The organism is Methylobacterium sp. 391_Methyba4, assembly GCF_029691625.1.
Lineage (GTDB): Bacteria > Pseudomonadota > Alphaproteobacteria > Rhizobiales > Beijerinckiaceae > Methylobacterium > Methylobacterium fujisawaense.
The window spans coordinates 4654695-4712365 of the sequence record NZ_CP121475.1 but is presented as its reverse complement, the minus strand read 5'-3'; the positions used below and the strand labels follow the sequence as shown (position 1 = coordinate 4712365).

The following is a 57671-nucleotide window of genomic DNA, read 5'->3' as shown; positions in this document are numbered from 1 at the left end:
TGGCCGCCAGCCGCGGCTCAAGAGCCCCGAGCAGATGTGCGCCGAGCTCGACGCCATCATCAGCCAGCCCGGCCATCCGGCCGTCGTGTACTTCGTCGACGACAATTTCATCGCCAACCGCAAGGCGACCCGCGAGATGCTGCCGCACCTCGTGGCGTGGCAGAAGAAGAACAACTACCCGCTCCAGTTCGCCTGCGAGGCGACGCTGAACATGGCCAAGCAGCCCGAGATCCTCGAGCTGATGCGGCAGGCGAACTTCATGACGGTGTTCGTCGGCATCGAGACCCCGGAGGCCGAGGCCCTCAAGGGCATCGACAAGACCCACAACGCCGCCGTCCCGATGTACGAGGCGATCGAGACCCTCAATTCCTACGGGCTGGAGGTGACCTCGGGCATTATCCTGGGCCTCGATTCCGACACCGACAAATCCGAGCAGAACCTGATCGACTTCATCGACCGCTCGGCCATTCCCGTGCTGACCATCAACCTGCTCCAGGCCCTGCCCAAGACCCCGCTCTGGGACCGGCTGGAACGCGAGGGCCGGCTCGTCCACGATGCGGCATTGGAATCGAACGTGCTGTTCAAGCGCCCGCACGACACCGTGGTGGGCAGCTGGCGCCGGGCCATCGCGCACGCCTATACGCCGGAGAAGATCTTCGAGCGCTTCAAGCACCAATGCGCGGTGACCTACCCGAACCGCATCACCACGCCGACCGCCGGCAAGCTGACCTTCACCAATCTCCGCCGGGGCCTGATCCTGGGGTTCAACATCATCACCCGGGTCGGGATCTTTTCCGATTACCGCAAGCCGTTCTGGAGTGCGGCCGGCTACGCGCTGAAGCGCGGGCAGATCGAGGCGGTGTTCAACATGGGCTTCGTGGCCCACCACCTGATCCGCTTCACCCGCGAGGCCCTGCGCGGCGAGCACAACGCCTCCTTCTACGCCGCCAAGGCCGCGGAGGCGAAGGCGGCCCGCGACCGGAGCTGGTGGGAATCGGCCCGGCGCAGGCTGGCGCCGGAACGCGAGGCCGCGTGAGGCGGGTTGCCGGTCAGGCCCGGAGATTCCGCAGCAAGTCCTTGCCTGCGGCGGAAAAGTCGCGCTTCAGCCCTTGGCAGGCGGCTTGCTAGGCTCTATACACCGCGCCTCACGCATTTCATCCTCACGGAAGGAGACGGCCGATCGGCCGGTTTCCGCTCGAAATGTCGCCCGGGCAACCGGGTGGCAAAGGCCGGACGGATCCCAGGGGCGACGAGCCCCGCGGAGCCTTGTCCGGCCATGTCCTGTCCGAGACTGCAGGTGCCGGCTCGCCGGCTTAATCCCCAAGCCTGCACAGACGGGGAAGACCGAATTTGAAAAGCCTCGCCCAGGCCTCGGCCGCGGAGGGGTGTCGGTTTGAACCAACTCGCCCGAGGCGGCCTCCAGGGGCACGCGCGGGGACAGGGCCGCGAAGCGTCGTTCGGACGTTCCCGGTCTCTTGGCCGAGATGACGTCCGGGCGGCATGTGCAACCGGCGGACCCGAGATCGGGTTCCGCCAACCGGAGAGAGCCCAGTGGACCGGACAGCTAAAGCTGATCTCGTCTCGACGCTCAACGGCGTGTTCAGTGAGAGCGCCGTTGTCGTCGTGGCCCACTACAAGGGCCTCACGGTCGCCGACATGCAGAAGCTGCGTTCGCAGATGAAGCAGGCTGGCGCCACCGTGAAGGTCGCCAAGAACAGCCTCGCCGGCATCGCACTCGATGGCACGGACGTCGCCTCCATCAAGCCGCTCCTGAAGGGCCCGACCCTGCTCGCCTATTCCGGCGACCCGGTCGCAGCCGCGAAGGTCGCGGTCGATTTCGCCAAGGCCAACGACAAGCTCGTGATCCTCGGCGGCGCGATGGGGAAGACCGCCCTGAACCCGGACGGCGTGAAGGCCCTCGCCTCGCTCCCGTCCCTCGACGAACTGCGCGCCAAGATCGTGGGCCTCGTGCAGGCTCCCGCGACGAAGATCGCTCAGGTCGTCAACGCGCCGGCGGCCAAGCTCGCCCGCGTGTTCGGGGCCTATGCCAAGAAGGACGAGGCCGCCTGAGGCCCTTCAAAAACCATCCGTTCGAACCGATATTGAGAGGAATTCAAAATGGCTGATCTCGCCAAGCTCGTCGACGACCTGTCCTCGCTGACCGTGCTCGAGGCCGCTGACCTGGCCAAGATGCTCGAAGAGAAGTGGGGCGTCTCGGCCGCCGCTGCCGTCGCCGTTGCCGCCGGCCCGGCTGCCGGTGGCGCCGCCGCCGCCGTCGAGGAGCAGACCGAGTTCACGGTCGTCCTGGCCTCCGCCGGCGACAAGAAGATCGAGGTCATCAAGGAGGTCCGCGCGATCACCGGCCTCGGCCTCAAGGAAGCCAAGGACCTCGTCGAGGGCGCGCCGAAGCCGGTCAAGGAAGGCGTTGCCAAGGACGAGGCCGAGAAGCTCAAGGCCCAGCTCGAGAAGGCCGGCGCCAAGATCGAGCTCAAGTAAGTCGACGATGGGCCGGTGCCGGCCCATCACCCCACGGAGGTCCGCTTCGGGTCTGTCGTGACCGGAGCCCGCGGGTGCAACACCCGCGGGCTTTAGGCCGCTTCGGCGGATGGTCCCGGAAGGGACCGGCGAGAAGTTTCGGTTCGGTGGCGCTGCCCGGCGGGGCGCGCGTCGCGGCCCGGTGCGGGAGGTCCCTTTCGGGAACGCTTCCCCGGGCGAGAGGTACGCGGGTAGGAGCGAGGTCACATGGCCAACACGCTGGTCGGTCGCAAGCGCATTCGGAAGTTCTTCGGCAAGATCAAGGAAGTTGCCGAGATGCCGAACCTCATCGAGGTTCAGAAGGCGTCCTACGACCAGTTCCTGATGGTCGACGAGCCCGAGGGTGGGCGCGCCGACGAGGGGCTGCAGAGCGTGTTCAAGTCGGTCTTCCCGATTTCCGACTTCGCTTCCACGGCCCTGCTCGAGTTCGTGCGCTACACCTTCGAGGCGCCCAAGTACGATGTCGACGAGTGCCGCCAGCGCGGCATCACCTTCGCGGCCCCGCTGAAGGTCACGCTGCGCCTCATCGTGTTCGATGTCGATCCCGACACGCAGGCGAAGTCGGTCAAGGACATCAAGGAGCAGGACGTCTACATGGGCGACATGCCCCTGATGACGGAGAACGGCACCTTCATCGTCAACGGCACCGAGCGCGTGATCGTCTCGCAGATGCACCGCTCGCCGGGCGTGTTCTTCGACCACGACAAGGGCAAGACCCATTCCTCGGGCAAGCTCCTGTTCGCCGCACGCATCATCCCGTACCGGGGCTCCTGGCTCGACGTCGAGTTCGACGCCAAGGATATCGTCCACGTCCGCATCGACCGGAAGCGCAAGCTGCCGGCGACGTCGCTGCTCTATGCCCTCGGCCTCGACGGCGAGGAGATCCTGTCGACCTTCTACAACAAGGTCGTCTATGACCGCGACGGCGCCGACTGGCGCGTGCCCTTCGACGCCGAGCGCATGAAGGGCATGAAGGCCACCGTCGACCTGATCGACGCCGATTCCGGCGAGGTCGTGCTCGAGGCCGGCAAGAAGCTCAACGCCCGCAACGCCCGTCAGATCACCGACAAGGGCACCAAGTTCCTCAAGGCCACCGACGAGGATCTCGTCGGCCAGTACGTGGCCGAGGATCTCGTCAACGCGCAGACCGGCGAGATCTGGGCCGAGGCCGGCGAGGAGATCACCGACAAGCTCCTGAAGAGCCTGGATGATGTCGGCATCACCGAGCTCCCGGTGCTCGACATCGACCACGTCAATGTCGGCCCCTACATCCGCAACACGCTGGCGGTGGACAAGAACTCCAACCGCGAGGGCGCGCTGTTCGACATCTACCGGGTCATGCGCCCGGGCGAGCCGCCGACCCTCGAGACCGCCGAGGCGATGTTCCACTCGCTGTTCTTCGACTCCGAGCGGTACGACCTCTCGGCCGTCGGCCGCGTGAAGATGAACATGCGCCTCGACCTCGACGCCGCCGACACCGTGCGCACCCTCCGCAAGGAGGACATGCTGGCGGTGGTGAAGGCGCTCGTGGAGCTGCGCGACGGCAAGGGCGAGGTCGACGACATCGACCACCTCGGCAACCGCCGCGTCCGCTCGGTGGGCGAGCTCATGGAGAACCAGTACCGCCTGGGCCTCCTGCGCATGGAGCGCGCGATCCGCGAGCGCATGAGCCAGGTCGATATCGACACGGTCATGCCGCAGGATCTCATCAACGCGAAGCCCGCCGCCGCGGCCGTGCGCGAGTTCTTCGGCTCGTCGCAGCTCTCGCAGTTCATGGACCAGACCAACCCGCTCTCCGAGGTGACGCACAAGCGCCGCCTGTCGGCGCTCGGCCCGGGCGGTCTGACCCGCGAGCGCGCCGGCTTCGAGGTGCGCGACGTGCACCCGACCCATTACGGCCGCATCTGCCCGATCGAGACGCCGGAAGGCCCGAACATCGGCCTGATCAACTCGCTCGCCACCTTCGCGCGGGTGAACAAGTACGGCTTCATCGAGACCCCGTTCCGCCGCGTCCGCGACGGCGTGGTCACCGATGAGGTCGCCTACCTCTCGGCCATGGAGGAGGCGAAGTACTACGTCGCTCAGGCCAACGCCCAGATGGACGAGGCCCGCAAGCTCACGGAGGATCTCGTGGTCTGCCGTCGGGCCGGCGAGGTGATCGTCGTGGGGCCCGAGCGCGTCGATCTCATGGACGTGTCGCCGAAGCAGCTCGTCTCGGTCGCCGCGGCGCTGATCCCGTTCCTTGAGAACGACGACGCCAACCGCGCCCTCATGGGCTCGAACATGCAGCGCCAGGCGGTGCCGCTCGTCCGCGCCGACGCCCCGTTCGTGGGCACCGGCATGGAGGCGGTGGTCGCCCGGGATTCCGGCGCCGCCATCGCGGCCCGCCGGGCCGGCATCATCGATCAGGTGGACGCCACCCGTATCGTCATCCGCGCCACCGAGGAGGCCGACGCCAACAAGCCCGGCGTCGACATCTACCGCTTGCAGAAGTTCCAGCGCTCCAACCAGTCGACCTGCATCACGCAGAAGCCGCTGGTCCGCGTCGGCGAGTTCGTGAAGAAGGGCGAGATCATCGCCGACGGTCCTTCGACCGAGTTCGGCGAGCTGGCGCTCGGCCGGAACGTGCTCGTCGCGTTCATGCCGTGGAACGGCTACAACTTCGAGGACTCGATCCTGCTTTCCGAGCGGATCGTGAAGGATGACGTGTTCACCTCGATCCACATCGAGGAGTTCGAGGTGATGGCCCGCGACACCAAGCTCGGGCCGGAAGAGATCACCCGCGACATCCCGAACGTCTCCGAGGAGGCGCTCAAGAACCTCGACGAGGCCGGCATCGTCTATATCGGCGCCGAGGTGAACGCGGGCGACATCCTCGTCGGCAAGATTACCCCGAAGGGCGAGAGCCCGATGACGCCGGAGGAGAAGCTCCTCCGCGCCATCTTCGGCGAGAAGGCCTCGGACGTGCGCGACACCTCCCTGCGGGTGCCGCCGGGCGTCACCGGCACGATCGTCGAGGTGCGGGTGTTCAACCGCCACGGCGTCGACAAGGACGAGCGCGCCCAGGCGATCGAGCGCGAGGAGATCGAGCGGCTCGCCAAGGACCGCGACGACGAGCAGGCGATCCTCGACCGCAACACCTACGCGCGCCTCGCGGACGTGCTGATCGGCCAGGCGCCGGTGGCCGGCCCGAAGGGCTTCCGGAAGGACACCACGCTCACCCGCGAGCTGATCAACGACTACCCGCGCTCGCAATGGTGGCAGTTCGCCGTCATCGAAGACCGTCTCATGACCGAGATGGAGGCGATGCAGAAGCAGTACGACGAGTCGAAGAAGCGCCTCGAGCAGCGCTTCCTCGACAAGGTCGAGAAGCTGCAGCGCGGCGACGAGCTGCCCCCCGGCGTCATGAAGATGGTCAAGGTCTTCGTGGCGGTGAAGCGCAAGATCCAGCCGGGCGACAAGATGGCCGGCCGTCACGGCAACAAGGGTGTCGTGTCGCGGATCGTGCCGATCGAGGACATGCCGTTCCTGGAGGACGGGACGCATGCCGACATCGTGCTCAACCCGCTGGGCGTGCCGTCGCGCATGAACGTCGGCCAGATCCTGGAGACGCACCTGGGCTGGGCGGCTGCGGGCCTGGGTCGCAAGGTGTCGAAGGCGGTGGATGCCTATCTGAAGTCGCAGGACATCGCGCCGCTGCGGGAGGAGATGAAGGCGATCTACTCCCCGGGCGAGCTCGACGGGCTGACGGACGAGGAGCTGGCCGAGGCCGGCAACAACGTCCGCCGTGGCGTGCCGATGGCCACGCCGGTGTTCAACGGCGCCAAGGAAGCCGACATCGAGCAGATGCTGGAGATGGCCGGGCTGGACCGCTCGGCGCAGTCGACGCTCTACGACGGGCGGACCGGCGAGCCCTTCGACCGCAAGGTCACGATGGGCTACATCTACATGCTGAAGCTCCACCACCTCGTGGACGACAAGATCCACGCGCGCTCGATCGGCCCGTACTCGCTCGTCACCCAGCAGCCGCTGGGCGGCAAGGCGCAGTTCGGCGGCCAGCGCTTCGGTGAGATGGAGGTCTGGGCGCTGGAGGCCTACGGCGCGGCCTACACGCTGCAGGAGATGCTCACGGTGAAGTCGGACGACGTGGCCGGCCGCACCAAGGTCTACGAGGCGATCGTCCGCGGCGACGACACCTTCGAGGCCGGCATCCCCGAGAGCTTCAACGTGCTCGTCAAGGAGATGCGCTCGCTCGGCCTCAACGTCGAGCTGACGTCTTCGAAGAAGGCCGCGAACGATCAGCTGGAGCCGCCGGCCGACGCGGCCGAGTAGAGCCAGTCACAAACACCTCCCGTGGCGGCGGATCCCGCCGCCACGGTCGAGCGGGGAGGGGAGGGGCCTTCCGGGTTCGACGACGGTGAGCAGCGCCCGTGCGGGGTGCGGCGCCGGATCTTTTTCAAGACGCGGTGGCCCGGCGCGGGGCTGCCGGCGTCAACAAGGAGCGGATCATGAACCAAGAGGTCATGAACCTTTTCAACCAGCAGGCCACGCCGGTCAGCTTCGATCAGATCAAGATCTCGATCTCGTCCCCGGAGAAGATCCTCTCCTGGTCGTACGGCGAGATCAAGAAGCCCGAGACCATCAACTACCGGACCTTCAAGCCCGAGCGCGACGGCCTGTTCTGCGCGCGCATCTTCGGGCCGATCAAGGACTACGAGTGCTTGTGCGGCAAGTACAAGCGCATGAAGTACAAGGGCGTCATCTGTGAGAAGTGCGGCGTCGAGGTCACCCTCGCGCGCGTCCGGCGCGACCGCATGGGCCATATCGAGCTGGCCGCCCCCGTCGCGCATATCTGGTTCCTGAAGTCGCTGCCCTCGCGCATCGGCCTGCTGCTCGACATGGCCCTCAAGGACCTCGAGCGGATCCTGTACTTCGAGTCCTACTGCGTCATCGAGCCGGGCCTTACCCCCCTGAAGGAGCGTCAGCTCCTGTCGGAGGAGGAGTACCTGCGCGCCCAGGAGGAGTACGGCGAGGACTCGTTCACCGCCATGATCGGCGCCGAGGCCATCCGGCGCATCCTGCAGGAGCTCGACCTCGACAAGATCGCCAACGATCTGCGCGAGGAGATCGCGGTCACGACGTCGGAGCTGAAGCCCAAGAAGCTCCTGAAGCGGCTCAAGATCATCGAGGCCTTCCAGATGTCCGGCAACAAGCCGGAATGGATGATCCTCACGGTCGTTCCGGTGATCCCGCCGGACCTGCGCCCGCTGGTCCCGCTGGACGGCGGCCGCTTCGCGACCTCCGACCTCAACGACCTGTACCGCCGCGTCATCAACCGCAACAACCGCCTGAAGCGGCTGATCGAGCTGCGCGCGCCCGACATCATCATCCGCAACGAGAAGCGGATGCTGCAGGAGGCGGTCGACGCCCTGTTCGACAACGGCCGCCGCGGCCGCGTCATCACGGGCGCCAACAAGCGTCCGCTGAAGTCGCTCGCCGACATGCTGAAGGGCAAGCAGGGCCGGTTCCGCCAGAACCTGCTCGGCAAGCGCGTCGATTATTCGGGCCGCTCGGTCATCGTGGTCGGCCCGGAGCTGAAGCTGCACCAGTGCGGCCTGCCCAAGAAGATGGCGCTGGAGCTGTTCAAGCCGTTCATCTACGCGCGCCTCGACGCCAAGGGCTTCTCGGCCACCGTCAAGCAGGCGAAGAAGCTGGTCGAAAAGGAGAAGCCGGAGGTCTGGGACATCCTCGATGAGGTGATCCGCGAGCACCCGGTGATGCTGAACCGCGCGCCGACGCTGCACCGCCTCGGCATCCAGGCCTTCGAGCCGAAGCTGATCGAGGGCAAGGCGATCCAGCTGCACCCGCTGGTCTGCGCCGCGTTCAACGCCGACTTCGACGGCGACCAGATGGCCGTGCACGTCCCGCTGTCGCTCGAGGCGCAGCTGGAAGCGCGCGTCCTCATGATGTCGACCAACAACATCCTGCACCCGGCCAACGGTCAGCCGATCATCGTGCCGTCGCAGGACATCGTGCTCGGCCTCTACTACCTGTCGATCGTGGCCGAGGGCATGCCGGGCGAGTTCAAGGCGGACAACGCCAAGAACCCGATGCAGGGCGTCTACGGCGACATGGGCGAGCTGGAGCACGCCCTGGCCGCCAAGGCCGTGTCGCTGCACACCAAGATCAAGTGGCGCTGGACCGGCATCGGCCCGGACAATCAGCCCCTGACCAAGACCTACGAGACCACGCCTGGCCGGGTGATCCTGTCCGGTGCCCTGCCGAAGCACGCCAAGGTGCCCTTCGAGGTCGTCAACAAGTTGATGACCAAGAAGGAGATCTCGGCGATGATCGACACCGTCTACCGCCACTGCGGTCAGAAGGAGTCGGTGATCTTCTGTGACCGGATCATGGCGCTCGGCTTCAACCACGCGTTCAAGGCCGGCATCTCGTTCGGCAAGGACGACATGGTCGTGCCGGAGAACAAGTGGTCGATCGTCGACACGACCCGCGCGCTCGTGAAGGATTACGAGCAGCAGTACAACGACGGCCTGATCACGCAGGGCGAGAAGTACAACAAGGTGGTGGATGCCTGGGCCAAGTGCTCGGACAAGCTGGCCGCCGAGATGATGGGCCGCATCTCCGCGGTCCAGAAGGACGAGCACGGCGCCGACAAGCAGATCAACTCGATCTACATGATGAGCCACTCCGGCGCCCGTGGTTCGCCCGCCCAGATGAAGCAGCTCGCGGCGATGCGCGGCCTCATGGCCAAGCCGTCGGGCGAGATCATCGAGACCCCGATCATCTCGAACTTCAAGGAAGGCCTGGACGTTCTGGAGTACTTCAACTCCACGCACGGTGCCCGTAAGGGCCTGGCCGACACCGCCCTGAAGACCGCCAACTCCGGCTACCTGACCCGCCGTCTCGTCGACGTGGCGCAGGACGCCGTCATCCGCGAGGTGGATTGCGGCACGACCAACGGCATCAAGATGCGCGCCATCGTGGATGCCGGTCAGGTCGTGGCGACGCTCGCCACCCGCATCCTGGGCCGCGCCACGGCCGAGGATCTCGTGGCCGCGGACGGCACGGTGATCGTCAAGACCGGCGAGACCATCGAGGAGCGGCACCTGCCGGCGATCAACGCCGCCGGCATCCAGGAGGTGAAGATCCGCTCGGTGCTGGTCTGCGCCACCAAGAGCGGCGTCTGCGCCACCTGCTACGGGCGCGACCTCGCCCGCGGCACGCCCGTCAACATGGGCGAGGCCGTCGGCGTCATCGCGGCGCAGTCGATCGGCGAGCCGGGCACGCAGCTCACGATGCGCACCTTCCACATCGGCGGTGCGGCCCAGATCGCCGACTCGTCCTTCATCGAGTCGAGCTTCGAAGGCACGATCAAGATCCGCAACCGCGCCGTCGCCAAGAACACGGACGGGGACCTGATCGCCACCGGCCGCAACGTGGCGGTCGTGATCGTGGGGTCGGACGGCGTCGAGCGGGCGGTCCACCGCCTGCAATACGGCGCCAAGCTCCGGGTCGACGAGGGTGACAAGATCAAGCGCGGGCAGCGGATCGCCGAGTGGGATCCCTACACCCGTCCGATCCTCACCGAGGTCGACGGCCTCGTGGCCTACGAGGATCTGGTCGACGGCCAGTCCATGACCGAGACCACCGACGAGTCGACCGGCATCGCCAAGCGCGTCGTCGTCGACTGGCGCGGCTCGGCCCGGACCTCGGACCTGAAGCCCGCGATGGTCGTGGTCGATCGGGAGGGCAAGGCGCTCAAGCTGCCGCGCGGCTCGGACGCCCGCTACTTCCTGCCGGTCGACGCCATCATCGGCTTCGATCCGGGCGCGACGGTCAAGGCCGGCGACATTCTGGCCCGCGTCTCGACCGACTCGGCCAAGACCCGCGACATCACCGGCGGTCTGCCGCGGGTGGCGGAGCTGTTCGAGGCACGGCGCCCGAAGGACGCGGCGATCATCGCCGAGAAGTCGGGCACCATCGCGTTCGGCCGCGACTACAAGAACAAGCGTCGGCTCACGCTGACGCCGCATGACGGCTCGGAGGCGGTCGAGTACCTGATCCCGAAGGGCAAGCACATCCACCTGCAGGACGGGGACGTGGTGGAGCTCGGCGACTACATCGTCGACGGAAACCCGGCTCCGCACGACATCCTGGCGATCAAGGGCGTCGAGGAACTCGCCGCCTACCTCGTCAACGAGATCCAGGAGGTCTACCGGCTGCAGGGCGTGTCGATCAACGACAAGCACATCGAGGTGATCGTCCGTCAGATGCTGCAGAAGGTCGAGGTGACCGATGGCGGCGACTCGGACATCCTCTCGGGCGACCAGATTGACCGGACGGAGCTGACCGAGTTCAACGAGAAGCTGCTCGCCGAGGGCAAGAAGCCGATCCAGGGCGTTCCGGTCCTGCTCGGCATCACCAAGGCGTCGCTGCAGACGAAGTCGTTCATCTCGGCGGCCTCGTTCCAGGAGACCACCCGCGTCCTCACCGAGGCGGCGGTCAACGGCAAGGTCGACACCCTGGAAGGCCTGAAGGAGAACGTGATCGTCGGATCGCTGATCCCGGCCGGCACCGGGTCGATGGTGGCGGACATCCGCTCCATCGCCCGCCGCCGCGACGCGATGATCCTGCAGCAGAAGCAGACCGAGAGCGGCGCGATGCCGGTCGAGGAGCTTCCGCCCGCCGCCGAATAAGGCGACAGGCAGGATTGAGAGAGACAAGGGCGGCCTTCGGGCCGCCCTTTTTCGTGGTTGCTCTCCAAACCGGGACGCCTGCACGGCGGCCGACTTAACCGAGGCTCAACCATGCCGCGCGATAAATCCTGAGCGGCCCCAGAAACACCCTGGAAACGGGGAGGATCGGGCCGGTTCGGGTGCGTGAGTGCGGGTCTGGCGTCGTGGGCACGAGACGAGGACGGGAATCGAGCCTGCGCTGGCTCTCGGCGGCGATGACGCCCTGGATGGTCGGGCTCGGCCTGCTGGTGTCGTTCACGGCCGATGCCGGCACGGAGAACGCCATCGGGGCGAGCCGGCTCGGGGTGATCGATGCCGAGACCGTTCCGCCCCTGCCGCCCGGCACCCTGCTGATCGGATCCGCCCTGCGCCGCCTCGGTGACGAGCCGCCCCAGACGGTATTCAAGACCGGTGCGCACGTCTTCCCGGTGGTGCAGCGGGGAGGCAAGGGCAACCCCGCCCGGCCGCCGGCCGAGAGCTTCGCCCGCCGGGCCGCCAACCTCCGGGAGCCCGGCGGCGCCCTGGTGTTCGGCGACGTCACCGGCAGCGTCACCGGCGTGCTGACGCAGGGGGCTGCGGTTTGGGATCCGGATTCCGAGCCGGAGGCCGGTTTCGTCCCCGTGCCCGATCTCGGCCTGACCACCGGCGCCGGCACGGCCGCCTCCACGGGCGAAGGCACGGCCGACCTCACCGCGGATGGTGGGCCCGAGCGCTTCGACGGCTCGACCCCGCCGGTGCCCCGCGCCATCGCCCTGTCGTCCACGACTCCGGCGCCCGCGGACGCGATCCCCGTGGAGATCGCCGCGGCGAGTCTCGCGCTCCCCGATTTCGCAATCCGCACGGAGCGCCCGGACAGCGCCCAGCCGGTGCCCGAGGATGCGCGCCGGCGCTACGCCGACCTGATCGACCCGAACGCCCTCGACAAGGAGCAGCGCTGCCTCTCCGAGGCGGTCTATTTCGAGGCCCGGAGCGAGCCGGAGGCCGGCCAGGCCGCCGTCGCCCAGGTGGTGCTCAACCGCGTGAAGAGCGGCCTCTACCCGGCGAGCGTCTGCGGCGTCGTCTACCAGAACCGGCACCACTACATGGGCTGCCAGTTCTCCTTCGCCTGCGAGGGCAAGTCCCTGCGCATCACCGATGCGGGCGCCTGGGAATCGGCGACCCGCATCGCCCGCTCGGTGATCGAGGGCCGGACCTACCTCGCCGAGGTCGGCGCCGCGACCCACTACCACGCCGACTACGTCCGTCCGGGCTGGGCGCGCCGCCTGCGCAAGATGGACGTGATCGGCCGGCACATCTTCTACCAGCTCCGGGCGGGTCAGACCTGAGGCGGCTCTGGCCTGACTTCGTAAGAGAGACTGTGGAAAATTCGAACAATGCTACCTAGGTAGGCGACGACTAAGCAGTCGAAACCAAGGGTTAATTTTACCTTCGTTCCCGATAATGCTTGCGCGCCGGGCAACGAGTCTGGCCTCTGGTACGTCGAGACGAGCGCCGCTTGCGCGCCGCTTCTCGTTGTAATGCGTATCAGAGGACTTCCATGACCGCGCCGGTCGCTCGCACTGCTCTCCTGGCCGCCGCCCTCGGCGGCGTTCTCCTTGCCGCACCCGCCCAGGCCGGCGGCTGTTACGGCTCCGAATGCTACCGCCACGTCGTCACGCCGCCGGTCTACGACACCGTGCAGGAGAACGTGCTGGTCCGTCCGCCCCGCACCGTCTATCGGACCACCCCGCCAGTCTACGATACGGTGTCCGAGCGCGTGATGGTCTCGCCGGGTGGCCGCTACTGGCAGACGAGCCGCGGTCCCGGCGGTGAGCTGATCGGCTGCTGGGTCACCACGCCGCCGCGCTTCGCCGTGCGCACGCGGACCGTGCTGGTCCGTCCGGCGCAATCGATCCCCGAGACGATCCCGCCGGAATACGCCAGCGTCAGCCGCCGGGTTCTCGTGGCGCCCGCTCGGGCCGGCTGGGTGCCGGTCGGCGGCGGCTACGGTTACCGGCCGGCCTCTTACGGTGGCCCGCTGGTCGGCTCGATCCCGGACGCCGTCGGCATCACGGGGGCCAGTTCTTCGGATATCGGCGTCGGGCTCGGCTTCTACACGGGCAGCCGGTACGAGGGGTACTGATCCGGCCGCGAAGGCTTGATTCCGGACGTCCCGGCGACACCTCACCGCGCAACACGGGAGGTGACGATGGGGACGTTCAAGGCCTGGGTGGTCGAGAAGAACGAGGCCGGCCAGAGCCTCGCCTTCAAGGACTTCGACGACGCCGACCTGATGGACGGCGACGTCACCGTGCGGGTGACGCACTCGACCCTGAACTACAAGGATGGCCTCGCCCTCACCGGCACGTCGCCGGTGGTGCGCCGCTTCCCGATGATCCCCGGCATCGATTTCTCGGGGATCGTCGAGACGTCGGACCATCCCGAATACAAGCCGGGTGACGCGGTGGTGCTCACCGGCTGGGGCGTCGGCGAGACGCATCTCGGCGCCTACGCCCAGCGCGCCCGGGTGAAGGGCGACTGGCTGGTGCCGCTACCCCAGGGGCTCACGCCCGAGCAGGCCATGGCGGTGGGCACCGCCGGCTACACGGCGATGCTGTGCTGCATGGCCCTCGAGGCCCACGGCGTGACGCCGGAGCACGGCCCGGTCATCGTCACCGGCGCCTCCGGGGGCGTCGGCTCGGTCGCCGTGGCCCTCCTCGCGCGGGCGGGCTGGCACGTCATCGCCTCCACGGGCCGGGACGGCGAATCCGACTACCTGAAGGGCCTCGGCGCTGCGGAGATCCTCGACCGGGCCGAGTTGTCGAAGCCCGGCAAGCCGCTCGGCAAGGAGCGCTGGGCCGCGGGGGTCGATGCGGTCGGCTCCACGACGCTCGCCAACGTGCTGGCCATGACCAAGGCGGACGGCGCCGTCGCCGCCTGCGGGCTGGCGCAGGGCATGGATCTGCCGACCTCGGTGGCGCCGTTCATCCTCCGCGGCGTCTCGCTGCTCGGCATCAACAGCGTCACCACCCCACAGCCGAAGCGTCGCGAGGCCTGGGCGCGGCTTGCCCGGGATCTCGATCTGGGCAAGCTCGCCGCCATGACGAGCCGTGTCCCCCTGGAGGAAGTCGGCCGGCTCGGCGCGGAGATCCTGGCCGGGAAGGTGCGTGGGCGGATCGTGGTGGAGGTGGATCGGGCGGGCGGTCCGCGCTGATCCTCAGGGGTTTCGGCCAACCCGTCCCGGCACCGGGCTGGACCGGAATTTTGCCGCGGCCCCGGAACCTTTGCCGTGCATCGCGTGTTGATGTTTTCATGAGCGTTGCATTCGTCAAAGAGCCCGAGGGTGGAGAAGCGTTCGAGAATCTGCCGGATCGGCCGATCTCGCCGCACACGAATTTCGTGACGCCGGAAGGCCTCGCGCAGATCGAGGCCGAAGTCGCCCGCCTGGAGAAGGAAGTCGCCTCGCTGGATCCTGCCGACAAGGCGGAGGATTCCCGCATCGGGCGCGACCTGCGCTACTGGGCGGCCCGGAAGAACACCGCGCAGCTCGTCGAGCCCAAGGCCGGCGACACGGTTCAGTTCGGCTCTACCGTCACGGTGATCCGGGAGGACGAGTCCGGCAAGGAGAACCGCCAGACCTTCCGGATTGTCGGCGAGGATGAAGCCGATCCGCACAAGGGTTCGATCTCCTACGTGGCGCCGCTCGCCCGGGCGATCACCGGCAAGACGATCGGTGACGTGGTCGAGGTGAACGGCAACGAGGTCGAGGTGGCGGAGATCCGCTGAGCCGGTTCATCGGCCTTCGAAGCGCGGTCGCAGGGGCAACAGCGCCTCGGCGATGTGTTCCATGAAGACCCGGACCCGTGCCGCGTGGCGCAGGTCCGGATGCGTCAGGATCCAGAGATCCGCCCCCAGCTCCGGATGCGGCCCGGACAGGCGTTGCAGTGCCGGATTGACGTCGGCGGTGAAGCAGGGGAGCGGACCGATCCCCAGGCCGGCCTGCACGGCCGCCTCCAGACCGATCACCGCGTTGAGCCGGAGGCGGATGTGGTCGGGCGGCACCCGCGCCTCCACGAAGCGCATGAACGAGCCCCCTGCCACCAGCGGTCCCGGACTGATCCACGCCTCCCGGGCGAGATCGCCATAGGCGCGGTCGGCCCGGCCGTAGACCCCCCACGCCGTGACGGCGAGACGCCGCCCGACCAGAGTCTCGCTCGGCTCGCGGCTGATCCGGATCGCGACGTCGGCATCCCGGCGCGACAGGTTGAGCGTCGCCTCGGCGAGGATCAGCTCGATCCGGATGTCGGGGTACCGCTCCGTGAAGCTCGCGAGCATCGGCATCAGCAGCTCTGCGGCGAAGCCGGCCGGCGCGGTCACCCGCAATTCGCCGGACGGGGTTTCGCCCTGGCCGGCGACCACGCGGGTGAACCGCGCCACGTCCGCCTCGATCCGCGCGGCCGCCGCGATCATCGCCTGTCCGGCGGGGGTCGGCACGTAGCCCGTGCGCAGCCGCTCGAATAGGCGCGTATCGAGCTTCGCCTCCAGGGCCGCGAGGCGTCGGAACGCCGTCGAGTGGTTGATGCCGAGGTCCGCCGCCGCCGCGGTCAGGCCGCCGCGGTCGGCCACGGCCTTTGCGAACCGAAACTCGTCCCAGTCGAGCGCCACACCCGGGTCCTTGCGTCTGCGCAAGATCACTCTTGCATGGTGGGGCATTCTTGCAAGGCGCCAAATGCGCGATGGAGGGGCACGACGCTGGCCGACGATTCGGCCGCCCGACACACAGGAGAGACCCGTCCATGGCCAAGGTTCTGGTGCTGTACTACTCGACCTACGGTCACGTCGAACAGATGGCCTACGCGGTCGCCGAGGGGGCCCGCGAGACCGGGGCCGAGGTCGTCGTGAAGCGGGTGCCGGAGCTGGTCCCGGAGGAGGTCGCCCGGCAGGGCCATTTCAAGCTCGATCAGGCGGCCCCGATCGCCACCGTGGACGAACTGGCGCAGTACGACGCCATCATCTTCGGCACGCCGACCCGCTACGGCAACATGGCGTCGCAGATGAAGCAGTTCATCGACCAGACCGGCGGGCTCTGGATGAAGGGCGCGCTGGTCGGCAAGGTCGGCTCCGTCTTCACCTCGACGGCCTCGCAGCATGGCGGCCAGGAGACGACGCTGACGAGCTTCCACACGGTGCTGTTCCACCACGGCATGGTGGTGGTCGGCCTGCCCTACAGCTTCCAGGGCCAGGGCGGTGTCGAGGCGGTCAAGGGCGGAACGCCCTACGGAGCCAGCACGATCGCGGATGGTGACGGATCCCGCCAGCCGAGCGCCGTGGAACTGGAGGGGGCCCGCTTCCAGGGTCGCCATGTGGCCGGCATTGCCGCCAAGCTGGCCCGAGACTGAGAAGGCAAGAAAAAAGGCTCGGATTGCTCCGAGCCTGAAAGGAAAAAGGCCATTGGGGGCTGAGAAGGCCTTCGTGATCAATAAACGGATCAGGCCGACATCTGTTCCGCTGCCGGCAAAAATTTCTGCGCCGTCAGCGGGGCGCGGCGGCCCGGGCGAGGCGGTCGCGGATCGCCTCGCCGAGGCCGTCTTCCGGAATCGGCACCACCGCGATGGTGCCGGCCCCTGAGGCATCGAGGTCGCGCAGGGCGCCGAACAGGCGGGCCGCGGCCTCCGCGGGATCGCCCGACGGGCTCAGGTTGAGGCTGGCCCGCGCGGTTTCGTGACCGGCCGGGCGCTCGGCGCCGAACAGCAGCACCGCCTCGCCGGGCTCGATCCGCACCGCATCCAGGCGGACCCGCGCCCGGGGCGCGTAATGCGAGGCGAGCATGCCGGGGCCCGCCGGCCGATCGGCGTCGGCCGCCTCCGGAGATGCCGGATCGAGGCCGAGCACGTCCCGGAGCGCCGCCCGCGTGATGCCGCCCGGCCGCAGCAGCCGCGGCGCGCCGCCGAGGCAGGCCACCACCGTCGACTCGACGCCCACCATCGTGTCGCCACCGTCGAGCACCGCGGCGATCCGCCCGGCGAGATCGTCGAGGACATGGGCGGCCCGGGTCGGGCTCACGCGCCCGGAGCGGTTGGCCGAGGGCGCCGCCACCGGACGGCCGACTTCCGCGAGGAGCGCCTGGGCGAGCGGGTGCGCCGGCACCCGCAGGGCGAGGCTCGGCAGGCCGGCGCGGGCGAGGTCGCAGACCCGCGTGCCCGGATGGGCCGGGACGACCAGGGTCAGGGGACCCGGCCAGAAAGCCGTGGCGAGGCGGCGGGCCTGCGCGTCGAAGACCCCCTCCGCCAGGGCCGCGTCCGCATCGGCCAGATGCGAGATCAGCGGGTTGAAGCGCGGCCGATCCTTGGCGGCGAAAATGCCCGCCACCGCGGCGGCATCGGTGGCGTCCGCCCCGAGCCCGTAGACCGTCTCGGTGGGGAAGGCGACGAGGCGCCCCGCCCGCAGGAGCGCGGCGGCCTCCGCGATGCCGGCCGCGTCGGGAGGAAGCCGGCGGGTCGCGGTCGGACCCGTTGACCCGGGATCATTCATGCGGGAAGCCGTCTCCGAGGTCATGGCGATGCGAGCCCCGCGCGCCTATCCTCGCCCCGCCCTAGCGCCGGTGCGCGGGCGCGGTCAAACCCGCCCCGGATCGAACGAGCGGGCGGGCCGCAACACGGGAGGATCGTATGAGTTACCGCGCCCCGGTCCCCGAGATGCTCTTCACCCTCCGGCACGTAATCGGGCTCGATTCCGTCGATCCGGACGACGCCGAGGCGATCCTGAGCGAGGCCGGGCGGATCGCCGCCGGCGTGATCGCGCCGCTCAACCGGGTCGGCGACCGGCACGGCACCCCCTTCGCGGACGGACGCGTCACCACGCCGCCCGGCTGGCGCGAGGCCTACCGCACCTTCACGGAGGGCGGCTGGAACGGGCTCTCGGCCGAGGCCGACCATGGCGGCCAGGGCCTGCCGAAGCTGATCGAGGCCGCCTGCACCGAGATGTGGAACGGCGCCAACCTCGCCTTCGGCCTCTGCCCGCTCCTGACCCAGGGCGGCATCGAGGCGCTCGCGGCCCACGGCTCGGACGACCTGAAGGCGCGCTACCTCGAGAAGCTGGTCTCGGGCGAATGGCCCGCCACGATGAACCTGACCGAGCCGCAGGCGGGCTCCGACCTCGCCCTGCTGCGCACCCGGGCCGAACCTGCGGGCGACGGCACCTACCGGATCACCGGGTCCAAGATCTACATCACCTACGGCGAGCACGATCTCGCCGACAACATCGTCCACCTCGTCCTGGCCCGGCTGCCCGACGCGCCCGCCGGCACGCGGGGCATCTCCCTGTTCCTGGTGCCGAAGGTGCTGCCGGACGGGACCCGCAACGACCTGCGCTGCTCCGGCATCGAGCACAAGCTCGGCATCCACGCCTCGCCGACCTGCTCCATGGCCTTCGGCGACGATGGCGGCGCCACCGGCTGGCTGATCGGCCAGGAGAACAAGGGCCTCGCCTGCATGTTCACGATGATGAACGCGGCGCGGCTCAACGTCGGCCTGCAGGGCGTCGGCGTGGCCGAGGCCGCGACCCAGCGGGCGCTCGCCTACGCGCAAGAGCGGCGCCAGGGTAAGGCCATCGGGGCCGCCGAGGCGACGAGCCCGATCGTGGCGCATCCGGACGTGCAGCGGATGCTGCTGACCATGAAGGCGTACACGGCCGCGGCACGCGCCATCTGCTACCTCACCGCCGCCGCCCTCGACGCGTCGAAGGGCCCCGAGGGGCAACCCGCCCTGGACCGCGCCTCGCTTCTGACGCCGGTGGCGAAGGCCTTCGCGACGGACCTCGCCAACGAGGTGACCTCGCTCGGCGTGCAGGTCCATGGCGGCATGGGCTTCGTCGAGGAGACCGGGGCGGCGCAGCTCATGCGCGACGCCCGCATCCTCGGCATCTACGAGGGCACCAACGGCATCCAGGCGATCGACCTCACCGCCCGCAAGCTGCCGCTGAACGGCGGCGCCACGGCCCGGTCGCAGATCGCCTGGATGCGCCGGGCGGCCGAGGGCCTGCTCAAGGCCGGCGATCCCGCCTTCGGCCACATGGCGGCACGGCTGCGCGACGGGATCGGCAGCCTCGACCGGGCCACGAGCCACCAGCTCGCCGCGCTGAGCTCCAACCGCCCCGAGGCGGCGCTGGCGGGCGCGACGCCGTATCTGCGCCTGTTCGGCCTGACGCTCGGGGGCGCCTGCCTCGCCCGCGGCGCGCTCGCCGCCAGCGCCGCCCTGAAGGCCGGCGAGACCGATCCGGCGCAGGCCGCCCGCATCGCGCTCGCCCGGTTCTACGCCGAGAACCTGCTCACCGCGGCCGGCGGCCTGGAGCAGACCGTGGTGGCGGGCGGCGCCTTCACGGACGACGCCACCCTGGCGCTGGCGGTTTGAGGAGCGGATCATGGCCGAACCCGTCGCGATCGACGACCTCTCGGGCGGCGTCCGCCTCATCACCCTGAACCGCCCGGAGAAGAAGAACGCGCTCACCGGCGCCATGTACGACGCGATGCGTGCAGCTCTGGTCGAGGCCGACGCCTCGGACCGGATCGGCGCCGTGGTCTTCGCCGGGCAGCCCGGCATGTTCAGCGCCGGCAACGACCTCGCCGACTTCATGGGCCAGTCCTCCGGGGATCGTGCCGGGGACGGGTTCAGCGCCTCGCCGGCGCTGGCCTTCATCCGCCAGCTCGCCCGCACCCGAACCCCGATGGTGGCGGCGGTCGACGGGATCGCGGTGGGCATCGGCGCGACGCTCTGCCTGCATTGCGACCTCGTCTACGCGAGCCCGGCGGCGCGGCTGCGCATGCCCTTCGTCGAACTCGGCCTCGTGCCGGAGGCGGCCTCGAGCTACCTGCTGCCCCTGCGGGTCGGGCGCCTCCGGGCGACCGAGCTGCTGCTCCTGTCCCGGCCGCTCGAGGCCGACGAGGCGCAGGCGCTCGGCCTCGTCAACGCGGTGCTGCCGGCCGACATGCTGGTGGAGCAGGCGGTCGCGCAGGCGGCGCGCCTCGCCGCCCTGCCGCGCGGGGCGCTGGCGGCAACCCGGGCGCTGATCCGGGGTGATCAGGCGCAGGTCGAGGCCGCCCTCGAAGCGGAGGCCAAGGCCTTCGACGCGCAGCTGCGCTCGCCCGAATCCCAGGAGCGGCTCGCCGCCTTCCTCAACCGCACCAAGCCCGTCTCGGCGTGAGCCCGCCCGACCTCTCCCGGAAGATCTGCCTCGTGGCGGGCGCGTCGCGGGGCGTCGGCCGGGGGCTCGCCCGCGCGCTGGGAGAGGCCGGGGCCACGGTGATCGTCACGGCGCGCTCCAGCGAGACCGGCCCGCGCACCGAGATGCGCCCGGAGGCGATCGAGGACACCGCCCGCATGGTCGACGCGGCCGGCGGGCGGGGTCACCATTACCTCTGCGATCACCGCTCCGAGCGCGCCACCGACGCGCTGGTCCACTGGACCCTGCGCCGGTTCGGTCGGATCGACGTCGTGGCCTGCAGCGTGTGGAGCGGCAACGAGGGCTATGACGGCGAGCGCTACCCGGACGGGGCCGGATGGGGCACGCCGTTCTGGCGCCGCTCGGCCGAGCCGTATCTCGGGCTGCTCGAAGCCGGGCCGCTGCCGGCCCTGCTGCTCGCCCGCGCGGTCGCCCCCGCCCTGGTGGCGGCGCGGTCCGGGCTGCTGGCGCTCGTCTCCTTCGGGACCGAGGATTACCTCGGTGACGTGTTCTACGATTCCGCCAAGGCCGCCACCAACCGGCTGACCCTGGCCTTCGCCCGCGAACTCGCGCCCCACGGCGTCACCGCCCTCGGCCTCTCACCGGGCTTCGTCGCCACCGAGCGGGCGCGCGATCTCGGCCAGGAGGTGCACGCCACCGAGAGCCCGCTCTATGCCGGCCGGGCGCTGGCGGCGCTGGCGGCAGATCCGGATATCGCCGCCCGGGCCGGTGCGGTGCTGCATGCCGGCGACCTCGCCCGGATCTACGGCTTCACGGACGCCGACGGGACGCAGCCGGAGCGGTTCCGGGTCGGGCCGTGACGGGGCCTGGTCGGGCGTGTCGTGGAACCGGCGCACGCTCCCGACAGACGGGCCAAACGAGCCTCAACGCTCCCCGGCGGGGCGATTTTCGGCGTTCGGTCCGGCGTCCTGTCGGGATTGGCGGTGCCGATTGCTGCGGGAGCGAAAAACGGCCTTAATTGACCCGCAGGTCAGAGGGCGATCCTGCACCCGGTTCCGTCTGGAGCCGGCGGGGCCGGGTATGTGTGGACGAGGGAAACTGGCATGTCGGAAGCGAACACGGCCCCGCGCGTGCTGATGGTGTTCCCGAAGTTCTACGAAAACTCCATGTGGAACTTCAAAGAGGCCATGGAGCTGCAGGGCGCCCGCGCGCCCGCGCCGCCGCTCGGCCTCATCACGCTGGCCGCGATGCTGCCGCCGGCCTGGCAGGTGTCGCTCGTCAACCGCAATTGCGAGGAGCTGACCGACGAGCAGATCCGCGCCGCCGACCTCGTGATGACCGGCGGCATGCTCCCCCAGGAGCCGGATTGCCTCGTGGTCATCGACCGCTGCGTGGCGCTCGGCACCCCGGTCTGCGTGGGCGGCCCCGCGCCGACCTCGACGCCCGAGGTCTACGACAAGGCCGACTTCCTGGTGCTGGGCGAGGCCGAGGGCATCCTCGACAAGTTCGTGGCCGCCTGGGAGGCCGGCGAGCGCCGCGGCCGGCTCACGGCCGAGAAGTTCAAGGCCGACGTCACCACGAGCCCGATCCCGCGCTTCGACCTGCTGACCTTCAGCCACTACCTCTACATCGGCGTCCAGTTCTCCCGCGGCTGCCCGTTCACCTGCGAGTTCTGCGACATCATCGAGCTCTACGGCCGCGCCCCGCGGACCAAGACCACGCCGCAGATGCTGGCGGAGCTCGACCGGCTCTACGGCCTCGGCTACCGCGGCCATGTCGATTTCGTCGACGACAACCTGATCGGCAACAAGAAGGCCATCAAGCTGTTCCTGCCGCACCTGATCAAGTGGCAGGAGGATCACGGCTACCCGTTCAAGTTCTCCACCGAGGCCTCGCTGAACCTCGCGGACGACGACGAGCTGCTCGGGATGATGCGGGACGCGAACTTCTTCGCCCTGTTCACCGGGATCGAGACGCCCGACGAGGCGACGCTGATCCAGACGCAGAAGAAACAGAACACCAAGCGCTCGATCGCCGACAGCGTGCACAAGCTCTACGAGCACGGCATGTTCGTCACGGCCGGCTTCATCGTCGGCTTCGACACCGAGAAGGACAGCATCAGCAAGGCGATGTCGCTGTGCATCAGCCAGACCGGCATCCCGATCGCCATGGTCGGCCTGCTCTTCGCGCTGCCGAACACGCAGCTCTCGCGCCGCCTGCGCAAGGAGGGCCGCCTCTACGAGAACTACGCGGCGACCACGGCCGACCAGGGCGACCAGTGCACGCAGGGCATCAACTTCGTGACCCTGCGTCCGCAGCGCGACGTGCTGGCCGATTACCGCGACGTCCTCCAGGAGATCTACGACCCGCCGAACTTCTTCGACCGGGTCCGGGTGGTCGCGCGGCAGGTGAAGCGGCCGAGATTCGCCGCCCAGAAGCTGAACTGGCGCCACATCGCCCACGATCTCTATTCGCTGCTGCGCGTGTGCTGGCGGATGACCGTGCGCCGTCCCGAGCTCGCCAAGCACTTCTGGAGCGTGTTCCTGGAGACCGCCCGGCGCAATCCGGCCGCCCTGGAGGCGGTGGTTACCAACATGGTGATCTACCTGCACGTCTACCCGTTCTCGCGGTACGTCATCCGCGAGATCAACAGCCGGATCGCGGACCTCGACGCCGGCCGCTGGGTGCAGCCGCCGGTCCTGGCCCCCGAGGCTGAGACCTGCAAGGCGCCGCCCGTGGGCAAGGTTGTGGCGCGGGCCGAGGTGAAGCACCTGGCTGCGGTGGCGTGACGGGGCGTCGGTTCGGTTCATCCGACCCGCGCCCTCGTCCCGAGGTGCCGGAGCGCAGCTTTGGTCTCGAACGAGACCGCCACCGGGCGGCGCGCTTCCGGGAGCCCGCCTTCCAGGCCCGCTTCGCGGCCACCTCAGGATAAGGTCCGCGGATCGGGCCCGTGCGGCGCCCTTGCCGCCGTCCCCCGTAAACCTTAGCTGATCCCGCGCGAGGCCACGTCCTCCCTCCGGTTAACGGGGCACAAGTCCGGGACGGCCCGGCCCTTTCAGGAGGGCCGCCATGGCCTGGATCTTTCTCGTCATCGCGGGCGTTCTCGAGGTCGTCTGGGCCTACGCGATGAAGCAGTCGGACGGCTTCACGCGCTTGTGGCCGACCGCGATCATGGCCGTGTCGATGGCCGGCAGTGTCGGCTTCCTGGCGCTGGCGATGCGCACGTTGCCCCTGGGAACCGCCTACACGATCTGGACCGGCATCGGCGCGGTCGGCGCCTTCCTGGTCGGCATCGCCGTGCTCGGCGAGCAGGCGAGCGCCAGCCGGATCCTCGCGGCCGGCCTGATCGGGTCCGGGCTCGTCCTGATGAAGCTTTCGAGCCCCGGCTGAGCGTCAGGCCGCGCGCACGGTGTGCAGGAAGCCGTCGATCTCCCGCCGCAGCTCGGCGGTCTCTTCCGAGAGGCTTGTCGCCGAGGCGAGCATCCGTGTAGCGGCCGAGCCCGTGTCGTCGGCCGCCCGCGCCACTGCGTCGATCGTCCCGGTGACCGCGCTGGTTCCGGATGCGGCCTCGGCGACGTTCCGGGCGATCTCCCGGGTCGCCGCGCCCTGCTGCTCGACGGCGGCCGCGATCGAGGTCGCCACGCCGTCGATCTCGCGGATGCGGGATGCGATGCCGTCGATGGCGTCCACGGTCTGTCCGGTGGCGCCCTGGATTCGGCCGACCTGACCGGCAATTTCCTCGGTGGCCTTGGCGGTCTGGGCGGCGAGCTGCTTCACCTCGCTGGCGACCACCGCGAAGCCGCGTCCCGCATCGCCGGCGCGGGCCGCCTCGATCGTGGCGTTGAGCGCCAGCAGGTTCGTCTGGCCTGCAATGTCGGTGATGAGGCGCACGACATCGCCGATCCGGCCCGCCGCCGTGCTCAAGTCCTGCACGAGGCCGGCGGTGGCGCCGGCCTGGACCACCGCGCTCCGGGCGAGTTCGGCAGACCCGTCCACCTGGCGGCCGATCTCCTGCACCGAGGCGCCGAGTTCCTCCGCGGCCGCCGCGACGGTGCCGACATGCTGGGCGGCCTCCTGCGCGGCCCCCGCCACCGTGGCCGAGCGCTCGGCCGTGTGCGTGGCCGTGCTGGTCATCGCCTCGGCTTCGGCCCGCAGGCCGAGGGCGGCGTCCGCCACCCGCGTCAGCACGCCGCCGACCGCGGCCTCGAAGGACTCGGCCAGGGCGTGAACGGCCCGCCGGCGCTGCGCCTCGGCGCCCTCCCGGGCCTGGGCCGTCTCCCGCTCCAGGGCGCGGGTGTGGATCAGGTTGTCCTTGAAGACCTGTACGGCCGCCGCCATCGCGCCGATCTCGTCGCGGCGCCCGGTGTGCGGGACCGGCACGCTCTCGTCGCCCTGGGCGAGGCGGCCCATCGCCCCGGTCATGCGCTCGATCGGGCGCGCGATCCCGAACAGGGCGAACAGCATCGCGGCGGCGGCGACCACGAGGCCCACCACGGTGGCGGCCATCGCGATCAGATTGGCGCGCGTCGCCGCCTGCACGGTCACGGCGACATTGGCCGCGGTCTGTGCCCGGGCAGAGGCGATGGACTCGGTCAGGCTCGCCACCGCGGCATCGTTCTGCGCACCCGTCGCGGGGTCCAGCACCAGCGCGAGCGCGCCCGGCTGATCGCCTGCGATCATCAGCTCGACCACTTGCAGTTGCACGTTCTGGTAGGCGTTCCAGGCATTGGTGAAGCGCTCGTAGATCTCCCGGTCCTGAGGAGCCGTCAGGCGCTCCTGGTAAGCCTGACGGAGGCCGGAAAGCTCGCCGAGGGTGTCGGTCAGCGCGGTCTGGTTCTTGTCCAGGGCTGCCGCGTCGGGCGAGGCCACTACCAGCCGGTAGAGCCGCAGGCGGGCGTCCCGCACGGCCGTCCCGATGGCCTCGGCCTGGTTCTGCGTGGGCAGGGCCTGCTGGGAGATCGCCGCGGCGTTGCGCTCGATCTCCGACAGGCTCACGACACTGGCGATTCCCTGGCCGACGGCGGCGAGGGCAAGCAGGCCGATCGCACCGGCGAGAACCGTCTTCAGGGAGAAACGCATGGGAGGTTCCGTCATCGCGGCCATGCCGCGCCTGCAGGTCTCACCATGCTCCCGCAGAGACCTTAATATTTTTCCGGTCCTGGAGCAGACTTTGCCGTTAAAGCCACTTCTTCCAGCGAAAGAAAAAGTAAGGGAATACCGCTGCGACGACCATCATGACCAGCGCCATCGGGTATCCGAATGAGAAATCTAGTTCGGGTATGGCTTTAAAATTCATGCCATAGATCGACGCGATCAGCGTCGGCGGCATGAAGACGACCGCCATGACCGAGAACAGCTTGATGATGTTGTTCTGTTCAAGATTGACAAGACCGAGTGTTGCGTCGAGCAAAAATTGAATTTTCGTGGACAGGAAGGTGGCGTGCTCCTCGAGGGATTGAAGATCCCGCAGGGTGGAGCGGACATCCTCGCGCAGATCGCGCGGGGCCTTGTTGGTCCGGTAGGTCGCCGACAGCGAGAGCAGAATACGCTCCATGGAGACGAGGCTCTCCCGCTGCTTGGAGATGAGATCGCCGTGCCGGCCGAGGGCGCGTAACGTGTCCTGAAGGGCGGTGTTGCGGGCGGACGGATCCTCCTGCACTTCGAAGATCTTGCCCGACAGGCGGTCGATGCGTTCGCCCTGGAGCTGGAGCACGTCGGCGGCCCGGTCGATCACCGCCTCGATCAGCCCGGCCAGGATGGTCTCGCCCGAGGTGGCCGACGCGCTGCCGTTGCCCATCGAGCGCCCGGCGCGCTGCGTGTACATGCGGAAGGCCTGCGGCTCCTCGTGGCGCACGGTGACGAGCCGGTTGCCGCGCAGGATGAAGGTGATGCCGGCGAGCCCCGGTTCCTCGGCATCGCTGACCTTCGAGAGCACGCGCCCGGTCATGTAGCGGGCGCCGTCTTCCACGTAGAGCAGCTCCGAGGGCTCAATGTCCTTCATCTCCTCGCGGGTCGGCACCTCGATGCCGGCGAAGGCCTCGACCTTCAGCTCCTCCTCGCGGCTCGGGCGGATCAGGTCGAGCCAGACGGTGTCTTCGGGGATCGTGTCCTGGAGATCGATGACGCGGCGTTCAAGCAGCGTGGCTCCGGCGCCGATGGCGGGCTGGTGGATGAAGATCACGAGCAGGTCTCGGATACGGATCGGTCACGGGACAGCGCAGGGCCGCAGCCCGCATCCGGCACCGCGACGATCGATGCAAGCTGTGCCGGGGATGTGGCGCTGTTTTCTGACGCTTCCGTGACATCGCGGCCCAATCCCTCGGAACAGCTCGGGGTCGGTCGCTGCGGGGCCGGTCGCCGCCTCGCCGAGGGCCTTGGCGTCGAAAGGGCGCTGAATAGGGGTGACGGAGCGGTCGCGCGCCCTCTCATGGACCGTCTCATGGACCGTCTCATGGACCGCCGCAGGCGCAACCGGTTGCTCCGGCCTGGGCGCCGTCAGCCGACCGTCGTCTGGGCGATCCCGCCGAATTCGGCCATCGCCGCCCGGAGAGGCGCCTGCTCGGTCCGGGTGGCATCGTCCCCGCGTCCGGCGAGCCGGGCTCACCCTGGCGGCCGTGGTCGCCTGCCGCCCGGCCCAGGCCGATCCTGCGGCGGCAAGGTCCGCCGACCGCGAGCGAGTGCCCCGGACCCAGGCTCAGTTGCAGCCGTCGCAGATGCTGCGTTCGATCCGATCGGTCAGGGCGCGCTCACGCCGCTCCTCCGTGCGGGACGGCACTTCGGCGGCCCCGAGCGACGTGCCTGGCGGCTTGGTGACGCCGAGGCTGTTGGTGTTCGGCGCCGTGATCGTGGAGGCCGGGCCGCCGCCGGTGCCCGTCTGATCGGGCGCGACCGTCTGTGCCGCGAGGGGAGCCGAGAGGGTGAGACTCAGCGCGGCCAGACCTGCGAGACGAAAATATCCTCGGCTCATGGAACCTCTCCAGTCTTCGAGAGAACGCCGAACTTCACTGCGGGTTGCCTGCCTCATCGGCGCCGCGCCGGCTCGCGTCGGAACACGCCAACCATCTCAACATGGCCCGAATGGCGGAACTGGTCCACCGGCGTGACGGCCTCCAGCCGGTAGCCTCCGGCAACCAGCGTCGCCGCATCCCGGGCGAAGGTGCCGGCGTCGCAGGCGACGCCGATCACGAGGGGCACGCGCGCGGCGGCGAGCTGGCGGGCCTGGGCCTCCGCGCCGGCCCGGGGCGGGTCGAACACCACCGCATCGAAGGCCTCGAGTTCGAGGGGGAGCAGGGGCCGCCGGAACAGGTCGCGGCGCTCGGTGGTGATCCTGCGCAGGCCCGAGGCCATGCGCGCGGATCGTTCGAGCCCGGCCAGGGCGGCGGCGTCGGACTCGACGGCGTGAACGGCGGCCGTCCGGCCGATCGCCAGGCTCAACGGCCCGCAACCGGCGAACAGGTCGGCGACACGTCGGACACGGGGGCCGAGGGCCGTCAGGGTGAGATCGCAGAGCGTCGCCTGTCCGGCGGCGGTCGCCTGCAGGAATCCGCCGGGCGCCGGGTAGAGGCGGATCGCGTCGGCAGTGACCGAGACCGGCTCGGCCTCCATGAGCCGCTCGCCGTGGAGGGAGAGGCGGGCGAGGCCGAGTTCGCCGGCGATCCGCACCAGCGCGGTGCCCACGCCGGCGCTCACCGGGCCGTGGCCGCGCAGATCGACGTCCAGGCCCTGGTCGGTGGCGGTGACGGCCACGTCGAGGGGCTTGCGCCCATGGCCCAGGGGGGCGGCGAGGCGGCGCGCCACCGCGGGGGCCGCGTGCAGCGCCGGCACGGTGATTGGGCAATGGTCGATCGGGACCAGCGCGTGGCTGCGCGCCGCCATCAGCCCGGCCTCGGCACGGCCGTCGATCTCCCGCACGTGCAGGGTGAGGCGGCGACGCCCGGTCCCGTGCGCGTCGATGATCGGGGCAGGGGCCACGTCGAGGCGGGCCTGGGACAGGGCCTGCGCGACGAGGCCGCGCTTCCAGGCGAGTTCCGCGGGCCGCGCGAGGTGCTGGGTGCGGCAGCCGCCGCAGCGCATGTAGTGCGGGCAGAACGGCGCGACCCGGTCGGGGGAGGCCTGCGTGACGGCGATGAGGTCGCCGCGCCGCGCCTCCCGGCGGATTTCCGCGCGTTCCCCGGGCAAGGTGTAGGGCACGAGGATCCCATCCTCGGCGATCCCGTCGCCGCGGGCGCCGAGGTCGCGGATCGTGACTGTCTCGATGTCGGCTGTCTCGCTCACGGCAACCTCGCACCGATCAGGAACTCGGCATTGCCGTCGCCGCCCGGCACCGGCGAGTCGATAAGGCCCAGGATTTCGGCGCCGAGCGCCTCCAGGGTTTTGCGGATGGCCGCGCAGACTTCTGCGTGGACCGCCGGGTCGCGCACGAGGCCGCCGCGGCCGACCCGCCCGCGCCCGGCCTCGAATTGCGGCTTGATCAGCGCGACGACCTCCGCTCCCGGGGCGAGCAGCGGCGGCAGGACCGGCAGGACGAGGCGCAGACCGATGAAGCTCACGTCCACGCTGGCGAGATCGGGGCGCGGGACGAGGGCGTCCGGGTCGAGGGCGCGGATGTCGGTCCCCTCCCGGTTGGTCACCCGCGGATCCCCGGCGAGGCGCGGATGCAATTGCCCCCGGCCCACATCCAGCGCGTGGACGTGGCGGGCGCCGCGGGCCAGCAGCACGTCGGTAAAGCCGCCCGTCGAAGCGCCGACGTCGAGGCCGGTACGGCCGGCCGGGTCGAGGCCGAACGCATCCAGGGCGGCGGCGAGCTTCATGCCGCCGCGGGAGGCGTAGGGATGCTCGGATTCCGCCTCGACCCGTGCCCCCGGGGCGATCGTGTCCGAGGGGCGCGCGAGCGGGCGCCCGTCGACCCGCACGAGCCCGGCGCGGATCGCGGCCTGGGCGCGGGCCCGGCTCTCGAAATGGCCGTGCGCCACGAGGAACAGGTCGGCGCGACGCGGGGACGGATCGTCCGTGGGCGGCGCGCGGTCCGGGATAGGCCGGTCTCGGGTCATCAGGGCTTCGTGCGGTCCCGGCAGATCTGCGACGGAGGTTTCGGGCCGCCGCCCTGTCGAAGGCCGGCGCGCTCCCTAACTAGACCGGGCCGGAGAGGAGAGCCACCGTATGACCCGCACCCTGCCGCTGCTCGCATTGCTCGGGACCGTCGCCGCCGGCGCCGCCCTGGCGCAGGAGCCTCCGAAGGAGGCCGCCAAACCGGCAGAGACCTATACGGCGCCGATCAAGAACGCCAAGGGCGACGCGATCGGCGCCTTGTCGATCCGCGACGGGGCGAATGCCCTGGTCCTGCGCGTGACGATCCAGCCCGGTGGTCTGCCGCCCGGCTGGCACGGGATGCATTTCCATGCCGTGGGCGACTGCTCGGATCCGAAGTTCATGAACTCGAAGGCCCACGTGAACCACGACCAGAGCAAGCACGGGCTGCTCAACGCCGAGGGGCCCGACGAGGGCGACCTGCCGAACCTCTACGCCGCGCAGGACGGCTCGGCCAATGCCGAGGTCTCGAGCGAGACGCCGCTGAACGGCGAGGGCGGCCTCAAGGATGGTGACGGCGCGGCGCTGATCATTCACGCCAACGAGGACGACCACACCAGCCAGCCGATCGGCGGCGCCGGCGACCGGATCGCCTGCGGGGTGATCAAGTAGTCGCGGAGGGCGAGGGCACCGCCGGCGGGATCGGCCGTGGGCGGCCGGCCTCGTCGATGGCCACGAAGGTGAACGTGGCCTGCGTGACCCGCTCGCGAACCTGGGTGCAGAAGCGCCGCGCCCAGGCCTCGACTTCGATCTTCATCGAGGTCCGGCCGACATGCGCCACCCGGGTATAGACGCACAGCACGTCGCCGACCCGGACCGGCCGGATGAACGTCATGGATTCGAGCGCCACGGTGACCACGCGTCCCTGCGCCCGGTCCACCCCCGCGATGCCACCGGCTTGGTCCATCTGCGAGAGCACCCAGCCGCCGAAGATGTCGCCGTTGGCATTGGTGTCGGCCGGCATGGCGATGGTGCGCACCGTGAGGTCGCCCTTGGGCAGATCGACCTCCACGGGCGGTGTCGCGCTTCCGGCCGGTGAGAGTGTGACGTGCTGCATGCCGTCCATCCGCCCCGTCTGCGCCGTCAGGACATCAGGCCGGCGAGCTTGAGACCCGCCGCCAGCAGCACGGCGACCGCACTCAGGATGCATTCGAGCGGGATGGATTGCCAGAGGTCCGGCGTCGCCGCCGCAGGCTCGGCGCGTTGCGCAATATCGTTCATCGGGCTTCCTCTCGGGCGCACCGATCTGCCGTCGGCGGTCCCGTTCCCGGCACGATAAAGCAAGGGCCGCCCGCGCGCACCCCGAATCGGCGCATGAAAAAGCCCGGCGGCTCGAGGGAGCCGCCGGGCCGGTCAGGTCGGAGAACCGCTCAGTAGTAGAACCGGCGGCCGTAATAGGGACGGCGGTAGAACGGCCGCGGGCCGTAGTAGAACCGGCGACGGTAATAGGGGCGGCGCCAGTAGGGCCGCGGGCCGTAGAAGCGGCGGCGGTAGTAGTACTGGGCCTTCTCGGCTACTGCCGGCGCGGCTTCGGCGGGCAGGGCCAGCCCCGGACCGATGGGCGCGGCGGACGCGCCCTCCGGCGCCGCAGCCGCGAAGCCCAGCACCAGCAGGGCCGCGAGCAGGAATTTCCTCAGCACGGTCTCGACTCCCTTCGTGTGGTTACGTCCTGGTCGACGAACCGCACGGGAAGCGAGGGCCCTCCGCCCGGTCCGAAACGCTGCAACGCGTAGGCGAGCGGAAGCGTTGCAGCATAACCGCTGCGACGTTTCGGACAGGGTTGATCGCGGGTTGAGACCCGACGGGTCAGGCGATCTTCGTCGTCATGTCCTCGATGCGGGCCTCGGCGCTTTGGCGCACGAGGGCGATGCCGTGCTCGCAATCCTCGCGGCGGCTATAGCCTTCGCCGGATTCGGCGATCACCTCGCCGTTGCGCGCCCGGAGGCGCCAGCGCCATTCACCCTTGGCGTCCCGATAGAGTTCGAACCGCATGATGCAGGCCCCCATTCGTCCGTCGGCAGAAATGGGGGCACGGCGCGGCCAATAAAAGGATCTGCCCGCGCCGGAGCGGCCGTCCGGTCGGGCGACGGTCGCGGAAGGACCATCCGCTGCGGGGGCTCGAGAAGTCCCGGCGACGGACTCGGATCCGGCTCGATTCTTTGTTTTGCGCGAACGAATGCATGTGTTCGCTCGACATCATTGGATCAAAGCAGTATTCGGCTGCATCGCTGCGGGTGGCGAATCACGCGGCCACGGTCGGGCTTGCCGGGTCGCCGTGGCGTGAACGGATCGCGATGAGCGAGAACAGGGCACTGTCCAGCGCATCGGAATGGTCGGTTCCGGAACGCCGGCTGGCCGCGATCTTCGCCGCCGACATCGCCGGCTATTCGAAGGCGATGCATGCCGACGAGAGCGGCGCCATGCGCGCCCTCCAGGCCACGCGGCGGATCGTCGACCGGATGATCGCGGCCCGTCACGGACGGATCGCCAACACGGCCGGGGACAGTGTTCTGGCCGAGTTCGCCTCGGTCATGGATGCCGTCTGCTGTGCGGTGGCGATCCAGCGAGCCCTCGCCGAGGCCGAGGGGGAGGCCGCGCAGTTCCGTCTCCGCATCGGGATCCATCTCGGCGACATCATGGTGCATGACGGCGATCTCTTCGGCGACGGCGTCAACATCGCCGCGCGTCTGCAGAGCGCCGCCGAGCCCGGTGCCCTGAGGCTTTCGGAAGCCGCCTACCTGCAGGTTCGTGGTCTCTCGGAAATCCCGTTCATCGATCTCGGCACGCAGCGCCTCAAGAACATCGCACGCCCCGTGCGCGTCTACGCCGTGCCGCCTCCCGACCAGCGGACGTCGCGCGCCATCCGGGCGGGCCGCGCCCGCGCCGCCCTCCGGCCGACGCTCGGCGCCGTCGCGGTCCTCGCCGCCGCGGGGCTGGCTCTGACCTGGCCCCGTCTCGTCGGATCCGAGCGCACGGATGGGCCGGGCGAGCCTCTGCGCCCGAGGCTGTCCCTGGTGGTCCTGCCCCTGGCGAACCAGAGCGGCGAAGCAGACCAGGATTACCTCGCCGAGCAGCTCGCCGAGGATCTCTCCGCCGATCTCGCCCGCGCTCCGGGGACCTTCGTCATCGCGCACGGCACGGCCCAGGCCTACAGGGGGCGGCCCGTCGAGCCGCGCGCCGTCGGCCGCGAACTCGGCGTCCGCTACGTCGTGCAGGGAAGCCTTCGGCAGAGCGGCGAGCAGGTGCGCTTCGCCGTGCAACTGACGGATGCCGAGACCGGCGCCGCCCTCTGGGCCGACCGCTACGACGGACCGCGGACCGCCGTCGGCGCCGCGCAGGATGTCCTCGTCGCCCAGGTCGGCCGCGCCCTCGGCGTGCGTCTTCTCGAGGCCGCCACGCAGGCCCGGTCGGGCCAGCCGGCGGATGCGGTGGATTTGGTCATGCGCGGACAGGCGCTGCTCAACCGGCCCTTCGCCCGCGACAACCACGCCCAGGCCCGCCCGCTGTTCGAGCGCGCGCTCGGCCTCGATCCGGCCAATGTCGATGCGCGCCTGGGGCTCGCCGAGGTGCTCGTCGACGGGGTGCTGAACGGCTGGACGACCGAGCGGACGGCGGATCTCGACACGGCCGAGCAGGCGATCGCATCGGTCCTCCAGGGCGACCCGACACATCCCTTCGCGCATTACCTGCGCGGGGAGACCCTGCGCGCCCGATCGCGCTACGCGGAGGCCCTCGCGGCGTTCGACCGGGTGCTCACCCTGAATCCCAGCTTCGCCCGGGCCTACGCCTATCGCGGCCTCATCCAGATCTTCCTCGGACGGGCTGAGGAGACGGAGCGCGACATCGCCGCCGCCATCCGCCTCAGCCCCAAGGATCCCCTGCTCGGGGCGTGGCTCGCCCGGGACGGCTTGGCCAAGCTCCATCTCGGGCAGGATCAGGAGGCGATCGAGCCGCTGCGCCGCGCGGCGGCGGTGAACCCGCTCTTCGACTTCCCCCACCTCTATCTCGCCTGCGCCTTCGCGCGGCTCGGCCGGGATGTGGAGGCGCGGGCCTCCCTCGCCGAGTTCCTCAGGCTGCGCCCCGGCTACACCCTCGCCCGCTACCGAAGCCTGACCTCCACCGATCCGACCTTCCTGGCCCAGCGGGCACGCATCTACGAGGGCCTGCGCCGCGCTGGACTGCCGGAGGGCTGACCCCGCGCGTCCGCCCGGCACGGATCGGGCACCGCGCTCGAATTAGAATTTTTCTTCTTCCCGATATAGGCTGGACCCGACCCGCGCCGAGAAACACGCATAATAACGAGACGCCTGCGGGGTCAGGGAGGAAACGATGAACGAGATCGTCCAGGCCGAGGCCGTCTCAGAGGTCTTCTACGGCGCCTGTCCGCATGATTGTCCCGACACCTGCTCCATGCTGTTCGAGGTGAAGGGCGGCGAGCTTCTGAGCGTGCGCGGCAACCCGGACCACCCGATGACCCGGGGCGGCCTCTGCGTGAAGCTGAAGGATTACGAGAAGCGCCACTATCATCCGGACCGGGTGCTCTACCCGATGAAGCGCGTCGGCCCGAAGGGCTCCAAGCAATTCGCGCGCATCACCTGGGACGAAGCGCTCGACGAGATCGTCAGCCGCTGGACGGCGATCATCGACCAGTACGGGCCGCAGGCCATCGCCCCCTACAGCTATCTCGGCAACCAGGGCCTCGTGCACGGGCTGAACGGCGGCGACGCCTTCTTCAACCGCCTGGGCGCCACCGTGACCGAGCGGACCTTCTGCGGCGAGGGCTCGTGCACGGCCTGGCTCCTCACCGTCGGGCCGACCGCCGGCCTCGATCCGGAGAGCTACATCCACTCCAAGTACATCGTCATCTGGGCCTGCAACTCCGTCAGCACGAACCTCCACCACTGGGCGATCGTGAAGGACGCGCAGAAGAAGGGCGCCAAGGTCGTCGTCATCGACGCCTACGCGTCGCGCACCGCCAAGGCCGCCGACTGGCACATCGCCCCGAAGCCCGGCACCGACGGCGCCCTCGCCATGGCGCTGATCAACTCGATCATCGCGCAGGGCCTCGTCGACCAGGACTACGTCGACACCCACACGATCGGCTTCGCCGATCTGAAGGAGCGGGCCGCCCCGCGCACGCCGGAATGGGCGGAGGCCATCACGGGCGTCTCGGCGGCCGACATCCGCAGGCTCGCCCACGAGATGGCGACGGCCCAGCCGGTGGGCATCCGCATGGGCGTGGCGCTGGAGCGGCATTTCGGCGGCGGCCAGACCATCCGGGCGGTCACCTGCATCCCGGCGCTCACCGGTGCGTGGCGCCATGTCGGCGGCGGCGTCACGCAGTTCCCGGTCTGGGAGCATCCCTACAAGTTCGACGTCATGTGCCGGCCCGACCTGATCCCGGAGGGCACCCGGGTCGTCTCGAACCTGCAGATCGGCCGCGCGCTCACCGGGGAGCTGAAGCTCGACCCGCCGATCATGTCGATGATGTGCTGGAACTCGAACCCGGTGACGCAGGCCCCCGAGACCGACAAGATCGTCGCGGGCCTGATGCGGGAGGACCTGTTCATGGTCTCGGCCGAGCACTTCATCTCGGACACGGCCGCCTACGCCGACATTCTGCTTCCGGCCGCGATGGGCGCCGAGATGGAGGACATGATCCTCTCCTGGGGCCACCTCTACCTCACCTACAACACCAAGTGCGCGGAAGCGCCCGGCGAGGCGATCCCCAACAACGAGATCTTCCGCAGGCTCGCCGCCCGGTTCGGCTTCGAGGAAGAGAACTTCAAATGGTCGGACGCGGAGTGCCTGGAGCACTACGTCGACTGGGCCTCGCCCGCCTGCGCGGGGATCGACCTCGCCTACATGCGCGCGCATGGCTTCGCCCGCCTGAAGGTGGGCACGCCGGACGACCGCGCCCCGCACCGGGAGGGCAACTTCCCGACCGATACCGGCAAGTGCATGCTCAAGATCGAGGGCGCCACGAACTTCGTCGCGCCGCCGTTCCGGCAGATGTACGAGGGCTTCCAGCCCGGCGAACCCCTCGACCCGCTGCCCGACTATGTCGGTGCGCGGGAATCGCACGCGAACGATCCGGAGCTGGCCAAGCGCTACCCGCTCAACATCGTCTCGCCCAAGAGCCACTACTTCCTGAATTCCTGCTACGCCAACATGGCGGACAAGCAGAAGGGCCAGGGCGAGCAGTTCGTGATGATCAGCCCGGCCGATGCCGAGTCCCGGGGCATCGTCGACGGCGACCGCGTCCAGGTCGCCAATGCCCGGGGCGCCTTCAAGGGCGTCGCGCGCGTCACCGACGACGTCACGCACGGAATCGTGGTGGCGACCCTCGGCTACTGGCGCCAGCTCAACGAGGGGACAGTCAACAGCATCTCGTCGGCGGCCTTCACCGATATGGGCCACGCCCCCTCGTTCTCCGACAACCTCGTCGAGGTCTCGCGGGCGAACTGACCGAGTCCTGTGATGGGAACCGCGCGCAGCGACGGGAGCCGGGGCAGCGTCACAGCCGGGGATGTGGTGCCGGCTGGCGTGCGTCGCTGCGCGCGCGGGGACAGCGGAGCCCTCATGGGGAGACGGGGTCGCGGGGCGTCCCCGCCCGCCATCCGGCCGGCGGCGCCCTCGCCGCGTGCGGGGCCGCAAGGGCCCGAGGCATGGTCACGGGCGTCAGGGGGAACTGATCGCCGCGCGGCGCGGCTTCGCGGCCGCGGCCTGCGCTGAAATGGAAAGCCGCCCGGGACGGATCCGTCCCGGGCGGCTCGAATGTGACGCTCAGGAGCGGGGCGCCCGCTCCAACCAGCCGATGCTGCGACCCTCGCCGCCGCCCCCGCCGCTGCGCGGCCGGGCATCGGCCCGCTGGGGCCGGGCGTCGCGGTTCGGACGGCCCTGGTTGGGGCGCTCGCCCTGCGGTCGTGCCGGCCGGTCGGCGCGGACGTCGCGGCCCTGCGGGGCATGACCCCGCCCGTCGCCGCGGGCGTCGGCCCGGCCTTCCTGGGGCCGGCCCTGCCGGGGCGCACCCTGGCCGGGGCCGCCGAAGCCGCGGCCACCCTCCGGCCGACCCTGCTGGGGGCGGCCCTGCGACTGCCGGGGCCGCTGACCCTGGCGGCCGCCGCCGGGACGCTGCTGCTGCCGTTCGGGCCGGCGCTCCTCCTCGCGGGCGATCTCGGCCGCCTCCTGGCGGGACGGCGGGGTGAAGCCCTCGGGGAAGCCCGCCACCGGCACCTTCTGCCGGGTCACCCGCTCGATGTCGCGCAGGTAGGCCTTCTCCTCGTCGTTGCAGAACGAGATGGCGAGCCCGTCCGCGCCGGCCCGGGCGGTGCGGCCGATCCGGTGGACGTAGCTCTCCGGCACGTTCGGCAGGTCGAAATTGACCACGTGGCTCACGCCCTCGACGTCGATGCCGCGGGCCGCGATGTCGGTGGCGACCAGAACCCGGCAGGAGCCGTCCTTGAAGGACGCCAGCGCCCGCTCGCGCTGCGGCTGGCTCTTGTTGCCGTGGATGGCCGCCGCCGCGATGCCGACCTTGTCGAGCCCGCGGACGACGCGGTCGGCGCCGTGCTTGGTGCGGGTGAAGACCAGGACGCGTTCGATCGCCGGATCGCGCAGGATGTGGCCGAGCAGCGCCTGCTTGGCGCCGGTGTGGACGAAGATCACCTGCTGGTCGACCCGCTCCGCCGTGGTGGCGACGGGCGTCACCGCGACCTGGACCGGATCGGTGAGATACTGCGCCGCGAGGCCGGCGATATTCTTCGGCATGGTCGCCGAGAAGAACAGGCTCTGGCGCTTCTCGGGCAGCATCTTCACGATGCGCTTGAGGGCGTGGATGAAGCCGAGGTCGAGCATCTGATCGGCTTCGTCGAGGACGAGGATCTCCACGCCGTCGAGGATCAGTGAGCGACGCTCGATCAGGTCGATCAGCCGGCCGGGGGTGGCGACGAGGATGTCGACGCCCGGCGCCAGGGCGCGCTCCTGCCGGCTGATGGTGACGCCGCCGAACACCACCGTGTTGGTGAAGGACAGGTGACGGCCGTAATCCGAGAAGGATTCGGCGATCTGGTTGGCGAGCTCGCGGGTGGGCGAGAGCACCAGCACCCGGCAGCCGCGGCGCGGCGCGCGGCGGTCCGAGAGCGAGAGGCGGTGCAGGATCGGCAGCGCGAAGGCCGCGGTCTTGCCGGTGCCGGTCTGGGCGATGCCGCAGAGGTCGCGGCCTTCCATGGCGGGCGGGATCGCCTGGGCCTGGATCGGGGTCGGCGCGACGTAGCCGGCCTCGCTGAGCGCCCGCAGCACGGGCTGGGCGAGGCCGAAATCGGTGAATTGGGTCAAGGATGTATCCGATGCAGCAGGGCCGGCCGGGCGCCTCGCGTCGCACGCGATCGATGCCGTGTTGGGGCCGGTCCGTTGGCAGGGGGCAGCCCGCGTGATGGGGCGGCCCGGGTGCATGCACGTTATGAAGAGGGGGGCCGGATCACGCCGGGAAGGCGCCCGATCCGTCACGCAGCCCCCTCAAGCGGGCCATGACGGCCGCTGACGCTGCAGCGCCGATATGCGGCTGTGCGACTGCGAAGTCAATGCAGGGCCGGGTTGCGGCGCGATCAGGCCGAGGGCCACGCGGACCGGTACCAGTGCCCCGTCGAGCCCGCGAACACGGCCGGCGATCCGGGCATGGCCCTCCGCCTCCGGCAGCACCAGGGCGCCCGAGCTTTCGGTCGATCGGGACCGGGCCGCGGTTCCGCAGAGCGGATCGGCTTACTCTGATGTTGTGTCGCAATCGGCGGCGCACCGCCCTGTCTGGCACCACATCCGGGCTGCCGCAGATCCGGGGCAACCGAAACAATGTGGTGCGGCCAAGAGGACTCGAACCTCCACCCCTCTCGGGACTAGCACCTCAAGCTAGCGCGTCTACCAATTCCGCCATGGCCGCATCGGACGCGAAGATCGGTCCGTTTGCCCGACCGTCGCGCGCCGCGGGAGAACCCGGGGCCGCTTTCGTGTCGCGCGGCGCAGCGGATAACAGATCGTTCCGCCGCCGACAAGCGCCTCGCTCACGGGGAATCGTAGCCGCCCTCCAGGAAAGGCGCCGCGCCGTCGCCGATGCTGATGCCGGGCTCCACGATCGAGGCCGCCTTGCGGATCAGCTCAGTCACCTCGACGGAGATGCGGTCGCCGGTCACCACGATCTGCCCGCGGGCGATCGGGTGGTCGTTGGCCAGGATCTCGACCATGTCGCTGTCGCTGGCTTCCAGCTCGATCACGGCGCCACGGCCCATGCGCAGCAGCATGTGCAGCGGCATGCGGGCGCGGCCCAGCACCACTGTCAGATCGACCTTCAGGGTCTCGAAGATCGCCACCAGCCGCCATCCTGTCTCACGGCCGGTCCTTGCCAGCGCCGGCCGCGAATGTTGAAGGCTGCGACCATCGACGCAGGATGATGAACTCTTGGTAAACGCGCCCCGCCTCACGGTCCGCCCGCACGCCTTCCCGAAGCGGCCCGGCGCAGATCCGGTCGCCGGCCCGGTGGGCTGGCGCGTGAGCGACGCGCCCGTGGGCTACACGGCCGCCCTCGCCTGGATGGAGGCGCGTGTGGAGGCGATCGCCCGCGGCGCGGCGCCCGAATGCGTCTGGCTGCTGGAGCACCCGCCGCTCTACACGGCCGGGACTTCGGCCCGACCGGAGGATCTGGTGGCACCGGACCGCTTCCCGGTCCACGCCACGGGCCGGGGCGGGCAATACACCTATCACGGCCCCGGCCAGCGGGTCGCCTACGTGATGCTCGACCTCGACCGGCGCAGCCGCGACCTGCGCGCCTATGTGGCGAGCCTGGAGGCGTGGCTGATCGAGACGCTCGCCGCCTTCAATGTCCGCGCCGAGCGCCGGGAGGATCGGGTCGGCGTCTGGGTACGCCGGCCCGAGAAGGGGCCTCGCGTCGAGGACAAGATCGCGGCGATCGGGATCCGGGTGCGCCGCTGGGTCAGCTTCCACGGCATCAGCCTGAACGTCGAGCCCGATCTCGCGCATTTCGACGGGATCGTGCCGTGCGGCGTCCGGGAGCACGGGGTGACGAGCCTCGTCGATCTCGGCCTGCCCGTGAGCCTGCCGGAGGTCGACATGCAGCTCCGCGCCGCCTTCGAGGCGCTCTTCGGGGCCACCGTGACCGAGGCGGCGGACTGATCGGGCATGCCGCCGATGCCTCCGGCCGCGCCGATCAGAAATCCGCGTGCAACCGCGAGGCGAAGAAATGCGCGGGGCCGCGGTCGCGATTGTATCCGGGATTGTCGATGAACTGGTAGTCGAAGGTCAGGGTGACAAATTTCGTGAGGTTCAGGGCGTAGTAGGTCTCCAGCGCGCGCTCGGTGCCGTAATTCAGCCGCCCGTCGCCGATCAGCAGGCCGAGGTAGCCGGCCGCGAAGGCGGCCCGGTGTGAGGGCGAGAGCCCGTTCATCGCGGCGCCGATGCCGATCGTGTCGTCGGGCCGGTCCCAGGCCTTGCCCTTCAGCGACAGGCCTCCGGAGAAGCTCCGGTCGATGTCGGTGAAGGAGATGTTCTCGGTGCGCCCGTCGTTCAGGCTCGCCCGGGCGAACAGCCCGAGTTCCGGCGTCAGCCCCTGCTCCAGGTTGATGTAGCCGCCGGTCTTGCGGCGGGGGCGCCTTGTCGCCGCGACGGCGTCGTTGATGTCGTCGAACAGGCCGAGCTGCGTCAGGGTGACCACGTCGCGGTTGTTGGCCGAGACACCGACATTCGAGAACAGGCCGATCCGGATCTTGCCGGGCTGCTCCAGCCACGGGAGGACGTGGCGCTCCTCGAACTCGACGTTCAGCCCCGCACGCCGGAACACCCGCGGGTCGAGCACGTCGCTCGACGGCTCCTTGGGCACCTGCGTGTAGGCTGCGCGGATGGCGAATTCCGGCCGGTTGTACTCGGCGTAGACGCCCTGCGTGAAGCCCGGGAGGTTCGCCGGGAAGTCCCAGGCCGAGGCGCCCCAGAGCGACCAGTTGAAGAAGTCCACGCGCGGGTCGTGCGCGTAGATGTTGCCGTCGAAGAAGTCGCCCAGCGCGAACTTGCCGGCGATCAGCGTGATCCGCTCGGCATCGTAGCGGGTGGCCACCTGGTTCGGACCGTCCGGCACATCCACGGTCTCGCCGCCCAGCCCGAAGGTCTGCTTCACGTAGTAGCGGTTCGAGCGCAGCTTCGGGAACGGGGCGCCCGCCTTCTGCGCCTCGCCGTTGACGAAGCCGGCGACGCCCAGCGTCCGCGAAAGGCCGAAGCCCTGGCTGAATTCGGGGTTGTAGTAGATCTCGGTGCTGTCGGTGAGCTTGAGGCCGAGGAAGATCGTCGCCGTGGTGGTCTGCCGGGCCTGATGGGGGATCAGGCTCTGCGCGCCCTCGTAGGGCGAGCGGAAGCCGGGCACGGCCTGCGCGATCAGGGTCGTCTGCCCGTGCAGCGAGAAGCGGCCGGTATCGCCGTTGTCGGGGTCGTGCGGAGCGGTCTCGTCCGGGTCCGGCGGCACCTTCAAGCCGCCCGGGAACCACATCAGCCGTGCGAACAGCTGGTTGGAGGTGAAGCTCGCCCGGGTCGTGACCGGTCCACCCGTGTCGCCGGGCACCACGCCCAGCGGGAAGCGCCGGCTGCCGCCGAGATCGATGTAGCGGTAGTCGATGCCCAGGGCGAGGCTGTCGGTGATGGCGTATTGCACGCCCGCGCCCAGGGTGAAGCCGACATAGCCCAATTCCCGCTGCGCGGTGGTCTGGGCGCCCGTGTCGAGATCCGGATAGCTGGCGAGAAACCGGGCGTTCGCACCGGTGAGCCCGAAGGTGCCGTAGATCAGATAGCGATCGAAGCTGTAGCCGAGTCGGGCACGCAGGGCGCCGTAGAGATTCGTCTTGGCGCGCACGACGTTGAAGGCCGGATCCGCATCCGCGTAGCCGAATCCCGCGACGGTCGCGGGGACCGGACGCTTCAGATTCGCCAGGTCGAGATTCGCTTCGATGCCGTAGACCCACGGCCCGGCCTGCCAGGTCCAGCCGCCGAACACGCCGCCCACGGCCGTGGTGGCGTTGCGCCCCTGGTCACTGCGGCCCGTGGAATCGCCGCTCTTGAAAGCCGGGATCGGCCGGCCGCCGATCGTCGTCGGACCGAAATTGTAGGCCCCGTAGGATCCGCCGGCGCTGCCCTCGAGGCCGACATAGCCGCCCGACCAGTCGGTGTAGGTCGGCCGGGTGGCGTCGGGGCGCGGCGCGGCGAAGTCGGCCGCCCGCGCGGCAACCGGGACGAGAAGGGGCGTCGTCAGAATGAGGGCTGCGGTGCGGACCAGGGGCACGGAACGGGTTCTCATCCGACTCACAAAAAAGTATAGCACTTGCTAAAACGGTCTTCGGCGTCGCGCAAGCCAGGGTGCGCCTTCTCGCCACAGGCCGCCTCGCAAGTCATCTCCGTTCCGCCCGCCATCCTCGATGCTCGGCATGGCAGTGGAATGACAATCCCGGTCCCGCCGTCTCGGTCAAGATGCAGAGGGTCATCGTATAGCGAACATCTCCGTGAGCTTTTGCAATGACCGCGTCACGGTGCCGGAAAGACATGCGAATACGATCATGGCTCCCCAAGGTGGTCTCAGATTAGAATTGTTATTATTTGAGATCGATGCGATTCCAGTTTGAACTTCGAGCGGGGTGGATTATGTGCGACCGCATGCATGCGTCGCCCATCACTCCGCTTCTCCGCGGCCTCGCCGCGGCCTCGCTCCTCGCCTTCGCGGGCCCCGCGACGGCCAAGGAAGTGCCCATCGGTCCGCATGTGACGCAGAACGGCCTGGAGGTCGCCGCCGTCTATCTCCAGCCGATCGAGATGGATCCTCCCGGCATGATGCGCGAGGCCGCCAAGTCGGACATCCACCTCGAAACCGATATCCGCGCCGCCAAGGACAACCGCAACGGCTTCGCCGAGGGGGATTGGGTGCCGGCCCTCGACGTCCGGTTCGAGGCGGTGAAGCTCGATGGCGACAAGCCCACCGACCAGACGGTGTCGGGGGTGCTGATGCCGATGGTCGCCAATGACGGGCCGCATTACGGCGATAACGTCAAGCTGTTCGGCCCCGGCCGCTATCGCCTCAAAGTAATGGTCGCGCCCCCGGGCAAGGACAGCCATTTCGGTCGCCACGTGGACAAGGAGACAGGGGTCGGTCCGTGGTTCGAGCCCTTCGCGGTCACCCAGGATTTCACCTTCGCCGGTGTCGGCAAGAAGGGCGCCTACTGAATTTGCCGGAGCTGTCCGTGTCCCGCCTGTCGCGCTTCCTCGCCCCTGCCGCCGTGCTGCTGGTCGCCGTCGCGTCCGCGCGGGCCGACGACATGCCGGTCATCAAGGTCGAGATGCGCGATGGGGTGATCCTTCCGGCGGTGATCGAGGTGCCGGCCAACACCCGCTTCAAGCTGGAGATCTCGAATACCGGCCAGAGCCCGGTTGAGTTCGAGAGCACGGAACTCAAGCGCGAGAAGGCGCTGGCCGCGGGCTCGACCTCGGCGATCGTGTTCCGCACCCTCGATGCCGGCACCTACCAGGTGTTCGACGACTTCCACCCGGAGGCGAAGGCGACTTTGGTGGCCAAATGAGCGCGTCGACGACAGCGCCAGCCTCCCTTGCCCTGAGCCGTGTTCCGCCGCGTCGATCCGTCATCGACGGTGCGCTGGCCCGGTTCGGCGACGGGCTGCGCCGGTACGGTTGGATCATCCGGGCCGTGCAATGGCTGATCGTTGCCGTCTACGCGGTTCTGGTGATCGTCCCGGCGCTGCTGCCGCTCCCCGACAACGCCGCCCATATCTGGACCAACCTGACGCTCGCCGCTCAGTTCGCGTTCTGGGGGATCTGGTGGCCGTTCGTGCTGGTGAGCATGGTCCTGGTCGGCCGTGCGTGGTGCGGCGTGCTTTGCCCCGAGGGCGCGCTCAGCGAATTCGCAAGCCGCTGGAGCCGCGGCTATGCCGTGCCGCGCTGGATCACCTGGCAGGGCTGGCCCTTCGTGGCCTTTGCCGGCACCACCGTCTACGGGCAGATGACCAGCGTCTACGGCTATCCCAAGCCGGTCCTCGCGGTCCTGGGGGGCTCGACGCTGGCGGCGATCGTGGTCGGCCTGCTCTACGGGCGCAACAAGCGCGTCTGGTGCCGCTACCTCTGCCCGGTCAACGGCGTCTTCGCGGTGCTGTCGAAGCTGGCGCCGGTCAGCTTCCAGGTCGACAGCGCCGCCTGGGCGGTCTCGCCCAAGCCCGTCGGGGGCACCGAGAGCTTCAACTGCGCGCCCCTCGTGCCGGTAAAGACCATGCGCGGCGCGGGCGCCTGCCATATGTGCGGGCGCTGCAGCGGCCATCGCGGCGCCGTGCGACTCGCCCTGCGCTCCCCCAATCACGAGATCGTCCGCGTTGCGGGCGAGGAGCCCAGCCTCGACCAGACCATGCTGATCCTGTTCGGCATGCTGGCGCTGGCGGTGGGCGCCTTCCAATGGTCGTCGAGTCCCTGGTACGTCGACGCCAAGCAATGGGCCGCCACATGGCTCATCGAACGCGGGACCACGTGGCCCCTGGAGCATTCGGCGCCCTGGTTCGTGCTGACGAACTACCCCGACCGCAACGACGTCATGACCCTCCTCGACGGCGGGTTGCTGCTGGCCTACATCGGCGCCGCGACGATCGTCCTCGGGCTCGCCCTGTCGGGGATCGTGGCGCTCGCGACCCTGTCCCTCGGGGGCTGGTCCCTGCGCCGCTTCCACCACCTGACCCAGACGCTGATCCCCGTGGCGGGCTGCGGCGTCTTCCTGGGCCTGTCGGCGCTGACCGTCACGTTCCTCCGCGGGGACGGCATCGTGATCCCCTACGTGGCGGAGATCCGCACGGCCCTGCTCGCCGGCGCGAGCCTGTGGAGCGTCTGGCTCGCCTGGCAGGTGGCGGGGCTTGCCGTCGGTGGGGTCCGCCGGGTGGCGGCCGCAGCCTGCATCGCCGGGGCGGCCGCCCTGTCGGTGGCCAATTGGGTGCTCCTGTTCTGGATCTGGTAGCGCGCGGTCCGCGCGCGGTGCTTCACGCTCTCGCATAACCCCTGGAGACCGCCATGATCGGCGCCTTCGTCATCGCCTTCCGCGAAGTCATCGAGGCAGGCCTCATCATCTCCATCGTGCTGGCGGCCACCCGGGGCATCCCGGGCCGGATGCGCTGGGTCCTGCTCGGCGTTGCCGGCGGCCTCGCGGGTGCCGCCCTGGTGGCGCTGTTCGCCGAGAAGATCTCCGATGCCTTCGAGGGCAGCGGGCAGGATATCCTGAACGCCGCGGTCCTGATCGTCGCCGTGCTGCTGCTCGTCTGGCACAACACCTGGATGAGCAAGCACGGCAAGGAACTGGCGGGCGAGCTGCGCGCCGCCGGCGCGGCGGTGCGATCGGGGGAGCGGGAGGCGGCGGCCCTCTCGATCGTGATCGGCGCCGCGATCTTGCGCGAGGGCGCCGAGCTGGTGCTGTTCCTGTATGGCCTCGTGGCCTCGGGCACCTCGGGGGCCGACATCCAGTTCGGCGCCGTCGCCGGCATCGGTGCGGGCGTGCTCCTCTCGGCGGTCACCTATCTCGGCCTCGCCTCGATTCCGAGCCGCTACGTCTTCTCGGTGACGAGCGTGCTGATCATCTTCCTCGCGGCCGGCTTGGCTGCGCAGGCCGCGCAGTTTCTGAGCAATGCCGGCGTGGTGGACGTCCTCGGCCACACCCTGTGGAACAGCTCCGGTTTGATCGCCGAGAATTCCTGGCCCGGCCGCGTCCTGCACGCCCTGGTCGGCTACACGGACCGCCCGACCGCCCTGCAGGGTCTGGTCTACATCGCCACCATCGCGGTGATGATCGGCCTGATGCAATGGAGCGCCGCCGACCAGCGCCGCGCGGTGCGGGCGGCATAGAACGCCGCCCGACCACAGGGCCGCCGGACCGTCGGACAGCGTGATGTGCGGAGACTGTGCGCTGCCCGGCTGACCCGGTCGGGGCAGATCCGGCGCGGGGTGCGGGCGTCCCGGGTCAAGGGGCCACCCGGCTGCGTGTTCTCGACGCGAGGCGACCGGCTCCGCCGCACCGATCGGCGATGCGGCGGAGGGGGATCGGGCTGCGGCCCTCAGGCCGGGGCAGCCCATTTCGCGCGATCGGCCGGCTTCTCCCTGTAGATCGTGCCGCCGAAATCGATGTGCAGTTCCGTGTCGGCCCCCTCGCGCCGGCGCGCCAGCACCTCGAAATGCTTCGGCTTGCGGCGCGGCGCGTCTACGACCATCCAACCCGCCGAGGCCGCCGCCGCGAGGGCATGCGCGGGATCGACGGGGCCATCCGCCCGCTTGGAGCCGGGAGCGTGGTGGGGCTTCTTGTGATGGATCTTCACCGGATCCCGGCCCGCGGCCGAAATCCGTGCGACCTTGATCTCCGAGGGACGGCGCTCGCCCTCCAGGGTCACGTGCAGCCCGCTCGTGATCGGAAACGCGTCCACGCCCTTCGGGCCGAGATCGGCCAGATGTGTCTCGCCGCCCGCCTCGAGGGTGAAACGATGGGCGAAGACGTGCCGGATGGTGCCCGAGAGGGCGGTCGTGTCGTGAAGCGGCATGATTTTCTCCGTGGAGCGCCCAACCGCAGGCGCATTCGATATATCGAAATCTGCCACGAAGGTTTCAAGGACACGATCAGATCGGTCCGGACACGGCGGCAGCCCGCAATGTCCGAGGGCAGGTTCTGGCGGTGCGCCCGCTTCTCAGGCGCCCGTTTTCCTCAGGCGCCCGTCGCGACCGCGCGGGCCGGATCGGCGCCCCATTCCGACCAGGAGCCGTCGTAGAGGCTTCGCGCCGGGCGGCCCATGGTCTCGAGAGCGAGCGCGATGATCGCCGCGGTCACGCCGGAGCCGCAGGTGGTCACGATCGGCCGGTCCGGATCGACGCCGTTCTCGGCGAAGACCGACTTCAATTCCTCCGGGGTCTTCATCCGGCCGTCACGCTGGAGTGCCGCGTAATGCAGATTGCAGGCGCCCGGCATATGCCCCGGTCGGACGCCGGGCCGGGGTTCGGGCTCCTCGCCGCGGAAGCGTGTCGCCGAACGGGCATCGACCACCTGAGCTGACCCGGTTTCCAGCGCCCGCGCCACGTCGTCCGCATCCGCCACCGCGCCGTGATCGAGGCGGGCCGAGAAGTGGCGACGCTCGTGTGGGTGCGGCTCGCCCTCCTCGGTGGGATAGCCTGCCGCGATCCAGGCCGGCAGGCCGCCGTCCAGCACCAGGGCGTCCCGCACGCCGAAGGCCTTGAGCATCCACCAGACGCGCGGAGCCGAGAACAGGCCCTGACCGTCATAGACCACGATCTGCATGCCGTCGCCGACGCCGAGGGCGCGCATCCGGGCGGCGAACACCTCGGGCCGCGGCAGCATGTGCGGCAGGCTCGACTCGGTGTCGCTCATGGCGTCGAGATCGAAGCGGCGGGCGCCGGGAATGTGGGCCGCGCGATATTCGGCCTCGGGGTCCCGGCCTGCGGCCGGCAGGTACCAGGAGGCGTCCAGGACCACGATGTCGGGAGCTTGAAGGCGGTCGTGCAGCCATTCGGGTGACACGAGGGGCGCGTGGGCCATGGTCAGCGGATCCGGCTCTGTTCGCGTTGCAGGCTCACAGAACCACAGGTCGCACCGCGTTGCACGCCCGGGACAGGCTCGGAGGCGAGCGTCCGGCGGATTCGTCAGGCCCGGCCAATGCCAATCGAAGCGATGCGCGAATGCGCCGAGCTACGCATCCCGCACCGTGGTCCGATGCACCCGACGCAGGCTGGTCTTGTTTTAAAGAGCCGTAACCCCAGTTACGACAACATAATGACGCCAATCGCGTCGGTCGTCCGGCCGGCATCGTGTTGGCCGACCCGGGCGCCCCGCTTGCGGATGCGCGCCGGGTCCGTCGCCTGAACGAGACGCGTTCAAACTTCCCTTGTCTGCCGGGGTGCATGATCCACCGAGCAGGATACTTATTGAGCCGATCAACGCCATGAATCAACTCGTCCGTATGTCCCAGATTGGCGACGCCGAGACCGTCGAGGAGCCGTCGGCCGACCTGCGCGTGCCCTTCGCGCAGTCCGGAGCCTTCGTGTGCAAGTACATTATCGGTGAGCCGAACGACCGAGCCGTCTGTTGCGGGGCACCCGTGTCCGACGGCAAGAGCTGGTGCGCCTATCACCGCCGCATCGTGTTCGAGCCGACCCGGCCCGGCCGCATCCGCTGAGCGAAGCGTCTCTTCGTCCCGGCCGTCACTGTGTCCGCATGACCTGGATGACGGCGGGGGTGATGATGACCACGAACAGCACGGGCAGGAAGAACAAGATCATCGGCACGGTGAGTTTGGGCGGCAAGGCGGCCGCCTTTTTCTCGGCCTCGTTCATGCGCAGGTCGCGGCTCTCCTGGCTCAGCACCCGCAGCGCCTGTCCCACCGGCGTGCCGTAGCGCTCCGCCTGGATCAGCGCGGTGGCGACGGATTTCACCGGCTCGAGGCCGGTGCGCAGCACGAGATTCTCGTAGGCCTGCCGCCGGTCGGGCAGAAACGACATCTCGGCGGTCATCAGGGCGAGTTCCTCGGCCAGCACGACCGAGGAGGTGGCGATCTCGGTGCTGACCTTCCGGAAGGCGTTCTCGATCGCCATGCCGGATTCCACGCAGATCAGCGTGAGATCGAGGGCGTCCGGCCACGCCTTTCGGATCTCGGTCTGGCGCTTCTTGGCGGCGTTGACCAGGAACAGCTCCGGCGCCTTGATGCCGGCATAGGCCGCGCCGACCACCAGCCCGAACCGCACGAGGTAGGACGAATCCAGAACCTCGAGCACGAACAGGTAGAACAGGGCCGCGATCACCGAGGCGAGCGGCACGACGAACCGGAAGAACAGGAACGCCGTCTCCGACCCCGGGCCGCGATAGCCTGCCTGCATCAGCATGCGCTTGGCCGTGTCGGTGCCGAGCCAGCGGCGCAGCTGGTACCGCTCGACGATGGACTTCATGTAGGCCTTCGGCTCCACGCGCAGCGTGGCCCGGGTCGCCGGCCCGTCCGCCTTCACCCGCTCGCGCCGCCGGATCTGCTCGCGCTCGTCGCTGACGAGCTTCATCCGCTTGCTGAGCTTGTCGGTTTCCAGGAAGGGCTGCGCCACCGCGTAGGCGGTCGCCGCCGCCGCGACCGCGGTCAGGAGCGTGCCCATGAAGCGGGGATCGAACAGCTTCTCGGCAATGTCTTCGATCATCGGGCGGTATCCGGCAGAGGGCGCACCGCGCCTAGAACTCGAACGCGATCATCTTCTTGATCGTGAATATGCCGATGGACATCCAGATCGCCGCGCCGACCAGGGCGACCTTTCCGGTATCGGTCGTCCAGAGCAGCGAGATGTAGTCGGGGCTGGTCAGGGCGGTGATGCCCGCCACCGCGAAGGGCAGGCAGGCGATGATCGAGGCGGAGGCCTTGGCCTCCATGCTCATCGCCTGGACCTTGCCGCGCATCTTGGCGCGGTCGCGCAGCACCGTGGACAGGTTGTTCAGCGCCTCCGACAGGTTGCCGCCCGACTGCTGCTGGATGTTGATCACGATGGCGAAGAAGTTCACCTCGGCGGTGGGCACCCGCTCGAACAGCCGCGTGCACGCCTCGCCGAGCGACAGGCCCATGGCCTGTGTCTCCACGACGGTCCGGAACTCGCTGCGCACCGGCTCCTCGGCCTCGCGCGAGACCATGCGGAAGCAGTCGCCCACCGGGATGCCGGTTCGGATGCCGCGGACCACCACGTCCACGGCGTTGGGCAGCTCCTTGTTGAATTTCGCGATGCGCTTGAGCCGCAGGTGGCGCAGCAGCCACGCCGGCAGGCCGAAGCCCCCCGCGAAAGCGGCCCCGAGCGCCGCGAGGGCATTGTCGGTGATCACGAAGATCAGCAGCCCGAGGACGCCGCCGCTGGCGGCCGAGATCGTATAGAAGGTCCGCTTCGTCCATCCGAGGCCGGCGCGGGCGAGCTTCAGCTCCACGCTGGCCTTCGAGGCGCCCTTGGCCTTCGCCTCGATCTCGCTCAGCGTCTTGGCGACCTGCTCGCGCCGGTTGACCGCGACGCCCCGGGTCGCCGCGCCGGAGGCGGAGACGCTGATCGACTTCAGACGCTTGTTCGCCCGGCGCTCGCCGCCGAGCAGGGGCAGGACAGCCACGTAGGCGACCGCCGCGACCGCGATGCCGATGAGGCCCGCGGCGAGCGGCAGGTTGGAGGCGCCGGCGGCCGCGGCGGGCAGGTCCGGCATGCGCTCAGCTCCGGTCGATGATCTCGGCGGCGTCGAGCGCCTCGCCGAGCCGCTGTTCCAGGCCGTAGTAGCGGGCCCGCTCCCAGAATTTCGGCCGGCCGACGCCGGTGGAGCGGTGGCGCCCGATCAGCTTGCCGTTCGCGTCCTCCCCGACGATGTCGTAGAGGAAGACGTCCTGCGTGGTGATGACGTCGCCCTCCATCCCGAGCACCTCGGTGATGTGGGTGATGCGCCGCGAGCCGTCGCGCAGGCGCATGGCCTGGATCACCACGTCGATCGAGCCGCAGATCATCTCGCGCAGGGTCCGGGACGGCAGGGTGAACCCGCCCATCGAGATCATCGACTCGATACGCGACAGGCATTCGCGCGGGCTGTTGGCGTGGAGCGTGCCCATCGAGCCGTCGTGACCGGTGTTCATCGCCTGGAGCAGGTCGAAGGCTTCCGGTCCGCGCACCTCGCCGACGATGATCCGCTCCGGCCGCATGCGCAGGCAGTTCTTGACGAGATCGCGCATGGTGACCTGGCCCTGGCCCTCCATGTTGGGCGGCCGCGTCTCCAGGCGGACCACATGGGGCTGCTGGAGCTGCAGCTCGGCCGCGTCCTCGCAGGTGATCACCCGCTCGTCGTGCTCGATGAAGGCGGTCAGGCAGTTCAGCAGCGTGGTCTTGCCCGAGCCCGTGCCGCCCGAGATGACCACGTTGCAGCGCGACTGGCCGATGATCTTGAGAACCTCGGCGCCCTCGGGCGAGATCGCCCCGAAGCGGACGAGCTGCTCCAGGGTCAGCTTGTCCTTCTTGAACTTGCGGATGGTGAGTGCCGGGCCGTCGATGGCCAGCGGCGGCGCGATGACGTTGACGCGGGACCCGTCCGGCAGGCGCGCGTCGCAGATCGGCGAGGCGTCGTCGACGCGCCGGCCCACCTGGCTGACGATCCGCTGGCAGATGTTCATCAACTGCTGGTTGTCGCGGAACCGGACGCTGGTCAGCTGGATCTTGCCGCCGACCTCGATGAAGGTCCGGTGGGCGCCGTTGACCATGATGTCGGCGATGTCGTCGCGGGCGAGCAGCGGTTCCAGCGGGCCGTAGCCGAGGACGTCGTTGCAGATGTCGTCGAGCAGCTCCTCCTGCTCGGAGATCGACAGGACGATGTTCTTGAGCCCGATGATCTCCGTGACGATGTCGCGGATCTCCTCGCGCGCCGTCTCGGCATCGAGGCGCGAGAGCTGCGTCAGGTCGATCGCCTCGATCAGGGCGCCGAAGATCAGACTCTTCGTGCGGTAATAATCCTCGGACCGCGCGGTCTCGACGACGACCGGCGCCGCCGGTGCCGGACGCGCGACCGGAGCCGCCGCATCGCGCAGGACCGGCGTGGCCGGCGCCGGGGTCCGGGCCTGCGGTATCGGCGGGGGGGCCACCGATGTGCCGCCGGCGTGTCGCCTACCGAACATGGGTCAGCCCTCCGACGCTGACCTGCGGAGCCCGTGGGACGAAGGATCGTATCCGCATCAGGATGCCTTGCGGCCGGCGAGCTTGGCGAGCAGCGGCTCGAGCAGGCTCGGACGTCCCCGCCGGCTCTCCGGACGCCCGAGGGTCATGGCGGCCAGATCGTTGAACAGCTCCGCCACCTTCGATCCGGCCTGGATCTCGGCGATCATCTGGCCGTTATTGGCGGCGGTGCCGAACAGCGTCGGCTCGAACGGGATCGACAGGGCGACCGGGGTCTCCAGGGCCTTGGCGAACTCGGCTGTGCCGATCTCGGGCCGCTTCGGTACTCCGACGCCGTTCAGCAGGACGCGGGGGGGCTGGTCGTTCGGGCGCCCGTGCTTCAGCGCGCCGAGAAGGTTCTTGGCGTTGCGCAGGCAGGCGAGATCGGGACCGGCCACGATCAGGATCTCGTCGGCCGCGGTCAGGATGCGCTTCGACCACGCGTTCCACTGATGCGGGATGTCCAGGACCACGCAGGGTACGCTCGCCCGCATGTGCTCGATCAGCGCGTCGAAGGCCGGCTCGGACAGGTCGATGGTCCGGTCGAGGCTCGCCGGCGCCGAGAGCAGGCTCAGGTTGTCGCTGCACTTGGACAGCAGCCGCTCCACCAGGGCGGAATCCAGCCGCTCGGGGGCGAAGACCGCTTCGGCGATGCCCTGCGGCGGATCTTGGTTGAAGTTCAGCGAGGCGGTGCCGAAGGCGATGTCGAGATCGGCGATCACCGTCTGGACGCCTTGGTTCCGGGCAACCGACCACGCGAAATTGTGCGCCACCGTGGAGGCGCCGATGCCGCCTTTCACGCCGTAGACCGCCACGGTCCGTCCCACCGGCTTGACGCCCGGAGCGGTGAACAGGTCGGAGATCGCCGCGATCAGCGTCAGGGGCTCGACCGGCACCATGAGGTAGTCGGACACCCCGCGCTGGATCAGCTGCCGGTAGAGCATCACGTCGTTGAGGTGGCCGATCACCACGACGCGGGTGCCCTCGTCGCAGACCTCGGCCAGGGCATCGAGGCACTCGATCGGCTTCGAGCGCGCGCCTTGGATCTCGATGATGATGACGTTGGGCGTCGGCGCGTGCCGATAGGCCTCGATCGCGGCGGCGCCGCCGCCCATCCGGACCTTGACCTGCGCCTTCTGCATGCGCCGGTCGAGGGCTGCGCCCTCGATCATCGCGGCGGTCTCGCCGGTCTCGCAGAATGCCTGGATGGTGATCCGGGGCACCGGGGCGATCGTGCGCTCGCTCGTCTCGGACAGGTCTGCCATGACGGCGCTTTCGGGTTCGCGTTCGGGGCGCGGCGTCGGGGAGCGGCGGGGCTGCCCGTCCCAACGCCGGCTGTCTCAGTTGGTGACTTGGGACTTCACGGCGGTCTGCCCATCTTGCCGCCATGTGGTTGACGGATCCTTGCCGTCCCGCAATTGCCCGATGTCCCGGACGCGCTTGACCGTATCGATCCGACCCTCGGGGCGGCCGCGCACGAGGTCGACCGGATCTGCGACCTGGGCGGCGACGTTGGACTGCGTGGCGCAGCCCAGGTTCCAGCTCGGCTGGTTGCTGTAATCGTAGGCGAAGCTTCGGGTCCCGAGATCCTGAGGCCAGAGGCCGCAGGCGTCGGACACCTTGGCCTGCATGCGCTGGAAGCTCAGCCGGATCGGCGCGGCGAGGGTCGGGGCGGTGACCACGTAGCCGGTGACGGTGATCTCGCGGACGCCGATGCCGTTCTGCGTCCCGAACCGGCCGAGCACCGAGGCGGTCCGCTGGACGGCGGCCACTTGGTTGGGCGGGACGCCCTGCGGAACCTCCATCAGCAGGGCGCCGCGGCCGTACCGGCGGTATTCGAGCATGAAGGCATCGACATCGGCCGCCTGGCGCGGATCCAGATGCCCCACGCCGGTGGGGAACACGTCGAGGTTGCGGGCCCCGTCCGTCAGGACGATCGGGTGGCGTGCGCGGTAATCCGTCACGTCGATCCCGCCGGTGGTGGCGGGATCGCTCTTGCAGGCCGCCGCGAGGGTGCCCAGCGCGCAGGCGGCGAGCAGGCTCGCGGCGCGGCGCGGCAGGGTGGGCGGGGGACGTCCGGTCATGGTTCCGATCCTGGGGCGCGGCGGTGACGCGGGGCGCTACTCGACGATGAAGCCGACGCGGCCGCGATAGGTGCGTCCGAGCGGCGGCGCGGCGGCCGCCCCGGGGGAGGCGACCTTGCCGTAGAGCCGGTTGATCTGGCCGAGCAGCACCGCCTGGCCGTCGGTGGAATCGACGAAGTTGTCGTCCGGCCGGCTCACCTGCTTCGGTTCCATCGTCCGGGCGATGTAGGGGGTGCACATGATCATCAGCTCCGTCTCCTGGCGCTGGTAGTCGCGGGAGCGGAACAGCGCGCCGAGGATCGGAAGATTGATCAGGCCGGGCAGGCCGGAGATCGCCTGCTTGTTCACCTGCTGGATCAGGCCGGCGGTCATCATCACGCCGCCCGAGGGCAGCTCGACGGTGGTCTCGGAGCGCCGCACCCGGGTGCCCGGCACCGCGACCGAGTTGTTCCCGACGACGTAGGTGAAGTTCTGCTGTGGATCGATCTCGGTCACGTCCGTTGCGACGCGGATCGAGATGCGGTTGTCGGCGAGCACCACCGGCGTGAACGACAGGGCGACGCCGTAGGGCTTGTAGGTGATGCCGGGGGTGCACACGCCGCCCACCGTGCAGGCGGCCGAGGATGGCACCGGGAACTCGCCGCCGGCCAGGAACTTCGCGGCCTCCCCGGAGATGGCGGTGAGCGTCGGCTCGGCCAGGATCCGCGAGACGCCCGCCTGCTCGAAGGCCTTCAGGGTTGCCTGGAGCGAGAAGCCGCCCGACTGGATCGAGGCCTGGATCTGGTTGCCGCTCGGAGCCGATGGGTTGATCGGGAACGGCAGGTTGTTGATCAGCGCCGGTGACGTCGCGGAACCGAGCGGGTTCAGCGCCGACCAGTTGCCGGTCATGTTGATCCCGAACTGCTTCAGGACGTTGCGCGACACCTCCACCACGGTGACGCGGAGCATCACCTGGTCCTTGTTGCGGATCGTGAGGTTGTTGATCACGGCGCCGCGCGCGCCCGCGGTGACACCGCCGCTCGGTGCCCCCGCGGCCCCCGCCGCGCCCCCGCCGCCCAGCCCCACGAACGCATTGGCGATGTCGATCGCCTGCTGCGCGTCCGCGGAGGAATTCACCGACCCCGAGAGCAGCACCGAGGCCCCCGAGGAGCGCACGTCGAAGCGCCCGCCCGGGATGCTCTGGCCGAGCAACTCGCGCAGGGTCCCGAGGTTGAGATCCCGCGCCACCGACACGTCGAGGGCGGCGATCTGGCGGCCCTCGGCATCCATGATGAAGATCGAGGTCGCGCCGTCGGCCATGCCGATCACGAAGACCTTGCGGGTCGAGCGAACCACGGCGTTGGCCACGGCGGGGTTGGCCACGAACACCTCCTTGGCGTCCCGCGGCAGGTCGACGATCACGGAGCGGCCGGCGGTCAGCTCGACCCGCCGGGTCGAGGCGGATTCCGCGGCGCCGACCGTCAGGATCGGCGCGGGACCGAAGGTCTGGCGGTCCTGCGCGGGGGCCGGTCCGGACAGGACGGCCAGCAGGGCGAGGGCGCCGGCCGCGCGGCCGGCGGGGCGGCCCATCGGGCGCGGGTGGGGGGACGGAGCGGTCATGGCGATCACGGCGTCTGCTGCCGCGCGACGCCGAAGCGCACCACGGTCAAGGCGGGTTCGGGCATCTGCGCCACGGACGCATCGGCCAGCGGCGTGGCTTCGGGCGGCCGCCCGGCATCGGCGAGGCTGCGCAGCGAAAGGGTGAGGGCGCCGACCTTCTGGGCCAGCGCCAGGGTCTCGGCCTGCGCGGGCGTGACGGCCAGCGTCGCGGTCTCGCCGGTGACTACGTTGGTGCCGTTCTTCTCCTGAACCAGCTGCCCGATCGCGAGGACGCGGATGTCGGTGAGGATCGTCTGGGAGAGCTGCACGTCGCTGTTGTTGGCCCGCGAATTGGACTCGTCGCGGAATGTGCGGATCACGTCGACGCGGTCGTTCGGGAGGATGAAGCCGCCGGCCGAGTTGGTGCCGCGGCTGTCGGTGACGATGGCGACGGCGCGCATGCCGGCCGGCAGGATCGCCGCCATGAATCCGCTCTCCGGGCGCACGAGCTTCTGCGCGCGGATCGGCTCGCCCGCCAGGAAGCCTGCGCGCACCGAGGCGCCCACGGTCTCCTCGAGGGCCTTGGGGTTGATCTTGCGGGTCACGTAGCCTGCCGTCACGGCGCTGTCCGGCCAGGGTTGCCAGCGCAGATCCGCGGCCCGGAGAACCTGACCCATGGGCATGTCGATGGCGGCCACGAGCACGTCGGTCATCGGTTGCGGCGGCGCCTCGGCCTTCGGCGGCGGAGGCGGCGGTGGCGGATCGCCGCCGCTCATCAGGAAGGCCGCCCCGGTTCCCGCCGCGAGGGCGATACCGAGGACGGCGAAACGGGCTGGGTTCATCGCATCGCCACGCGCCGGAGACGGCCGAATTGCCGTCCATGACCCGAACCTGCGCGGGGATTCGTGTAATTATGGTTAAGGTATTATAACCTCGGGCGTTGTCGCCGGTCCGGAAACGGGGCGCCCGAGAAGCGCGTCACAATCCGCAGGATCCTTCAGCATCCGCCCGAACTCGGCCGTGGTGCATCACCGCTTCGTGACCTATCGTGCCACCGGAACCGCCTCAGAAGCGGGCGCTCGGGCGAACCGGGGGGAAACATGATCAGGACATTCGGCAGCGCGGTTTTGGTGGCTGCCCTCGCGGGGACCGCACTCGGCTCCGTACCGGCGGCCGCGCAGGGGACCTTCTCGGACAATGCGGTCCGGATCGGCATCCTCAACGACCAATCCGGCCTCTACGCGGAGTATGGCGGTCAGGGCTCGGTCGAGGCCGCCCGCATGGCGGTGGAGGACATGGGCGGCAAGATCGGCAGCGTGCCGATCGAGATCCTCTCGTCCGACCACCAGAACAAGCCCGACATCGCCTCGGCGATCGCCCGGCAATGGTACGACCGCGACAATGTCGACGCGATCATGGAGCTGACCACATCCTCGGTGGCGCTGGCGGTCCAGGGCCTGTCCAGGGAAAAGAAGAAGATCACCATCACCACCGGAGCGGCCACCAGCGACCTCACCGGCAAGGCCTGCACGCCCTACGGCTATCACTGGGCCTTCGACACGCGGGCGTTGGCGGTGGGCACCGGCGGCGCGCTGACCCGCGCGGGCGGCGACACGTGGTTCTTCCTCACCGCCGACTACGCCTTCGGCTCGGCGCTGGAGGCTGACACCAGCAAGGTGGTGCTCGCCAACGGCGGCAAGGTGTTGGGCAGCGTCCGGCACCCGCTCTCGAACCAGGACTTCTCGTCCTTCCTGCTCCAGGCGCAGGGCTCGAAGGCCAAGGTGATCGGGCTCGCCAATGCCGGGCTCGACACCTCGAACGCGATCAAGCAGGCCGCGGAGTACGGCATCGTCGAAGGCGGCCAGAAGCTCGCGGCCCTGCTGTTCACCCTCTCGGAGGTGCACGGGCTCGGCCTGAAGGTCGCGCAGGGCCTGACGCTCACCGAGGGCTGGTACTGGGACGCCAACGATGAGACCCGGGCCTTCGGCCAGCGCTACATGAAGCGCACCGGCCGGATGCCCAACATGATCCAGGCCGGCACCTACTCGGCGGTCCTGTCCTACCTGAAGGCCGTCAAGGCGGCCGGCACCGACGAGACGGATGCGGTCAACGCCAAGCTCAAGGCGCTGCCGGTGGACGACGTCTTCGCCCATGGCGGGATCGTCCAGCCGAACGGCCGCATGGTGCACGACATGTACCTGTTCGAGGTCAAGAAGCCGGCCGAGTCGAAGGGCCCGTGGGATCTCTACCGGCAGCTCGCCACGATCCCCGGCAAGGAGGCCTTCGCGTCCCCGGCCGAGAGCGGCTGCCCGCTGACGGCGGCGAAGTAGGGTTTAGGACTCGTCGAACACCGCGCTGTGCGAGCCGATCCGAGCGCCAAGGCGGCGCTCGGATCACCGGCCTCGCGCCGCCTTGGCGCTCGCAACGAACCCTCTCACCCCGCCCAGACGCGCCGGTACAGCGCCACGATCTCGTCGGCGCTGGGCTCCAGCGGGTTGTTGGCCGGGGAGCCGGAGGCCAGCGCCTGGGCCGCCATGGTGGGAAGCAGCGCCTCCCAGCGGGCCGGGTCGATCCCGTATTCCTGCGGCCCCGGCACGTCGAGGTCGTCGTTGAGCGCCTCCAGTTCCGACACCAGGGCCGAGACCGCGGACCGGTCGTCGGTGTCCGGCCCGGCGATCTTCATGGCGCGGGCGCAGGCCGCGTAGCG

The 57671-nt window shown here is 69.6% G+C and carries 49 protein-coding genes and 1 tRNA gene (2 of these 50 cut by a window edge); 25 read left to right on the top strand and 25 right to left on the bottom strand.

The features are described from left to right. The 9 genes from P9K36_RS22090 to greA all read left to right on the top strand — a co-directional run. Positions 1-1036, top strand: partial view of a B12-binding domain-containing radical SAM protein gene (locus P9K36_RS22090; protein WP_043348289.1) — the 3' portion only. 608 nt of this gene lie to the left of the window's left edge; 1036 of the gene's 1644 nt are visible here — the last part of the coding sequence; its start codon lies beyond the left edge, outside the window; the stop codon is at positions 1034-1036. Between the two features lie 515 nt (positions 1037-1551). Next, entirely contained in the window at positions 1552-2070 is a 519-nt protein-coding gene (gene rplJ / locus P9K36_RS22085; RefSeq protein WP_043348291.1) for a 50S ribosomal protein L10, read from the top strand. Positions 2071-2118: 48 nt separating this feature from the next. Beyond that, positions 2119-2496: a 50S ribosomal protein L7/L12 gene (rplL, locus tag P9K36_RS22080; protein WP_012320773.1), complete on the top strand. Its 378-nt coding sequence runs from the start codon at positions 2119-2121 to the stop codon at positions 2494-2496. Between the two features lie 246 nt (positions 2497-2742). Then, a complete protein-coding gene (gene rpoB, locus P9K36_RS22075; RefSeq protein WP_043385649.1) occupies positions 2743-6867 on the top strand; it encodes a DNA-directed RNA polymerase subunit beta in 4125 nt (1374 codons plus the stop codon). Positions 6868-7043: 176 nt separating this feature from the next. Then, the gene (gene rpoC, locus P9K36_RS22070) at positions 7044-11252 is read left to right on the top strand and encodes a DNA-directed RNA polymerase subunit beta' (RefSeq protein WP_043385733.1); all 4209 of its coding nucleotides are present in this window, start codon (positions 7044-7046) and stop codon (positions 11250-11252) included. A gap of 266 nt (positions 11253-11518) precedes the next feature. Next, a complete protein-coding gene (locus P9K36_RS22065) occupies positions 11519-12616 on the top strand; it encodes a cell wall hydrolase (protein ID WP_274927713.1) in 1098 nt (365 codons plus the stop codon). Between the two features lie 212 nt (positions 12617-12828). Beyond that, complete coding sequence (locus P9K36_RS22060) at positions 12829-13413, top strand: hypothetical protein (protein ID WP_043348296.1); 585 nt, start codon at positions 12829-12831, stop codon at positions 13411-13413. Between the two features lie 66 nt (positions 13414-13479). Continuing rightward, entirely contained in the window at positions 13480-14484 is a 1005-nt protein-coding gene (locus tag P9K36_RS22055; RefSeq protein WP_043348299.1) for an MDR family oxidoreductase, read from the top strand. Between the two features lie 98 nt (positions 14485-14582). After that, a complete protein-coding gene (gene greA / locus P9K36_RS22050) occupies positions 14583-15056 on the top strand; it encodes a transcription elongation factor GreA (protein WP_278305995.1) in 474 nt (157 codons plus the stop codon). Positions 15057-15062: 6 nt separating this feature from the next. On the opposite strand, the gene P9K36_RS22045 is transcribed toward greA, so the two are convergent. Further along, positions 15063-15959: a LysR family transcriptional regulator gene (locus tag P9K36_RS22045; protein WP_335645397.1), complete on the bottom strand. Its 897-nt coding sequence runs from the start codon at positions 15957-15959 to the stop codon at positions 15063-15065. A gap of 107 nt (positions 15960-16066) precedes the next feature. On the opposite strand from P9K36_RS22045, the gene wrbA reads away from it, so the two are divergent. Next, positions 16067-16669, top strand: a complete 603-nt coding sequence (gene wrbA / locus P9K36_RS22040) for an NAD(P)H:quinone oxidoreductase (RefSeq protein ID WP_043759111.1) — start codon at positions 16067-16069, stop codon at positions 16667-16669. Positions 16670-16802: 133 nt separating this feature from the next. Here wrbA and P9K36_RS22035 read toward each other — a convergent pair whose 3' ends face one another. Then, the gene (locus P9K36_RS22035; RefSeq protein ID WP_043761423.1) at positions 16803-17801 is read right to left on the bottom strand and encodes an L-threonylcarbamoyladenylate synthase; all 999 of its coding nucleotides are present in this window, start codon (positions 17799-17801) and stop codon (positions 16803-16805) included. A 137-nt stretch (positions 17802-17938) separates the two neighbouring features. On the opposite strand from P9K36_RS22035, the gene P9K36_RS22030 reads away from it, so the two are divergent. From P9K36_RS22030 to P9K36_RS22010, 5 genes are all read left to right on the top strand, one after another. Then, the gene (locus P9K36_RS22030; protein ID WP_278305994.1) at positions 17939-19678 is read left to right on the top strand and encodes an acyl-CoA dehydrogenase; all 1740 of its coding nucleotides are present in this window, start codon (positions 17939-17941) and stop codon (positions 19676-19678) included. 10 nt (positions 19679-19688) lie between these two features. After that, positions 19689-20468 (top strand): enoyl-CoA hydratase-related protein, encoded by a 780-nt coding sequence (locus tag P9K36_RS22025; RefSeq protein ID WP_043348311.1) that lies wholly within the window; start codon positions 19689-19691, stop codon positions 20466-20468. A 32-nt stretch (positions 20469-20500) separates the two neighbouring features. Then, the gene (locus P9K36_RS22020) at positions 20501-21307 is read left to right on the top strand and encodes an SDR family NAD(P)-dependent oxidoreductase (RefSeq protein ID WP_278307320.1); all 807 of its coding nucleotides are present in this window, start codon (positions 20501-20503) and stop codon (positions 21305-21307) included. A 243-nt stretch (positions 21308-21550) separates the two neighbouring features. Beyond that, positions 21551-23236: a B12-binding domain-containing radical SAM protein gene (locus tag P9K36_RS22015; protein ID WP_075380839.1), complete on the top strand. Its 1686-nt coding sequence runs from the start codon at positions 21551-21553 to the stop codon at positions 23234-23236. A 280-nt stretch (positions 23237-23516) separates the two neighbouring features. Then, positions 23517-23837, top strand: a complete 321-nt coding sequence (locus tag P9K36_RS22010) for a multidrug efflux SMR transporter (protein ID WP_179697182.1) — start codon at positions 23517-23519, stop codon at positions 23835-23837. Between the two features lie 3 nt (positions 23838-23840). Here the strand turns inward: P9K36_RS22010 and P9K36_RS22005 are convergent, their stop codons facing one another. From P9K36_RS22005 to P9K36_RS21985, 5 genes are all read right to left on the bottom strand, one after another. Next, a complete protein-coding gene (locus P9K36_RS22005) occupies positions 23841-25526 on the bottom strand; it encodes a methyl-accepting chemotaxis protein (RefSeq protein WP_278305993.1) in 1686 nt (561 codons plus the stop codon). Positions 25527-25623: 97 nt separating this feature from the next. Further along, positions 25624-26628 (bottom strand): magnesium transporter CorA family protein, encoded by a 1005-nt coding sequence (locus P9K36_RS22000; RefSeq protein ID WP_043348324.1) that lies wholly within the window; start codon positions 26626-26628, stop codon positions 25624-25626. A 513-nt stretch (positions 26629-27141) separates the two neighbouring features. Beyond that, on the bottom strand, positions 27142-27414 hold the full coding sequence (locus P9K36_RS21995) for a hypothetical protein (protein ID WP_043348336.1): 273 nt from the start codon (positions 27412-27414) through the stop codon (positions 27142-27144). Between the two features lie 53 nt (positions 27415-27467). Beyond that, positions 27468-28721 carry an RNA methyltransferase gene (locus tag P9K36_RS21990; RefSeq protein WP_278305992.1) on the bottom strand — a complete coding sequence of 418 codons (1254 nt, stop codon included), beginning with the start codon at positions 28719-28721 and terminating at the stop codon, positions 27468-27470. Continuing rightward, positions 28718-29497 carry a TlyA family RNA methyltransferase gene (locus P9K36_RS21985; RefSeq protein WP_278305991.1) on the bottom strand — a complete coding sequence of 260 codons (780 nt, stop codon included), beginning with the start codon at positions 29495-29497 and terminating at the stop codon, positions 28718-28720. Before P9K36_RS21985 ends, P9K36_RS21990 begins: the two co-directional genes overlap by 4 nt. Positions 29498-29606: 109 nt before the next feature. Between P9K36_RS21985 and P9K36_RS21980 the strand changes: the two genes are divergently transcribed. Next, positions 29607-30146, top strand: coding sequence for a superoxide dismutase family protein (locus P9K36_RS21980; protein WP_043759105.1), 540 nt, complete (start codon positions 29607-29609; stop codon positions 30144-30146). Here the strand turns inward: P9K36_RS21980 and P9K36_RS21975 are convergent. The 4 genes from P9K36_RS21975 to P9K36_RS21960 all read right to left on the bottom strand — a co-directional run bounded on the left by P9K36_RS21975 (position 30139) and on the right by P9K36_RS21960 (position 31526). Then, on the bottom strand, positions 30139-30591 hold the full coding sequence (locus tag P9K36_RS21975) for an acyl-CoA thioesterase (RefSeq protein WP_051976177.1): 453 nt from the start codon (positions 30589-30591) through the stop codon (positions 30139-30141). The genes P9K36_RS21980 and P9K36_RS21975 overlap by 8 nt on opposite strands. 26 nt (positions 30592-30617) lie before the next feature. Beyond that, positions 30618-30755, bottom strand: coding sequence for a hypothetical protein (locus P9K36_RS21970; RefSeq protein WP_164706365.1), 138 nt, complete (start codon positions 30753-30755; stop codon positions 30618-30620). 149 nt (positions 30756-30904) lie between these two features. After that, positions 30905-31174, bottom strand: a complete 270-nt coding sequence (locus P9K36_RS21965) for a hypothetical protein (protein WP_043385676.1) — start codon at positions 31172-31174, stop codon at positions 30905-30907. 166 nt (positions 31175-31340) lie between these two features. After that, positions 31341-31526 (bottom strand): DUF1508 domain-containing protein, encoded by a 186-nt coding sequence (locus P9K36_RS21960; RefSeq protein WP_043385745.1) that lies wholly within the window; start codon positions 31524-31526, stop codon positions 31341-31343. 302 nt (positions 31527-31828) lie between these two features. On the opposite strand from P9K36_RS21960, the gene P9K36_RS21955 reads away from it, so the two are divergent. Beyond that, complete coding sequence (locus tag P9K36_RS21955) at positions 31829-33727, top strand: tetratricopeptide repeat protein (RefSeq protein WP_278305989.1); 1899 nt, start codon at positions 31829-31831, stop codon at positions 33725-33727. 136 nt (positions 33728-33863) lie between these two features. Beyond that, positions 33864-36002 (top strand): molybdopterin oxidoreductase family protein, encoded by a 2139-nt coding sequence (locus tag P9K36_RS21950; RefSeq protein WP_278305988.1) that lies wholly within the window; start codon positions 33864-33866, stop codon positions 36000-36002. 318 nt (positions 36003-36320) lie between these two features. On the opposite strand, the gene P9K36_RS21945 is transcribed toward P9K36_RS21950, so the two are convergent. The 3 genes from P9K36_RS21945 to P9K36_RS21935 all read right to left on the bottom strand — a co-directional run bounded on the left by P9K36_RS21945 (position 36321) and on the right by P9K36_RS21935 (position 38896). After that, positions 36321-37871 carry a DEAD/DEAH box helicase gene (locus P9K36_RS21945; RefSeq protein WP_043759103.1) on the bottom strand — a complete coding sequence of 517 codons (1551 nt, stop codon included), beginning with the start codon at positions 37869-37871 and terminating at the stop codon, positions 36321-36323. A gap of 513 nt (positions 37872-38384) precedes the next feature. Continuing rightward, positions 38385-38469 (bottom strand) — tRNA-Leu (locus P9K36_RS21940). A gap of 121 nt (positions 38470-38590) precedes the next feature. Further along, the gene (locus P9K36_RS21935; RefSeq protein ID WP_043351350.1) at positions 38591-38896 is read right to left on the bottom strand and encodes a FliM/FliN family flagellar motor switch protein; all 306 of its coding nucleotides are present in this window, start codon (positions 38894-38896) and stop codon (positions 38591-38593) included. Between the two features lie 88 nt (positions 38897-38984). Between P9K36_RS21935 and lipB the strand changes: the two genes are divergently transcribed. After that, entirely contained in the window at positions 38985-39716 is a 732-nt protein-coding gene (lipB, locus tag P9K36_RS21930) for a lipoyl(octanoyl) transferase LipB (RefSeq protein WP_278305987.1), read from the top strand. A gap of 34 nt (positions 39717-39750) precedes the next feature. Here the strand turns inward: lipB and P9K36_RS21925 are convergent, their stop codons facing one another. Further along, positions 39751-41877: a carbohydrate porin gene (locus P9K36_RS21925; RefSeq protein ID WP_043759101.1), complete on the bottom strand. Its 2127-nt coding sequence runs from the start codon at positions 41875-41877 to the stop codon at positions 39751-39753. 353 nt (positions 41878-42230) lie between these two features. Between P9K36_RS21925 and P9K36_RS21920 the strand changes: the two genes are divergently transcribed. From P9K36_RS21920 to P9K36_RS21905, 4 genes are read left to right on the top strand one after another with little or no spacing between them, the layout of a single operon-like run. Then, positions 42231-42794, top strand: coding sequence for an iron transporter (locus P9K36_RS21920; protein ID WP_205782340.1), 564 nt, complete (start codon positions 42231-42233; stop codon positions 42792-42794). Positions 42795-42811: 17 nt separating this feature from the next. Further along, complete coding sequence (locus tag P9K36_RS21915) at positions 42812-43147, top strand: cupredoxin domain-containing protein (RefSeq protein ID WP_043351359.1); 336 nt, start codon at positions 42812-42814, stop codon at positions 43145-43147. Then, a complete protein-coding gene (locus tag P9K36_RS21910) occupies positions 43144-44577 on the top strand; it encodes a 4Fe-4S binding protein (RefSeq protein WP_043385688.1) in 1434 nt (477 codons plus the stop codon). The genes P9K36_RS21915 and P9K36_RS21910 overlap by 4 nt, the downstream gene beginning before the upstream one ends. A 53-nt stretch (positions 44578-44630) precedes the next feature. Further along, the gene (locus tag P9K36_RS21905) at positions 44631-45455 is read left to right on the top strand and encodes an FTR1 family protein (RefSeq protein WP_043351362.1); all 825 of its coding nucleotides are present in this window, start codon (positions 44631-44633) and stop codon (positions 45453-45455) included. 209 nt (positions 45456-45664) lie between these two features. Here the strand turns inward: P9K36_RS21905 and P9K36_RS21900 are convergent, their stop codons facing one another. Both P9K36_RS21900 and sseA read right to left on the bottom strand, forming a co-directional pair. Continuing rightward, complete coding sequence (locus P9K36_RS21900; RefSeq protein ID WP_278305986.1) at positions 45665-46141, bottom strand: hypothetical protein; 477 nt, start codon at positions 46139-46141, stop codon at positions 45665-45667. 161 nt (positions 46142-46302) lie between these two features. After that, positions 46303-47148, bottom strand: a complete 846-nt coding sequence (gene sseA, locus P9K36_RS21895; protein ID WP_111473628.1) for a 3-mercaptopyruvate sulfurtransferase — start codon at positions 47146-47148, stop codon at positions 46303-46305. A gap of 403 nt (positions 47149-47551) precedes the next feature. Between sseA and P9K36_RS21890 the strand changes: the two genes are divergently transcribed. Beyond that, positions 47552-47785 carry a GcrA family cell cycle regulator gene (locus P9K36_RS21890; protein ID WP_020095642.1) on the top strand — a complete coding sequence of 78 codons (234 nt, stop codon included), beginning with the start codon at positions 47552-47554 and terminating at the stop codon, positions 47783-47785. Between the two features lie 25 nt (positions 47786-47810). Here the strand turns inward: P9K36_RS21890 and P9K36_RS21885 are convergent, their stop codons facing one another. The 7 genes from P9K36_RS21885 to cpaB form a co-directional block, all read right to left on the bottom strand. Next, a complete protein-coding gene (locus P9K36_RS21885) occupies positions 47811-48788 on the bottom strand; it encodes a type II secretion system F family protein (RefSeq protein WP_043385697.1) in 978 nt (325 codons plus the stop codon). Between the two features lie 31 nt (positions 48789-48819). Next, positions 48820-49818 (bottom strand): type II secretion system F family protein, encoded by a 999-nt coding sequence (locus P9K36_RS21880; RefSeq protein ID WP_043385699.1) that lies wholly within the window; start codon positions 49816-49818, stop codon positions 48820-48822. A gap of 4 nt (positions 49819-49822) precedes the next feature. Further along, the gene (locus P9K36_RS21875; protein ID WP_043385702.1) at positions 49823-51265 is read right to left on the bottom strand and encodes a CpaF family protein; all 1443 of its coding nucleotides are present in this window, start codon (positions 51263-51265) and stop codon (positions 49823-49825) included. 57 nt (positions 51266-51322) lie between these two features. Then, complete coding sequence (locus P9K36_RS21870; protein WP_043349286.1) at positions 51323-52567, bottom strand: AAA family ATPase; 1245 nt, start codon at positions 52565-52567, stop codon at positions 51323-51325. Between the two features lie 75 nt (positions 52568-52642). Beyond that, positions 52643-53386, bottom strand: a complete 744-nt coding sequence (locus tag P9K36_RS21865) for a CpaD family pilus assembly protein (protein WP_182592804.1) — start codon at positions 53384-53386, stop codon at positions 52643-52645. 36 nt (positions 53387-53422) lie between these two features. Beyond that, entirely contained in the window at positions 53423-54955 is a 1533-nt protein-coding gene (locus P9K36_RS21860; RefSeq protein ID WP_043349287.1) for a type II and III secretion system protein family protein, read from the bottom strand. Positions 54956-54990: 35 nt separating this feature from the next. Further along, on the bottom strand, positions 54991-55806 hold the full coding sequence (gene cpaB, locus P9K36_RS21855; protein WP_043349290.1) for a Flp pilus assembly protein CpaB: 816 nt from the start codon (positions 55804-55806) through the stop codon (positions 54991-54993). A gap of 258 nt (positions 55807-56064) precedes the next feature. Between cpaB and P9K36_RS21850 the strand changes: the two genes are divergently transcribed. Continuing rightward, positions 56065-57294, top strand: coding sequence for an ABC transporter substrate-binding protein (locus P9K36_RS21850; RefSeq protein ID WP_182592805.1), 1230 nt, complete (start codon positions 56065-56067; stop codon positions 57292-57294). Positions 57295-57398: 104 nt separating this feature from the next. Here the strand turns inward: P9K36_RS21850 and P9K36_RS21845 are convergent, their stop codons facing one another. Continuing rightward, positions 57399-57671 carry the 3' portion of an iron-containing alcohol dehydrogenase gene (locus tag P9K36_RS21845; RefSeq protein ID WP_278305983.1) on the bottom strand. 891 nt of this gene lie beyond the right edge of the window, so only the last 273 of its 1164 coding nucleotides appear in the window; the start codon falls outside the window, past its right edge; its stop codon occupies positions 57399-57401.

Coding starts and splice junctions, on each gene's coding strand:
- sseA (WP_111473628.1), bottom strand. CDS start 47,148: ATGGCCCACGCGCCCCTCGTGTCACCCGAATGGCTGCACGACCGCCTT.
- P9K36_RS21995 (WP_043348336.1), bottom strand. CDS start 27,414: ATGAGCCGAGGATATTTTCGTCTCGCAGGTCTGGCCGCGCTGAGTCTC.
- P9K36_RS21975 (WP_051976177.1), bottom strand. CDS start 30,591: ATGCAGCACGTCACACTCTCACCGGCCGGAAGCGCGACACCGCCCGTG.
- P9K36_RS21970 (WP_164706365.1), bottom strand. CDS start 30,755: ATGAACGATATTGCGCAACGCGCCGAGCCTGCGGCGGCGACGCCGGAC.
- rpoB (WP_043385649.1), top strand. CDS start 2,743: ATGGCCAACACGCTGGTCGGTCGCAAGCGCATTCGGAAGTTCTTCGGC.
- P9K36_RS22030 (WP_278305994.1), top strand. CDS start 17,939: ATGAGTTACCGCGCCCCGGTCCCCGAGATGCTCTTCACCCTCCGGCAC.
- P9K36_RS22015 (WP_075380839.1), top strand. CDS start 21,551: ATGTCGGAAGCGAACACGGCCCCGCGCGTGCTGATGGTGTTCCCGAAG.
- cpaB (WP_043349290.1), bottom strand. CDS start 55,806: ATGAACCCAGCCCGTTTCGCCGTCCTCGGTATCGCCCTCGCGGCGGGA.
- wrbA (WP_043759111.1), top strand. CDS start 16,067: ATGGCCAAGGTTCTGGTGCTGTACTACTCGACCTACGGTCACGTCGAA.
- rplL (WP_012320773.1), top strand. CDS start 2,119: ATGGCTGATCTCGCCAAGCTCGTCGACGACCTGTCCTCGCTGACCGTG.
- P9K36_RS21950 (WP_278305988.1), top strand. CDS start 33,864: ATGAACGAGATCGTCCAGGCCGAGGCCGTCTCAGAGGTCTTCTACGGC.
- P9K36_RS21960 (WP_043385745.1), bottom strand. CDS start 31,526: ATGCGGTTCGAACTCTATCGGGACGCCAAGGGTGAATGGCGCTGGCGC.
- greA (WP_278305995.1), top strand. CDS start 14,583: ATGAGCGTTGCATTCGTCAAAGAGCCCGAGGGTGGAGAAGCGTTCGAG.
- P9K36_RS21850 (WP_182592805.1), top strand. CDS start 56,065: ATGATCAGGACATTCGGCAGCGCGGTTTTGGTGGCTGCCCTCGCGGGG.
- P9K36_RS21885 (WP_043385697.1), bottom strand. CDS start 48,788: ATGATCGAAGACATTGCCGAGAAGCTGTTCGATCCCCGCTTCATGGGC.
- P9K36_RS22025 (WP_043348311.1), top strand. CDS start 19,689: ATGGCCGAACCCGTCGCGATCGACGACCTCTCGGGCGGCGTCCGCCTC.
- P9K36_RS21870 (WP_043349286.1), bottom strand. CDS start 52,567: ATGGCAGACCTGTCCGAGACGAGCGAGCGCACGATCGCCCCGGTGCCC.
- P9K36_RS21875 (WP_043385702.1), bottom strand. CDS start 51,265: ATGTTCGGTAGGCGACACGCCGGCGGCACATCGGTGGCCCCCCCGCCG.
- P9K36_RS21865 (WP_182592804.1), bottom strand. CDS start 53,386: ATGACCGGACGTCCCCCGCCCACCCTGCCGCGCCGCGCCGCGAGCCTG.
- P9K36_RS21920 (WP_205782340.1), top strand. CDS start 42,231: ATGCATGCGTCGCCCATCACTCCGCTTCTCCGCGGCCTCGCCGCGGCC.
- P9K36_RS22065 (WP_274927713.1), top strand. CDS start 11,519: ATGGTCGGGCTCGGCCTGCTGGTGTCGTTCACGGCCGATGCCGGCACG.
- P9K36_RS22010 (WP_179697182.1), top strand. CDS start 23,517: ATGGCCTGGATCTTTCTCGTCATCGCGGGCGTTCTCGAGGTCGTCTGG.
- rpoC (WP_043385733.1), top strand. CDS start 7,044: ATGAACCAAGAGGTCATGAACCTTTTCAACCAGCAGGCCACGCCGGTC.
- P9K36_RS21925 (WP_043759101.1), bottom strand. CDS start 41,877: ATGAGAACCCGTTCCGTGCCCCTGGTCCGCACCGCAGCCCTCATTCTG.
- P9K36_RS21880 (WP_043385699.1), bottom strand. CDS start 49,818: ATGCCGGACCTGCCCGCCGCGGCCGCCGGCGCCTCCAACCTGCCGCTC.
- P9K36_RS21905 (WP_043351362.1), top strand. CDS start 44,631: ATGATCGGCGCCTTCGTCATCGCCTTCCGCGAAGTCATCGAGGCAGGC.
- P9K36_RS22060 (WP_043348296.1), top strand. CDS start 12,829: ATGACCGCGCCGGTCGCTCGCACTGCTCTCCTGGCCGCCGCCCTCGGC.
- P9K36_RS22005 (WP_278305993.1), bottom strand. CDS start 25,526: ATGCGTTTCTCCCTGAAGACGGTTCTCGCCGGTGCGATCGGCCTGCTT.
- P9K36_RS21860 (WP_043349287.1), bottom strand. CDS start 54,955: ATGGGCCGCCCCGCCGGCCGCGCGGCCGGCGCCCTCGCCCTGCTGGCC.
- P9K36_RS21955 (WP_278305989.1), top strand. CDS start 31,829: ATGAGCGAGAACAGGGCACTGTCCAGCGCATCGGAATGGTCGGTTCCG.
- P9K36_RS21890 (WP_020095642.1), top strand. CDS start 47,552: ATGAATCAACTCGTCCGTATGTCCCAGATTGGCGACGCCGAGACCGTC.
- P9K36_RS22035 (WP_043761423.1), bottom strand. CDS start 17,801: ATGAATGATCCCGGGTCAACGGGTCCGACCGCGACCCGCCGGCTTCCT.
- P9K36_RS21900 (WP_278305986.1), bottom strand. CDS start 46,141: ATGCCGCTTCACGACACGACCGCCCTCTCGGGCACCATCCGGCACGTC.
- P9K36_RS22055 (WP_043348299.1), top strand. CDS start 13,480: ATGGGGACGTTCAAGGCCTGGGTGGTCGAGAAGAACGAGGCCGGCCAG.
- P9K36_RS21980 (WP_043759105.1), top strand. CDS start 29,607: ATGACCCGCACCCTGCCGCTGCTCGCATTGCTCGGGACCGTCGCCGCC.
- P9K36_RS21985 (WP_278305991.1), bottom strand. CDS start 29,497: ATGACCCGAGACCGGCCTATCCCGGACCGCGCGCCGCCCACGGACGAT.
- P9K36_RS21910 (WP_043385688.1), top strand. CDS start 43,144: ATGAGCGCGTCGACGACAGCGCCAGCCTCCCTTGCCCTGAGCCGTGTT.